The sequence below is a fragment of the Pantoea sp. AS-PWVM4 genome (assembly GCF_000468095.1).
Classification (GTDB): Bacteria; Pseudomonadota; Gammaproteobacteria; order Enterobacterales; family Enterobacteriaceae; genus Pantoea; species Pantoea phytobeneficialis.
In genome coordinates, this window is record NZ_ASZC01000026.1 from 1 (window position 1) to 50,951 (window position 50,951).

The following is a 50,951-nucleotide window of genomic DNA, read 5'->3' on the forward strand; positions in this document are numbered from 1 at the left end:
CCCCGCTGGTAATGCAGTATTCGGTGGTGCGGTAGTTCAGTCGGTTAGAATACCGGCCTGTCACGCCGGGGGTCGCGGGTTCGAGTCCCGTCCGCACCGCCACTCTCTTGATTAGCCCTGACTGAAAAGTCAGGGCTTTTTCATTTCTGTATTTCTTTAGCGTATTATTGACTGAAACGCAAAATTCCTCTGCTTATAAGCGGATTTTTCAGCAATAAAGAAGCTGTCAAAATGCTCCCATCGAAAACATTTCATTCAACGATGAGGAAATCATGACAATCCCTGCTTTTGGTTTAGGTACTTTCCGTCTGCAAGACGATGTTGTTATTCATTCGGTTAAAACCGCACTTGAGCTTGGCTATCGAACAATCGATACCGCACAAATCTATGAAAATGAGGCTGCTGTAGGTCAGGCGATTGCCGAAAGTGGCGTTGCACGAGACGCGTTATTCGTGACCACCAAGATCTGGGTGGAAAATCTCTCTGCTGATAAATTGATCCCCAGCCTCAAAGAGAGCCTGGTGAAACTGCGCACCGACTATGTAGATCTTACCCTGATCCACTGGCCGTCGCCGGGAGCCAGCGTTTCGGTAAAAGAGAGCATGCAGGCACTGCTGGCCGCCAAAGAAGCGGGCCTGACTCGTCAAATCGGTATCTCCAACTTCCCGATTGCATTGATGAAAGAAGCAATTGAAGCGGTCGGTGCGGAAAATATTGCTACCAACCAGATTGAGCTTCATCCCTATTTGCAGAACGAGCAGGTGGTGAAGTTTGCCCGGGAACAGGGGATCCACATCACCTCTTACATGACGCTGGCCTATGGTGAAGCGCTGAAAGATGGAGTCATTCAGGCTATTGCACAGAAGCACCAGGCAACCCCAGCGCAGGTAGTGCTGGCATGGGCAATGCAGTTGGGTTATGCCGTCATTCCGTCATCAACCAAACGCGACAACCTTGCTGGAAATCTGCAAGCTCAGGATTTACAGCTGGATTCTGATGATATGGATAAGATCCACGCCCTGGATCGTGGGCATCGTCTGGTTAGTCCGGATGGTTTGGCTCCGGCCTGGGATTAAGCAAAAAAATCAGTCCTGGCTTCGCCAGGGCTGGTTCTGCACCCAATCGCTGAGAAAATCAATAAATGCACGTACTCGCTGACTGACACCAAGATCACTGTAATAAACTGCGTTAAACGGCATTTCTACCGGCAAACGCTGATCCGCCAGCAACTCTACAAAGGTCCCATCGGCAATTTCTTGATCAACCATATAGTCAGAAAGGCAGGCAATACCATTGTCGTTCAGGCAAAGTTGTTTGATCGTTTCCCCGCTGTTCGAAGACATTCCCGGATTAATATCATAAAGTTCGCCATTTTCCTGCGCCACAGGCCAGCGATTCAACCGTAAAGGCTCAACGAAACCGAGACATTCATGGTGCGCTAAATCAGCCACCGAGCGTGGAGTGCCATACTTCGCCAGGTACGCAGGTGTGGCGACCAGTTTGCGATAGCTGATAAATAATAAACGAGCGCGCAGGGTGGAGTCGGTCAGGGTTCCGGCGCGAATAGCCACATCAACTTTACGCTCGATAAGATTGATAAAGCTCTCCGAGGAAATCAGCGAGAGAGTGACATCGGGATAGCGTGCGCGAAACGGTTTAACCATCGGCAACAACAAATGGAGGATCACCGGCGTTGCGGCATCAATGCGAAGCACGCCACGCGGAGCTTGCTGTCTGTCTATCAACTCGCTCTCCGCTGTTGACATCTCCTGCATCAATTTTTGTATGCGACGAAAGTAGTGTTCACCTTCATGCGTGAGGGCGAGCTGGCGAGTGGTACGTGTCAATAACGCCACACCCAACTTAGTCTCCAGCTTTTTCACCGTCCGGCTGACCGCCGAGTTGGCCATATGTAATTGTTCAGCAGCACGGCTAAAGCTCCCGCTTTCCACTACCGCAATAAACACTTTCAGCTCGTCTGATGATGCCTTCATTATCTCTCCACAAGCAAAAGTCTATTGTTACTTTGCACCTTTTTGTTATTAAACCATAAGCGGATACTGACGCCCATCAAAACCAATTGGGAGTCAATCATGCCACTTGCACTCTGGGCGCTGACCATCAGTGCCTTTGCTATCGGAACCACTGAATTTGTCATCGTCGGGCTGATCCCGACCATCGCGCAACAACTGGCGATTACCCTGCCTTCAGCCGGGATGCTGGTATCTATCTACGCCCTTGGGGTGGCCATCGGTGCTCCGGTGCTGACGGCGTTGACCGGGAAATTACCGCGTAAACATTTGCTGATGGGGTTAATGGCGCTTTTCACCCTTGGCAATCTGGTAGCCTGGCAGGCACCGAACTACGAAACATTGGTGATTGCGCGACTGCTCACCGGTCTGGCACATGGTGTGTTTTTCTCGGTAGGGTCAACCATTGCGACCAGTTTGGTGAGTAAAGAGAAAGCGGCCAGTGCTATCGCGATTATGTTTGGCGGTTTGACAGTTGCCCTGGTAACGGGGGTGCCACTGGGAACGCTGATCGGGCAGCATTTTGGCTGGCGTGAGAGCTTCCTGGCGGTATCGATGTTGGGGGTTATTGCCCTGGTCGCCAGTATGCTGCTGGTTCCACGCCACATCGCTCAGCCGCCCGTTACTTCGTTGCGACAACAGGCCCGTGTGTTAACCAATCCACGTTTGTTGTTGATCTATGCCATCACGGCCCTCGGGTACGGTGGGGTGTTCACTGCTTTTACTTTTCTGGCACCGATGATGCAGTCACTGGCGGGTTTCTCACCTTCGGCTGTGAGCGTTATCTTACTGGGCTATGGCATCGCGGTGGCAATTGGCAATATCTGGGGCGGTAAGTTGGCGGATCGTCATGGCGCGGTACCGGCTTTGACCCTCATTTTCGCCGCACTGACGGTACTGTTGGGCGTCTTTCAGGTGACGGCGAGTATGCACTATCTGGCATTAGTGACCGTAGTGGTGATGGGTATCTTTGCTTTCGCCAACGTGCCGGGGTTGCAGGTTTATGTAGTGCAGAAGGCAGAACATTACGCCCCTGGTGCGGTGGATGTCGCCTCGGGTTTAAATATTGCCGCTTTTAATATTGGCATTGCGCTGGGTTCTTCTGTGGGTGGCCATATCGTGCAGCAATATGGGTTAGCACAAACTCCCTGGGTCGGTGCAGTCATCGTCTTTATCGCTTTGTTACTGGTGCGTCTGAGCGGTGCGCTGGACAGGCCGCGCGCGGTGATGGCCGTCGAATAATTCGCTTTTCAGCCCACGCTCAGGTGGGCTGATGCACTTAAATGCCGTTAAGGCCATTCCGACAATCAAGAACACCAATTGAAACCCCGCGCTAAAATCCCTATAACAGTCAGGTGAAGTATGTTTGTAACTAGCCAGGCGGGAAAGTGCGGAAAAAAACCTATGCAATGCGTTATGTAGCAGGACAGCCTGCTGAGCGGATCTTTCCGCCAGGGGCGATGCTACATGTTGGGCAAGCGTTACCGCCCGGCGCACCACTCACAGCCGACCCGACATTACGGGTATTGGTGTGGAACATCTTTAAACAGCAACGTGCAGACTGGATGTCAGTGCTGCAAGGCTTTGGCAAAGATGCTCATCTGGTGTTGCTACAGGAAGCGCAAACCACCCCTGAATTGGTGAAGTTCGCCACCAGTAACTATCTGGCTGCTGACCAGGTACCTGCTTTTGTGCTGCCACAGCATCCCTCTGGGGTGATGACGTTGGCGTCGGCTCATCCGGTGTACTGCTGCCCATTGCGTGAGCGTGAGCCGTTATTACGGCTGGCAAAATCCGCGCTGGTGACCGCTTATCCGTTGCCCAATGGAGAAATGTTGATGGTGGTGAACATCCATGCCGTCAATTTCAGCCTGGGTATCGATGTCTACAGCAAACAGCTGGGGCCGATTGGGGAGCAAATCCAGTACCATCGAGGGCCGGTGATTATGGCCGGGGATTTTAATGCCTGGAGTCGTCAGAGGATGAAGGCGTTGTTTCGCTTCGCTCAGGACATGGCTTTACATGAAGTGACGTTTACCGATGACCATCGGCGCAAAGCTTTTGGTCGACCGCTGGATTTTGTCTTCTACCGTGATATGAAGGTCAGTGAAGCCTCGGTATTGGTGACGCGTGCTTCTGACCATAACCCGTTGCTGGTTGAATTTAACTCCACCAGAACCACTTCGCGCTAAACTGCCACATACAGCAGATTTTTCTCACCCGCATAAAAAGAAAAAGGCTGACATTTGTCAGCCTTTTCGCGCCATTAGGTGTCTGGCGTTGCGCTATTATGAACAAACAGCGTGAGGTTATCACCCGGCTGAATGCTCTTCGCATCACTTAATACACTGTTCCAGCGCATAACGTCCTGAATGTTCACTCCATGACGTCGCGCGATACTGGCAAGAGAATCACCCTTACGAACACGATAGGTGATGCTGTTGCCGTTATCGGCCAGCTGCGAACCTTTATCGCCGATGGTCAGTTTCTGACCGATGCGAACTGAGGCACCGCGCAGGTTATTCTGCTGTTTCAGTGTATTAATGCTCACGCCGAGCTTGCTGGCAATGCCAGACAAGGTGTCGCCTTTGCGAACCGTGTAGCTGCTTCCCACATCACTGGCTTTTGCCAGTTGAGAAGGCTGCACGGCGGCAATATCACCGGATGCCAGTGAATTGCGCAGCTGAGCAACGTTGGACTTAGGCACCATAATGTAGTGCGGTCCATTCGGCGCTGTGCTGCCGTGTTTATAGCCAGCATTGAAGCTTTTCAGCTTACTCAACGACATGCCAGCCATATCTGCGGCTTGCGTCAGCTCAATTTGTTGACCCACTTCAACACGAGCCAGTGCTCGGCTCTCGTTCGGGGTCGGCAATTTGATGCCGTAGCGCTTGTTGTTCTTGAGAATATCGCTCAAGGCCAACATTTTAGGAACATAAACCGCGGTTTCGCGGGGCAGCGACAAATTCCAGAAATCGGTCGGCTTACCGCGCGCCTTATTCTGTTTTATCGCTTTCAACACACGTCCTTCACCACTGTTATAAGCGGCAACGGTCAGTAACCAGTCACCGTCAAACATGGTGTTGAGACGCTGCATCATATCCAGCGCAACCTTGGTAGACGCCACCACATCCCGGCGACCGTCATACCATTGGTTCTGTTTCAAACCATAGTTTTTGCCCGTTGTTGCAACAATCTGCCAAATGCCTGCGGCATTCGCAGAAGATGTTGCATGTGGGTCAAAAGCGCTCTCCACTATGGGTAGCAGTACCAGTTCCATCGGCATCTTACGTTTCTGTATCTGCTCGACTATCCAGTACATGTACGGCTCTGCCCGTAATGTTACATCGTGGAGATAGCTCTTATTTTTTAAGTACTTTGTTTTTTGTTCGCGGATCCGGGAGTTATCCGGAATCCCCATCTTCAACTCGTCACTAATGTGATTCCAGAGATCAGTGTCTTCTGCGAGGCTTGTTCCATCATCTTGCCAGCGCGGCGACAACAAGCGATCTCCGTACTTTCCATTTTCACCTTGACCAGCTGAAGACAGGCTCTGAGCATGCTGTTGCGGGATAGTGGCGTCATTCCTTGATGCCTGACAACCTCCCACCAGCAAGACAGAGGCGATTAATATCGCTTTTGCCTTCATGTGTGTGTCAATAGTCGCTTAAAAGACGAGCAATCATACTTGACGGTCTGACACAACACAACCACAAATATCAAAAACGATCTTTCTTCTCGCGTAGATCTGCAAAAGTTTGCCATAGTGGCGCAGTTGTAAAATTACCGCCCAAAGCCTTTTGTAAATCAGCATCTTGCGTGCGAAGAAATAAATTTATTTCACGCTCTAAAGCCAAATTTGTTGGCAAAGTAATGCGATTTTCTGCTCGTAAGTCCTTAATTTGCTGGAACCTTGCTAAAATTTTCGGGTCATGGGGCAGAATAGCCGCAGCAAACTTCATATTGGATAAAGTGTACTCATGTGCACAGCAAATCAGAGTGTCGGCAGGTAGCTGGTTAAGTTTTTGAAATGACTCAAACATTTGTTGTGCGGTGCCTTCAAATAATCGGCCGCAACCACCGGAAAACATCGTGTCACCACAGAAAAGATAAGGCGAGCTGTAATATGAGATATGTCCTAAAGTGTGGCCGGGGGTAGCGATGACACGGAAATTTATCCCCAACAGGGTAAATTCATCCCCATCGCCAACAATGCGCGTTGCACCTTTATCCGCAGTTTCTTGTGGACCGAAAATCTCCAGTTCAGGAAACTGCTGCAACAGTTCAGCGACACCACCGACATGATCGTGATGATGATGTGTCAGTAAAATTGCCACCGGCTGCCAGCGATGAACACGGATTTTATCCAGCACGGGCTGTGCTTCGCCGGGATCGACAATCAGGCAATGATTGTGTTCATCGGTCAGTGTCCAGATGTAGTTATCCTGCAACGCGGGAATACTGGTAAGATTCATAAACACCTCTCAGGCCGTAGAAAAAGGAAGATGGTAAAGCATGAAGCCGGCTAAAACACGCCAAATCCTGACTGCGCCACGCTCCTGGCGCGACATGCCCTGGGGCGATTATTTTCGCGACGCCTTAACGCAGCAACTGCAACCTTACCTCGGGAAGCTGTATGGCTTTCATATGCTTAAAATTGGCAATCTGAGCGCAGAAATCAACACCAGCCACTGCCCCATTTCGCATCAGGTGAATGTGGGGGAGCAGGGTGATGAGTTGCAGGTGATTGCCCGCGCGACCCAACTGCCGTTCGAATCCAAATCGATTGATGCCTGCCTGTTAGCTCACACCTTATCCTGGAGCCAGGATCCGCATCGCGTGCTGCGTGAGGTTGATCGGGTGCTGATTGACGATGGCTGGATGATTATCAGCGGCTTTAATCCGTTTAGCCTGCTGGGTATCAGCAAAGGCATTCCGGGTCTGCATAGCCGAGCCCCGTGGAGCGGTCGGATGTTTAGCCAGATGCGTCTGCTGGACTGGTTGCATCTGCTGAACTATGAAGTGGTTTATCGTACTCGCTTCCAGGTGGTGCCGTGGCACCGGCAGGGCGGTAAAGTGATCAGCGCGCATCTGCCGGCATTAGGCTGTCTGAATGTGGTGGTGGCGCGTAAACGAACCTTCCCGTTAACGCCCACCAAAGTGAAAAAAAGCCTGAGTAAAACGCAATTGCGGCAGACGGTTAACGCGACGCGCCAGTTCCGCAACATGAAGGATCAGGATTCCGGCTGATAACCGACATCATTCTGGGTCGGCTGGCTGGCAGCGCTACGCGCCAGCTCGTCACAGCGTTCGTTTTCCGGGTGACCGGCATGGCCCTTCACCCATTCCCACGAGATCTGATGCGAGCTCAGCGCCAGATCGAGCCGTTGCCACAGATCAACATTCTTCACCGGTTTTTTCTCAGCGGTTTTCCAGCCGCGTTTCTTCCAGTTATGAATCCAGCTGGTAATCCCCTGGCGTACATATTGGCTGTCGGTGCTGATCACCACTTCACACGGCTGCGTCAGCGCTTCCAGCGCGACAATCGCCGCCATCAGTTCCATACGATTATTGGTGGTGAGGCGGTAACCGGCACTGAAGGTTTTCTCATGCTGGCGATAACGCAGAATGGCACCATAGCCACCGGGGCCGGGATTACCGAGACAGGAGCCATCGGTGAATATTTCTACCTGTTTACGCATCTCTGGTAGACTTCCTTGACTTATAAAACACCAAGTCTGACATAAACGAGTCCTATGAGCACTGCAAATAACCGCCAGATCGTCCTCGATACCGAAACCACCGGCATGAACATGATCGGTGTGCACTATGAAGGACATCGCATCATTGAAATCGGTGCGGTTGAGGTGATCAACCGCCGCCTGACCGGTAATAACTTTCACATTTACCTCAAGCCAGATCGTCTGGTGGACCCGGAAGCCTTTGGCGTTCATGGTATTGCCGATGAATTTCTGGCGGATAAGCCGAGCTTTAGCGACATTGCCGCGGAGTTTCTTGAGTATATCCGCGGTGCGGAGTTGGTGATCCATAACGCATCGTTCGATATCGGCTTTATGGATTACGAGTTTGCCATGTTGCAGCGCGACATCGGCAAAACCGAGACGTTCTGCCAAATTACTGACAGCCTGGCGATGGCGCGCAAGATGTTCCCCGGCAAGCGTAACAGCCTTGATGCGCTCTGTAGCCGTCTGGAAATTGATAACAGCAAACGAACGCTGCACGGCGCATTACTCGATGCCGAAATTCTCGCCGAGGTGTTCCTGACCATGACGGGTGGCCAGACATCGTTGGCTTTTTCCCACGAGAGCGAGCAGAGCAGCCAGGTGGATGGCGAAAATATTCAGCGCATTGTTCGCCCGGCGTCGGGTCTGCGCGTCGTCAGCGCCAGCGATGAAGAGTGCCTGGCACATGAAAGCCGTTTAGACCTGGTGATGAAGAAGGGCGGTAGCTGCCTGTGGCGTGCCTGAAATGGCTGATTTTGCGTGGAAAAGCAACGTTAAGCTGAAAAAAACAGCAAACGAAACAAACCCACAGAAAAAGCGTTGACGGCAGATCGCCGTGCCATTAATATGCGCCTCGTTCCCGACGGGGAACACAGCGCGGTGCGGTAGTTCAGTCGGTTAGAATACCGGCCTGTCACGCCGGGGGTCGCGGGTTCGAGTCCCGTCCGCACCGCCAATCTATTTAAAGAAGCCGATTCAGTAATGAATCGGCTTTTTGCTTTTTCGGATTCGACAATCAAACGGCGCGATAATCGCGCCGTTCGGTTTAATCCTTCTGCACCGCCACCTTGCCACGATACGTGGCCGCCGGTACTTCACGTTCAGCACGCGCCAGCCAGCGATAGCAGCCCATGCCGAGCGCTACTCCGATAAACCAGCTAAAGTTGGCAACCTCATGCAGTGACGGAATAAAGCTGATAATCAGGCAAATTCCCACCGAAGGCAGCAGCGCGGCAATGGCTTTCGGGTTAAAGCCACCCTGATACCAGTAGCGGCCTTTCGGCGTATCATCAAACAGATCATCGACATACACTTTGCTGCGTTTGATCAGATAGAAATCGGCGATCAGAATGCCAAACAGCGGTCCGATAAAGGAACCCAGAACATCCAGCGTGTAGTGAATCAATTCAGGTGACTGGAACAGGTTCCACGGGGTCAGCAAGACAGAGCCGACGGCAGCGATCATGCCACCGGTACGGAAGCTGATTTTCTGCGGTGAGCAGTTGGAAAAGTCGAAGGCGGGTGACACGAAGTTTGCCACGATATTGATACCAATAGTCGCGGTGATCATCGTTAACAGACCAAGCGCCACCGCCAAATCGTTACCCACCATACTGACGGTTTCGATAGGGTCGGTAATCATGCGTCCGAACAGTGAATTGGAGCCAGAGACAATCACCACCGTCACAATCGAGAACAGCAGGAAGTTGAACGGCAGACCCCAGCGGTTGCCACGGCGAATCTCACCCATATTTTTGCCGTAGCGAGAAAAGTCACCAAAGTTAAGCAGCGGGCCGGAGAAGTAGGACACCACCAGCGCCGTCGCGGTGATCATCTGCCAGGTTTGTTCGCCGGCACTTAACTGCTTGCTGGCCAGGGTAAAAGAGATACCGTCAAAACCGGTCTTGTATACAATCCATCCTGCCAGCGCCACCATGACCACGTACACCGCGGGACCCGCCACATCGATGAAACGTTTGATAGCGTTCATTCCGTGCCAGAATACCAGCGCCTGCAAGAACCACATCAGGCCGAAGCAGCACCAGCCCAGTTGCGATAAGCCCAGCCAGCTGCTATGCGTCATGCTGGACAGTGACGGGAAGAACTTCAGCAGCACCAGCATCAGCGCGTTAGCTGCAAGGTAAGTCTGAATTCCATACCAGGCAAAGGCGATCAGGCCACGGATTATCGCCGGGATATTGGCACCGAACACACCAAACGCCTGACGCGAAATCACCGCATAAGGCACGCCCGCCATCTGGCTTGGCTTCGCCACCAGGTTGGCGCACAGCTGCACAATACAAATCCCCACCAGCAGACACAGCAGCACCTGCCAGCTTGCCAGCCCGAGCGTGAAGAAACTGGCTGCCACCACATAGCCGCCCATGCTGTGCACGTCCGACATCCAGAAAGAGAAAATGTTGTACCACGACCAGTTCTGGTCCCGTGTGGGTGCCAGATCCTCATTGCAAAGCCGTGGGCTATAGTGGGCGTTGGCTTCAGAGGCCACCGCAGAGGTCACTTCAGAATGATTTGGCATGAAACCTGCTCCTCTCTTTAATAATGAATAATAATCACAGCGTGAAACGGTATTGCAGGATCCAGGCCAGAATTGATTTCTTGTATACAAAAATTGTTTTTCGCGTATACGATGTGCTGTGCACAGACATTTACCGGAGCGGGAAATGAAGAGTGAAACAGGCCAGCGAACGGCCGCAGATCTGAATGATAGAGACGAACCCATCTACCAGGCGCTGTTAAGCGCGATTGTTGAACACCAGTTGCCCCCCGGCAGCAAATTGCCCGAAGAGGCGCTGTCTGAAGTGTTTGGCGTCAGCCGTACCGGTATCCGCAAGGTGCTGCAACGCCTCGCTGCGGTGCAAATGATTACCTTATCGCCCAGGCGTGGTGCACAGGTGGCGACACCTGGCGTGGAGGAGGCACGGGATATCTTCGCCACACGTAGTTTGCTGGAATGCGCCAACCTGTCGGCGGTACTGGCCCATGTACAGCCACCGCATCTGGCGGCGCTGGCGGATTTGATCGCCGCAGAACAGCAGGCGCATGAACAACACGATGGTGCAGCGGCGATTCGGTTGTCGGCCGCGTTTCATATTCAGCTTCAGGCGATTTCAGGTAACCAGGTACTGACCGAAATGGTGACGCACCTGACGCAGCGCTCCTCGCTGGTCATTGCGGCGTACGGTGCCCCCTGGCAGCGCGGTTGCCGTTGTGATCATCACGATCGGCTGGTGGATCTGCTGCGGCAGAAAGATCTGGCCGGTCTGACGGCTGCGCTTCACCATCACTTCGAACATATTGTTGCCAGCCTGCACTTTGAGCGCAGCGGTGAAACCCTCCCCGATTTTGCCCGGCTGTTCGCCGGTAAAGGAGTCACCTGATGAGCCTGATTCAGGTTATTAACCCCAACACCAGCCTGGCGATGACGGAAACCATCGGCCAGGCCGCGCGAGCTGTGGCGGCACCGGGCACCGAAATTATCGCAGTGTGCCCGAGCCAGGGAGTGCCATCCATTGAGGGCCACTTTGATGAGGCAATCGCCGCCCTTGGGGTGCTGGAGCAGGTGAAGCTGGGCAAAGCGCAGGGTGTCAGTGGTCATGTGATCGCCTGTTTTGGCGATCCCGGTTTACTGGCTGCGCGCGAGTTGGCGACCGGCCCGGTGGTGGGTATCGCCGAAGCCGCGATGCATACCGCAACGCTGCTGGCGACGCGTTTTTCCATCGTGACCACGCTGCCACGGACCCTGGTCATTGCGCGCCATCTGTTGCAGCAATATGGTTTTACCCATCATTGTGCCGCCCTGCATGCCATCGATTTGCCGGTGCTGGCACTGGAAGATGGTAGCGGTGTGGCGCAGGAAAAGGTGCGTCAGCGTTGTCTCCAGGCGAAACGGGAAGATGGTAGCGGGGCGATTGTGTTGGGATGTGGCGGCATGGCGACGCTGGCCCAGGATCTGACCCGCGAACTCGGTTTACCGGTGATCGACGGTGTCGGTGCGGCGGTCAAAATGGTGGAGTCGCTGGTGGCGCTGGGCTTTGGCACCAGCAAACATGGCGATCTCGATTACCCGCTAGAAAAACCGCTCACGGGTGCCTTCCAGCACCTAAACTAAGCACTGGTTGAGGTTTACACAGGAACTTACAGAATGAGTGATGTATCTGAAAAGAAAGAGTACAGCTTCAACAAAAACTATCCGCGTGACCTGATTGGTTACGCTGGTCAGCCACCGCATGCCCAGTGGCCGGGGAAAGCTCGCGTGGCGGTGCAATTTGTCCTCAATTACGAAGAGGGTGCCGAAAATAACGTGTTGCACGGCGACGCCGGTTCTGAGCAGTTTCTGTCCGACATCATCGGCGCTGCCAGCTATGCCGATCGTCACATGTCGATGGACTCGCTCTACGAGTACGGCTCCCGCGCGGGTTTCTGGCGCATTCACCACGAATTTCAAAAGCGCGGTTTGCCACTGACCATTTTTGGCGTGGCGATGGCGCTGGCACGCCATCCGGAAATCGTTGCTGCGATCAAAGCCGCCGACTATGACGTGGTCAGCCACGGCTGGCGCTGGATCCACTATCAGGGGATGGATGCGAAGACTGAGCGCCAGCATATGCAGCAGGCGGTCGATGTGCTGAAAGATCTGTTTGGCAAAGCACCGACGGGTTGGTACACCGGGCGCGACAGCCCGAACACACGCCGCCTGGTGGTGGAGCAGGGCGGCTTTAGCTACGACAGCGATTACTACGGCGATGACTTGCCGTTTTGGACGCAGGTGACCTGCCAGGATGGCACGGTAAAACCGCATCTGATCATTCCTTATACGCTGGAATGTAACGATATGCGCTTTGCCTCACCGCAGGGTTTCAACACCGCCGAGCAGTTCTACACCTACCTGCGCGATACCTTTGATGTGTTGTACGAAGAAGGGGAAACTGCACCGAAGATGATGTCGATCGGCATGCATTGCCGTCTGTTGGGCCGTCCTGGCAAATTCCGTGCGTTGCAGCGTTTCCTGGACCATATCCAACAACACGACCAGGTATGGGTGTGTACGCGCCAGCAGATTGCCGACCACTGGATGGAGACTCATCCAGCTTAACCCCCCGTAGCGGCGCGATTTATCGCGCGGATTTTTCCCGCATTGCGCACGGGAATACGCGATAAATCGCGCCGTTACGGTTGTGGATGCCTTTAAACCATCAAACTCACCTGCGCGGCAACAATACGCCAGCCGCACGGCAGTCGGACCCAGGTTTGCTGCTGACGGCCAATCTTCTCCGTCCCGGCACGGGTGAACTCGGTGCTGCACACCGCATAATCATCACCAAAGGTGGTGATCACCGTATGACGCAAGTCGCGATCCAATCCGGCAGAGGGACGAGCCGCACGAAACGCCCGGATCTCCTCAATACCATACAGATTCTCACCGGCGCCGAGACGCACGGTGCGGTTGTCGTGCCAGAAAAGTTCATCCAGCACTGCTACGTCATTGCTGACCAGCGCCTGCTCGTAGCGGTAAAACGCGGCGGTGACTTCGGCGACAATCGCCGGACGATCGATATTCTCTGGGGTCATGGTTATGCGTCCATCAGGGTAGTTTGCGGCAGCGTCAGCCCTTGTTGTTGCAGCGCCCAGGCGGCGCGCAATGCCAGGTGTTCTTTAAACGGTGCTGCGATCAACTGCAAACCAATCGGCAAGCCGCTGGCGGTAGGTAGCGGCACGGTACAGACCGGCAGGCCGAGGAAGGAGATCGGCTGGGTCAGCATCCCCATGCTGGCACGGGTGGGCAGATCCTGCCCATTAATACGAATGGTTTCCTGACCGATGGTGGTCGCGCTGCATGGCGTCGCCGGGGCGATCAGCACGTCAAAATGTTCAAACAGCGGCAGTACCTGCTGCTGGAAATGGCGACGGAAGCGCTGTGCCTGCACATACCAGGCGGAGGGCAGTATCGCACCCGCTAACAGGCGTTCACGCGAGTTCGGTTCGAAACGTTCCGGCATCTCACGCAGTTTCGGCAGATAGTGATTCCCCCCTTCGGCAGCGGTCAGGATAAAAGCGGCTGAGCGTGCAATCTCGGCATTCGCCATTGTCACTTCATCGCTGGCCGCCAGCGCTTTGGCAGCAATAGCCAGCGCGGCTCGCGCGTCATCATCACACCAGGTGGAGAAGAAACCGCCCAGCACACCACAACGCAGCCCTTCAAGTCCTTGAGTCAGGGTTGGGCTGGCTGCCGTCACCGGTTGGGCTGCCTGAAACGCATCGCTGGCATCCGCACCCTGTAAGGTGTCGTACACCAGGCTGAGGTCTTCTACTGAGCGGGCAAACGGACCGATATGGTCAAGGCTGGCAACAAACGGATGGCTGCCGCTACGCGACAAGCGACCAAAAGTCGGTTTCAGACCATAAATGCCGCACAGCGAGGCCGGTACGCGAATCGAACCGTTGGTATCGCTCCCGAGGGAGAAATGCACCAATCCGGCAGCGACCGCAGCGGCGGAACCGCCCGAGGAGCCGCCCGCCACCCGGCTGAGATCGCGCGGGTTGTGCGTGGGTCCGTAATGGGTGTTTTCGGTGGTGAAGCCGTATGCGTAAGCATCCATATTCAACATGCCGGAGAGCAGCGCGCCCGACTGGCGCAGTTTGCTCACCGCCCAGGCATCGTCGCGTGCCGCCGGACGTTCGCTGAACAGGCTGGCACCGGCCAGGGTACTGTGCCCGGCGACATCAAACAGGTTCTTCACCGCATAGGGAATTCCCGCCAGCGGGGGGAGCGTTTCGCCGCGCTGGCGCTGCGTATCCAGCTGATCCGCTTCTTTCAACATGCGCTGACCGGTGACTTCGGTCCAGGCATTCAACGCCGGGTTATGTTGTTCAATCGCGGTCAACGTCTGCTCGGCAATGGCGCGTGCGCTAATCTCACCGTTGCTCAGTGCCTGTTGCAGCGCGCTTATCGAGAGGGTGGAAAGTTTCATAGCTTATACACTCCCGCCACTTCCATGCGATCGTCGAGTGGAAAGGCCATCAAGGGTTCAGCCATCGCGGCAATACGGTTGAATTGGGTTAAAAGCTCGGCGCGGCGCGCCTCATCCAGCTCCAGCGCCAGAATCTGTTCCATCTGGGCGATATAGGCGGCCCAGTCCGGTTGTGTCGTCATCTTTTCTCCTTAGAAACCTGCGGCGCTGCCATTGCTGCGAGGGTCAAATGCGCCTTCAAACATGCCGTTGTTATGACGGATGATGGCACCTGCGTGACCCACCACCTCACTAAAATCGGGCAACAGCTCCACTTCATGACCCAGCTCGCGTAATTGCTGCACCGTTTCCGGCGCGAAACGCGCTTCCAGCTTGAGGGAGTCAGAGGATTGTCCCCAGGTGCGGCCCAGCAGCCAGCGTGGTGCGCTCACCGCCTGTTGCAACGGCAGCCCCTGAATCACATGACGGGTAAAGATCGCCGCCTGGGTCTGTGGCTGACCATCGCCACCCATTGAACCGTAAACCATAGTGCGGCCATCTTTCAGCCGTGCCGCCGCCGGGTTAAGGGTATGGAAGGGCTGTTTGCCCGGTGCCAGCGCCAACAGGTGGCCCGGCTGTAAACTGAAAGCCGCACCGCGGTTTTGCCAGGTGATGCCGGTACCCGGCAGCACCACGCCACTACCGAATTCGTGGTAAATGCTCTGGATAAAGGAGACTGCCAGCCCGCTGCTGTCCATCACCCCCATCCACACGGTATCACCGGGGCCTTTGCCGGTGCCCCAGGGGGCGGCGGTCGCATCATCAATCTGCGCGGCGAGGCCAGCCAGATGATCAGCATCCAGCAGGCTCTGCACATCAATGTCGATATGACGCGGATCGGTAATATGTTGGTCACGCAGGCCAAAGGCTTTCTTGGTGGCTTCAACGATGCGGTGCACGGTCTGCGCGTCATCCGCTTCCGCCATGTTGAGGCGATCGGTGATGCCGAGAATCGCCAGCGATACCAGTCCCTGGGTCGGCGGGGTCATGTTCCAGATGTCGCCTTCGCTGTGGGCCAGATGCAACGGCGTGCAGCGGCGTGCCTGCTGGCGTTGCAAATCTTCCAGCGTGATCGGCATACCCAGCGCGGACATCTCACGCGCCAGATGGTGCGCCAGTTCGCCGCGATAAAAACTGTCTAACCCCTGTTCGCACAACAAACTCAGCGTATTCGCCAGCGCCGGTTGGGTAAAGCGGCTGCCTGCGGCAGGTACTTCGCCATCGGGTAAAAAGTTGGCGGCAAAACCGGGCTGATCCTGTAATTCATCACGTTTCGCTGCTGTCGCTGCTGCCTGTGAAGCGGTGACGGGAATACCGTCGGCCGCGTAGCGGATGGCATCGCGCAGCAGACGTGCCAGCGGCAGTGCCGGGCTGCCCAACTCAGCAGAGAAGGCCAGCGCCTCCTGCCAGCCGCTGACGGTACCGGCCACGGTCAGGGCCGCTTTGGGGCCACGGTGTGGAATTTTTGTTGCGCCGTGGTAGAAATCAAAGTGCGCCAGTGAACCGGCAGCACCGCTGGCGTCAATGGCGATCGGATCACCACCGGGAGGCACGATCAGCCAGAAGCCATCGCCACCTAAACCATTCATATGCGGGTAAACCACGGCGACAGTGGCGGCAGCCGCCACCATAGCTTCGATGGCGTTGCCACCTTCGCGCAGCACGGCTAAGGCACTTTCACTGGCGAGATGATGCGGGGTTACGGCCATACCTAACGGGGCCATATTGCTCTGTATCATAGTGAACTCATTTTTGGGTACATGGCAAAGTTATAGCAAGAGCTGTTCCAGTTTTGGTCGGACACCATTGTGGATCGATTTATGCTAGCTTGTGATGAAACGAAAGTTACAGGACGAATGATGAAACAGCTAGATGAACGCCTCCGCAGTCACTATCCGCAACTGTCGCCGCAGGAGCAGCGCATTGCCGATTTTGTCTTTGACCATTTTGATGACCTGATCAGCTACAACAGCGCCGAGCTGGCGCGGCTGAGCGGGGTATCAAAAGCCACGGTGAGCCGGCTGTTTAAGCGCCTCGGTTACGAAAAATATAAAGACATGCGCGATGAATTGCGCACGCTGCGCCAGAGCGGCATGCCGTTGACCGACAACCGTGATGCTGTGCAGGGCAACACGCTGCTGTCGCGCCATTACAAGCAGGAGATGGCGAACCTGACGCAGTGGGTCAACGGCATCGACCCGCAGCAATTTGGTGAGGTGATTCAGGCGCTGGCACAGGCAAAACGCTTGTTTATCATTGGTATGCGTAACGCCTATCCGGTAGCGCTGCACCTGCGCCAACAGCTGATGCAGGCCCGTCCTCAGGTCCATGTGCTGCCGCAACCGGGTCAGACGCTGGGTGAGGAGCTGGTGGATATCACCCCTGATGATGTGGTGGTGGTGATGGCTTTTCGTCGCCGTCCACGCATTATCCGTCCGTTAATGCAGCAGTTGCAGCAGAGCAACATTCCGGTACTGGCGCTGTGCGAACCCCAGGCGCAGGGCATCCTGACCCTGGCGCGTTGGCAGTTGTGTGCGCCGCTCGACAGCGTCTCCGCCTTCGATAGCTACGCTTCTGCCATGAGTCTGATTAACCTGCTGGCCAATGCGTTGCTGCATGAAATGTTGTCAGAGGGGCGTCAGCGTATTCACCAGATTGCCGACCTTTATCAGCATCTGGATGAGCTGGAACACCGTTAAAGGGCACCTTTTTGGTGCTTTGCACCTTTTTTGATCAGAATCACAGACGGGCAATGCGCCCGTTTTTTTTCGTCTGATAATGCAGAAACCCTGATTTTACGTGGAAGTGTTCTTTTTGTTTCGGTTGGCACATTAGTTGCAGAACGATTCATCAAGAATCTTTTGTTTCACATAAACTCACCGGGGTGCATAATGAAAAAAGTTTTAATGGCGGTAGCGGGCGCTGCTCTGATGATGGCGCAGGTTGGTAGCGCAATGGCCGATCAGTTGCAGGACATCCAGAAACGCGGCGTGATCCGCATTGCCGTGCCGCAGGACTTCCCGCCGTTCGGTTCTGTCGGCACCGATTTACAGCCGCAGGGCTACGACATCGACATGGCGAAGTACCTCGCCAAAGAGATGAAACTGAAGTTGCAGCTGGTGCCCGTTTCCAGTGCCAACCGCGTTCCTTATCTGCAAACCGACAAAGTCGATCTGGTGATCTCCAGCATGGGGAAAAACGCCGAACGTGAAAAAGTGATCGACTTTAGCCGTGCTTACGCACCGTTCTTCCTCGGCGTATTTGGTCCGAAAGGCGAAGAAATCAAAGATGCGGCGGCGCTGAGCGGCAAATCCATCGGCGTAACCCGTGGTGCGGTAGAAGATATGGTTCTGACCGGTATCGCTCCGAAAGATGCCGAGGTGAAACGTTACGAAGATAACAACACCACGCTGTCTGCTTATCTTTCAGGTCAGGTGCAGTTTATCGCCACCGGTAACCTGGTCGTCGCTGCGATTGCCCGTCAGAACCCGGCCAAAGCCCCGGTGGCGCAGTTTATGCTGAAAGACTCCCCGTGCTTTATCGGTCTGAAGAAAGACGAGCCAGCGCTGAAAGATAAAGTGAATGCGCTTATCGAGCAGGGCATTAAAGATGGCACCCTGAACAAACTGTCCGAAGAGTGGCTGAAAGCGCCACTGCCGGCCAACCTCGGCGCATAAGAAGGACGGCCAATGATTGGGCAACTTAACTTTGCTGCGCTGTGGCCACACTGGCCGGAGTTACTGGCAGGGCTGTGGGTCACCATCCAGCTGACGGTGCTGGCAACGGTGGGTGGCGTCGCGCTGGGTATTCTCGGTGCCGCGCTACGCAGCGGTAAACCCAGCCTGGCGGGGCGCATCTGGGGCATTTACGTCGAGCTGATTCGTAACACGCCCTTTGTGGTGCAGCTGTTTTTTATCGTCTTTGGTTTACCCAATCTTGGTCTGAAACTGACGGCGGGCGAAGCTGCGCTGCTGGCGATGCTGATTAACCTCGGTGCCTACAGCACCGAGATAATTCGTGCCGGTATCCAGGTGACACCAAAGGGGCAATGGGAAGCGGGCCGTGTACTCGGCCTGACCCGCAGCCAGACGTTTTTGCGTGTGGTGCTGCCGCCGTCGTTGCAACGTATTTATCCGGCGCTGGTCAGTCAGTGCATCATCGTGATGCTGGGTTCTTCGGTGGTATCGCAAGTCTCCTATGAGGAACTGACCTTCGCCGCCAACCTGATTCAGTCACGCACCTTTTTGAGTTTTGAAGTCTATCTGGTGACGACGCTGATCTACCTGGCGTTGTCGATTGCCATGCGTCAGCTACTGCTGGCCGTAGGGCGTAAATGGTTTGGAGCGCAGCCATCATGACCACGTTTACCGATTGGGATATCGTGCGCAACCTGCTGCTGGCGGCGCGCTGGACGATTTTGCTGTCGCTGGTGGCCTTCTTTGGTGGCACGCTGGTGACCCTGCCGCTGCTGTTTCTGCGCCTGCTGCGTAAGCCGTGGCTGATGCGGGTGATTCGTGGTTATACCGAACTGTTCCAGGGGACGCCGCTGCTGATGCAGTTGTTTCTGGCTTTCTTCGGTGTCGCACTGTTTGGCATCGACGTTGCCCCCTGGACCGCCGCCTCACTGGCGTTGACGCTCTACACCAGCGCCTTTCTGGTGGATATCTGGTACGGCAGCATCCGTGCCTTGCCGAAAGGGCAGTGGGAAGCCTCGCGCTGCCTGGGTCTGACCTTCGGCCAGACGCTGTATCGCGTGGTTGCCCCGCAGGCAATCCGCATTGCCATCGCCCCAACGGTCGGTTTTGCCGTGCAGGTGATCAAGGGCACCGCGCTGGCTTCAATCATTGGTTTTGTCGAACTGACTAAAGCCGGCACCATTCTGAACAACGTGACTTATCAGCCGTTTAAGGTATTTGGCCTGGTGGCGTTGGGTTACTTCCTGATGTGTTATCCGCTGTCGCGTTACAGCCAGTACCTGGAGAAAAAATTCAATGCCGCTCATCACCATTAATCAGGTACAGAAGTACTACGGCGACAACCACGTCCTTAAAGGTGTCGATCTCGATATCGAAATGGGCGAAGTGATCTCCATCATCGGACGGAGCGGATCGGGTAAAAGTACCCTGCTGCGCTGCATGAACGGGCTGGAAGGCTATCAGGAAGGCAGCATCAAACTGGGCGGGATGACCATTACCGACCGTGAATCGCAGGCGCGTGAAATCAGCCGCTCGGTCGGGATGGTGTTCCAGAGTTTTAACTTGTTCCCGCATATGACGGCGCTGGAAAACGTGATGCTGGCTCCGCGCCGCGTGCTGAAAAAGAGCGAAGCCGAATGCCGGGAGCTGGCGAAGCAGATGCTGGAAAAAGTTGGCCTCGGTGAACGCCTGGATTATTACCCGGCCAATCTTTCGGGTGGTCAGCAGCAGCGTGTGGCAATCGCCCGTGCGCTGGCAATGCAACCCAAAGTATTACTTTGTGACGAGATCACCTCCGCACTCGATCCCGAGCTGGTGGGTGAAGTGTTGAAAGTGCTGGAGCAGCTGGCTGCCGAAGGTATGACGCTGATTCTCGTGACACACGAAATGAACTTCGCCCGCGATGTGGGCGATCGAGTGGTCTTTATGCATCAGGGGCGCGTCTGGGAGCAGGGCGACAGCAAAACGTTGTTCGCCAATCCGCAAACGGCGGAGTTGAAACAGTTTATCTCGACGGTCCGTCTCTAAGCCATCAACAAGGAATTCATCATGGACATCACGCAATTTCCGCAAATCAATCCGCCGCAGCGTCTGCTGATGGGGCCGGGACCGATCAACGCCGATCCGCGCGTGCTGCGCGCCATGTCGACGCAACTGATTGGCCAATACGATCCGGCGATGACGAATTACATGAATGAGGTGATGGCGCTGTATCGTGGCGTATTCCGCACCGAAAACCGCTGGACGATGTTGATCGACGGCACCTCACGCGCCGGGATCGAAGCGGTCCTGCTGTCAGCGATCCGTCCGGGTGACAAAGTGTTGGTGCCGGTGTTTGGTCGTTTTGGTCATTTGCTGTGTGAAATCGCGCGTCGCTGCCGTGCGGAAGTGCACACCATTGAAGTGCCGTGGGGCGAGGTGTTCACACCGGATCAGATCGAAGATGCCATCAAACGTATCAAGCCGCGTCTGCTGCTGACGGTGCAGGGCGACACCTCCACTACCATGCTGCAACCGCTGGCCGAGCTGGGGGCGATTTGTCAGAAATATGGCGTGCTGTTCTACACCGATGCCACCGCCTCATTGGGGGGGAACGCGCTGGAGACTGACGCCTGGGGGCTGGATGCGGTGTCTGCCGGGATGCAGAAATGCCTTGGCGGCCCATCCGGTACCTCGCCGATCACCCTCAGCCCGCAGATGGAAGCGGTGATCCGCAAGCGTAAATGCGTGGAAGAGGGCATCCGCACCGCCGAGCATCAGGACGGCGACGACGAGATGATCTACTCCAACTACTTCGACCTCGGCATGATCATGGATTACTGGGGACCGGAGCGTCTCAATCACCATACCGAAGCCACTACCGCGTTGTTTGGCGCACGCGAGTGCGCGCGCCTGATTATGCAGGAAGGTCTGGATAACGGAATCGCCCGTCATAAGTTGCACGGCGATGCGCTGCTGAAAGGCATTCAGGGGATGGGACTGGAAACCTTCGGCGACCTGCAACATAAAATGAATAACGTGCTTGGCGTGGTGATCCCGCAGGGCGTCAACGGCGATCAGGTGCGTAAGCTGGTGCTGGAAGATTTTGGTATCGAGATTGGCACCTCCTTTGGTCCCCTGCACGGCAAAGTGTGGCGTATCGGCACTATGGGCTATAACGCGCGCAAAGATTGCGTGATGCAAACCCTGACGGCGCTGGAAGCGGTGCTGAATCATCTCGGCTTCCGTTCCACCCAAGGTGCGGCGCTCCAGGCGGCCTGGGATCACTACGGGAGCCACGCATGAGTGAAAGCCTGATGACCGCCAGCGAGGCGCAGTTAGCCGCCGCCCGTGTCATGGCGCGTTGCGATGCACTGGCTGAGATCAGCGAAACCGACGATGGTCTGATGCGTGTCTACCTCTCGCCGGAGCAGATGCGTGCCAATCAGCGTGTCGGCGAGTGGATGCAGGCGGCAGGAATGACGGTGTGGCAGGATGCGGTGGGTAACATTTGTGGCCGCTACGAATCCGCCACCCCAGGCGCACCGGCGTTGCTGCTCGGTTCACATCTCGACACCGTACGTAATGCCGGGCGCTATGACGGTATGCTCGGTGTGCTGACGGCCATTGAAACCGTGCAGTGGCTGCACGATCACCAACAGCGTCTGCCGCTGGCGGTGGAAATCGTTGGCTTTGGCGATGAAGAGGGCACGCGTTTTGGTATCACGCTGCTCGGCAGCCGGGGCATTACCGGAAGCTGGCCGGAAAGCTGGATTACCCATCCTGATGGCAACGGTATCACCGTGGCTCAGGCGATGCAGGATGTCGGTTTAGATGCGGCAAAAATTCTCGACGCCGCGCGTGATGTGAACGATATCGCCGCCTATCTGGAGCTGCATATCGAGCAAGGCCCGTGCCTGGAGCAGGACGATCTGGCGCTCGGCGTTGTGACCGCCATCAACGGCGCACGCCGCCTGAATTGTCGCTTTACCGGCGAGGCGGGGCACGCGGGTACGGTGCCGATGACGCATCGTAAAGATGCGCTGGCCGCTGCCGCCGAGTGGATGGTGTTTATTGAGCAGACCACCCGCGAGCTGGACCCGCAGTTGGTGGCGACGGTCGGGACGCTGCACTGCGCACCCGGCGCGGTGAATGTGATCCCCGGCGAAGTACAACTGTCGCTGGATGTGCGTGGCCCACAGGATGAACCGCTGGAACGTTTGCTGTCGATGCTGCTGACTCAGGCCGAGGCCATCGCCTTACGCCGTGGGCTGACGTTTGACGCCGATGAGTTTTATCGCATCAACGCCACTGCCTGTGATGCGCGTCTGCAACAGGCACTGTGTCATGCGGTCGAAACGGTGCAGGGGCGCAGCCTGTCTCTGCCCAGCGGGGCAGGGCATGATGCGATTGCCATCGCGGAACGCTGGCCGGTCGGCATGTTGTTTGTGCGCAACTATCGCGGTATCAGCCATCATCCGGCAGAGTCGGTGCAGGCTGCGGATGTGGCGTTCGGCGTGCAGGCTTATGTGCAGGCGGTGTGCGACCTGGCCCGTGGATAAAAAAGGAGTGGTGGCATGAAGCTGGAAAACTTTAATCAGTTGTCGCCCGCGGAGGCGCAGGCGGCGATTGCCCATTGTGTCGCCATTCCTGCCTGGCAACAGGCGCTGGTGGCAGCGCGTCCATTCAGCAACCCACAACAGTTGCTGGCTGAGGCGGAGCGTCTGGCGCAGCAGTGGCAGGGTGCGGAGCTGGAGCAGGCGCTGAGCGCCCATCCTCGCATCGGGGAAAAAGCCGCTGGCGAAGGCAAAGAAGCCACGTTTTCGCGCAGTGAGCAATCGGCGATGCTGGATGCCAACGGCGCGTTACAATTTGCCATGCTGGCGGGTAATCAACGTTATGAACAGCGCTTTGGCCGGGTGTTTTTGATTCGTGCCAAAGGGCGTAGCGGTGAAGAGATGCTGGCAGAACTGCAACGTCGGCTTAACAATGATGTCGTGACCGAACAGCAAGAAGCGCTGACGCAACTGCGGGAAATTACCTTATTAAGGTTAAAGGAGAGCATCGCATGAGTACCATCACCACGCATATTCTGGACACCGCGCTGGGTAAACCGGCGATTGGGGTGGCGGTCGCACTGGAGCAGGACAGCCCGGAGGGATGGTTGCCGCTGGCACAGGGCCACACCGATGCTGACGGGCGAATTAAAGACCTGACACCGGAGCCGTTAGCACCGGGGCATTATCGTCTGGTTGCCGAGATTGGCGATTATTTTGCAGCGACGGGACGTGATGCGTTGTACGTCAGTGCCCAGATCGATTTTGTGCTGGGTGAAACCGGCAGCCATTATCATCTGCCGTTTCTGATTTCGCCCTGGTCATGGTCAACCTATCGCGGTAGTTGACCAGTAGCCTTTCCCTTGTGCGCGGTTGAGCCTTTATGCTGACCGCGCCACCCAGCGCATTGCCCCCACATTGATCACTGCCAGCACTGCGGCACCAACAAAAATCATCGACACGTTACCGGGAATCCAGGCCATAAAGGCGGCGAGAAACTGGCCAGAGAAAATCGCCATTGAGAGTCGCGCCAGTTGCCGACCTCGCTCCTCAGGCTGACTCACTTCCACCGTCATATTATTCACCAGCGGGACGGACCAACCAAACCCCAGCCCAAGCAAAATGCCGCCAGGAACAAATAGCGTCAAACTGCCTGCCCATGCAAATAACAGATGCGCCAGTAGATAACAGCTAAACGCCAGCATCAGACAGGGGTAGCTGCTGAGATGCTTGACCAGCTGTGGCATCAGAGCCGCTGCCACGACGGCAACCAGTGAGACAAACGAGAGAAAATAACCGATCTGCGCGGCACCGATGCCCATCTGGTGGAAACGTTGTGGCAGCATGATCACCGCCGTGAAAAAACACACCATTGAGCAGACAGCGGCCACCAGCACCGGGCGCAATCGGTGGTTACTGCTGGTGAACGTATTCATGCCCTGGGATTGTGACTGTTGGTTAGGGTGAGGGATACAGCACCACACCAGAGCCAACATAAGCCAGGCATAGAGATACAATACATACGGATAACGCCAGTTGATCGCGGCCAGAATGCCGCCGATAAACAAAAACAGCACACCGCCCAATTCAATCGCCATCCCCTGACGAGCCATCATGGTCAAGCGCGCCTCACCCGCATAGAACGCCGCGATCAGGCTGGTGCCCGCCGACATGACTAACGCGGTGGCGACGCCTAGTAACAGACGATCCATGATCTGCGGCAGCGCACCCGGCAGCCATCCCCCGGCGAATCCGCACAGGCCATAACAAAACAAACCAAGCAGCAGCAGGTTGCGCGCTCCCCAGCGATCTATCGCTTTACCTGCCAGCGGCCCTGCCAGTACCACGCCGAGCGACGGCAGTGTGACCAGCCAGTTAGCCAGATGGCTGACACCGAGTTGTGCCGCTACCTCAGTCAACCCCGGTACGATCACGCAACCCACCATAATGGTCAGACAACTGACGGCCAGCAGGGAAAAAGCACCTGTTCGGGAGAGCGAATTCATAACACCTCGAATTGTCCGTATATTGGAATGAATATCCGAATAATGGACATTATTGTTGGTGTAATTTCCAGCAATGTCAATTGCCACACGGCAACGTGTTATAGTGACCACGTTTGGCAACGCGCAGGATCGTGAAAAAATGAGTGCAGAAACAGAAAGTAACGGAACACAGGTGATCGCTCGTGCAGCAACGATCTTACGCACGCTGGAAGATCGTCCGGCAGGGCTATCCATGTCGGCGTTGGCGAAGCTTACCGATCTGCCACGTACCACCGTGCATCGCCTGGTCACCTCACTGGCCGCACAACAACTGCTGGTGCAGGATAGCTACGGCATCAAGCTTGGACCGGCGCTGGCACGGCTGGCTGCATCGGCACACACCGATATCATTGCGCTGGCAAAACCGGCGATGGAAACCCTGGGTCGGCGTACGCGTGAAACGGTTGACCTCTGTGTCTGGCGCGGTAGCCATACAGTGTTGGTCAGTCAGTATCTTTCTGATCAGGAATTGCGCGTTTCATCACCAGTGAGTACTGCTTTTCCTTCACACTGCACTGCACACGGTAAAGTGTTGTTGGCGCAGCAGCCGGATACTGTGCTGGAGGGATTATTGCCGCAGTTGAGCGAAGTACGCACCGCGCAGACCCTTCAGGGCGTAGAAAAATTGCAGCGGATGCTACAACAGATCAAGCGTGAAGGTTATGCCGTAGATCGGGAAGAACACGCCCGTGGGGTCTGTGGTATCGCGGTGGCATTGCTCAGTGGCGTTGGTGAACCTTATGCGCTGGCGTTGGCGGTGCCTTCAATCCGCTTTGATGAGCAGTTTGACCGTTTGCTGGCGGCACTGATGCAGGCGAAGGCGGAGATTGAGGCGTTGATGGCGCGTGGATAAGGTGTGGTCGTCCACAACGTAGCGGCGCGATTTATCGCGTCATTCCGCGCGTGAGGCGGGGAAAAACCGCGCGATAAATCGCGCCGCTACGGGGCGTTGCGTTACAACGTGAACTGATCCGCATCGCGCCACGCCGGGAAGCGATCGCGATACGCCTGCAACTCCTCCAGCGACAATTCCGCATCAATACGCGCACGGGCAAACGGCTCGGCCGCCGCCAGAATCTCACCCAGTGGTGAAATAATCCGGCTGTCGCCGCTGTACTGATGTTGATTGCCATCGCTGCCGACGCGGTTGCAACCCGCCACATAAGCCTGGTTCTCAATCGCTCTTGCCATCAGCAGTGACTGCCAGTGCAGTGCACGCGGTGCTGGCCAGTTGGCGACGAATAACGCCAGATCATAATCATTACGGTTGCGGGTAAACACCGGGAAGCGCAAGTCATAACAAATCTGCGGCAGAATACGCCAGCCGCGCCAGGTGAATACCTCACGGGTTTCACCGGCAACATAATGCTGATGTTCATTTGCCATGCGGAACAGGTGACGCTTGTCATATTGATGCAGCGTGCCATCAGGCTCGACCAGCAGGAAACGGTTAACCGCGCCTTTTTCGGTCTGAATCGCGGCACTGCCGCCAATTAACGCATTGCTGGCTTTGGCGTGCTGATGCAACCATGCGACGACCTCTTCCTGCGGCAGCGAGCTTTCTGCCGCTTCCATCGCAAAGCCGGTGGTAAACATCTCCGGCAGCAGAATCAGATCGCGTCCTTCAATTCCCTTCAGTACACCGTCGAAATGACGCAGATTGGCCGCGCCATCCATCCAGCTCAGGGTTTCCTGCAATACGGTAATTTTTAAAGCTGACATAAACGCTCCGCTGCGGCGTCGAGCGTCGCTTCCTGTTTAGCAAAGCACAGGCGGATCAGCTTATGCGGGAACGGATCGGCGCAAAATACCGACAGCGGAATGGCCGCTACGCCAACTTCTTTGGTCAGCCACTGGCAGAAGCTGACGTCATCCAGATCGGAAATCGCGCTGTAATCCGCCAGCAGGAAGTAGGTGCCTTCACAAGGCAGCACTTCAAAGCGGCTTTTCGCCAGCGCCTGCACCAGACGATCGCGACGGGCGCGATAAAATTCCGGCAGCTCACGATAATGTTCTGGCTCGGTACGTAGCATATCGGCAATCGCCAGTTGCGCCGGGGTATTCACCGAAAAGGTGAGATACTGATGCACTTTGCGGATCTCGGCGCTGATGGCGGCCGGTGCCACGCAGTAACCCACTTTCCAGCCGGTCATATGGAAGGTTTTACCAAAAGATGACACGGCAATTGCCCGCTGACGCAGTTCGGCATGGGCCAGCACGCTGGCGTGTCCCTCTTCGGCGAAGCAGATGTGCTCGTAAACTTCATCGCTCAGGACATAGATTTCCTGCTCGGCGATCGCCTGCCACAGCGCAGCGTAATCGCTTTTGCGCCACACGGTAGCGGAAGGATTGTGCGGCGTATTCAGGATCACCAGACGGGTTTTAGCACTCAGCAGGCTGCGGAATTCAGCCCAGTCGACGCGGAAACCCGGCGGCTGCAAGGCGATGCGTTTCAGCACGCCACCGGCCAGTTGTACCGCCGGGGCATAGCTGTCGTAGCTGGGATCAAAACAGATCACTTCATCGCCCGGGCGCACCAACGCGGTGATGGCGGCATATAAGGCTTCGGTGGCACCGGCGGTGACGGTAATATCGCTGTTGACGTCCGGCTGGTGGCCATACAACTCAGCGGTTTTGGCGGCGATGGCTTCGCGCAGCGGCAGTGCACCGGTCATCGGCGCATACTGGTTAGCGCCCTGGCTGACGTGCCAGGCCAGGCGCTCCTGTAAATAGCGTGGACCGTCGAAATCAGGGAAGCCCTGAGACAGGTTGATAGCGTTATATTGCTGCGCCAGCGCGCTCATTTGGGTAAAAATGGTAGTGCCGAGCGCCGGTAATTTGCTCTCGGGAATCAGGTTGTGCTGCGTCATTGATCTTTGCCTTCAGCGCGAATGTCGTTGCGGAGTTAACCCTCTGTTGCTGCCACTATAAACAGGATGTTAATATTTGGCAATCGAGACGCTTAGACGTCCAAACTAACCTGCGGGATATCAACATCGCTATGACCGATTTTCTTCCACTGGAACAGTTGGTGGCGGCCTGCCACTGGATTGGCGCAAAAGGCTGGGCACCGGCCACTGGCGGCAACATGTCGGTGCGTCAGGATGACGAATATTGTCTGCTGAGCGCATCGGGCAAGGATAAAGGGCGTCTGACGCGTGATGACTTTATTCAGGTAGAGATCGCTACTAACGCGGTGCCCTCCGGGCGTAAGCCGTCGGCGGAAACTGGCCTGCATACCTTAATCTATCGCCTGTTTCCGCAAGCAGGCGCGGTGTTGCATACCCATACGGTGAACTCGACGGTATTGTCGCGCGTGGAAAAGGGCAGCGCGTTGCTGCTGAGTGGTTATGAGATGCAGAAAACCCTCGCCGGTCAGGAGACTCACCTTAACACCGTCGCGATTCCCCTGTTCGATAACGACCAGGATATTGATGCACTGGCGGAACGTATTGCGGCTTTTGCCCGTGAGACGCCGCTGCGTTACGGCTTTTTGCTCCGCGGCCACGGTCTGACCTGCTGGGGCAAAGACGTCAATGAAGCCCGCCGTCATCTGGAAGGGCTGGAATTTTTGTTTGAATGTGAACTACAACGTCGGCTGCTGGAGGCCAGATGATTCGCGCAATTGTTACCGATATTGAAGGCACCACCAGCGATATTCGCTTTGTCCACAACGTGCTGTTCCCCTATGCCCGTCAGCATCTGACGGCGTTTGTTCGTGAACATCAGGACGATGCGCCAGTGGCGGCGGCGCTTGCGGCGGTACGTGAGGAGTCCGGCGCAGCGCAAGCTTCGCTGGACGAGGTGATTGCTACGCTGCTGAGCTACATCGATCAGGATCGCAAATCACCCGGCCTGAAAGCGTTGCAGGGCATGATCTGGCGAGATGGCTATGTCAGTGGCCAGTTTACCGGCCATCTCTACCCGGATGTGTTACCCGCATTTGAACGCTGGCAACAGCAGGGCAAGGCGCTGTATGTATATTCCTCCGGTTCGGTGGCGGCGCAGAAATTATTATTTGGCTACAGCGATGAAGGTGATTTAACGTCGTTGTTTAGCGGCTATTTTGACACTGGCGTCGGTGCCAAGCGCGAAACCCAGTCCTATCGCAATATCGCGCAGCAGATTGGTTATGCGCCGTCGGAACTGTTGTTCCTGTCCGATATTCATCAGGAACTGGATGCTGCTGCCGAAGCGGGTTGGCATACCCTGCAATTAATTCGCGGCGAGGCGGATAGCGAAAGCCGTCATCGTCAGGTAAATGATTTTTCCCAGATTAACCCGGAGTCGATTTAGGATGAGTGCACTGACCATTTTTACCGATACCGAAGCCAGCCAGCCGGTGTGGCACAGTACCGATGCAGAAGCGATTCGCGAGCGTCTCAACGCCAAAGGCGTGCGTTTTGAACGCTGGGAAGCGGATCGCGATCTGGGTGCCAACCCGGATTCTGACACGGTGATCAACGCGTATCAGCATGCGATCGATCGTCTGGTGGCCGAAAAAGGTTATCAGAGCTGGGATGTGTTGAGCATGCGTGCCGACAACCCGCAGAAAGAAGCGCTGCGCAGCAAGTTTCTTAATGAACATACCCACAGCGAAGATGAAGTTCGCTTCTTTGTTGAAGGTTCAGGTCTGTTCTGCCTGCATCTGGATGGTCAGGTTTACCAGATCCTGTGTGAAAAACAGGACCTGATTTCAGTGCCGGCTGGCACGCCGCATTGGTTTGATATGGGTTCTGAGCCGCACTTTACCGCCATCCGTATTTTCGACAACCAGGAAGGCTGGATTGCGAACTTCACTGGCGACAGCATTGCGGATGCTTATCCGCGTCTGGCTTGATTTGGCGCGAGTTATGGCCCTCACCCTAACCCTCTCCCGCAAGCGGGAGAGGGGACCGATCGAGCCTATGGCACATCTCCCTCTCTCTATGGGAGAGGGGATCGAGCATATTGCACATCTCCCTCTCTCTATGGGAGAGGGGATCGAGCCTATGGCACATCTCCCTCTCCCTCATGGGAGAGGGCCGGGGTGAGGGTAACAGACCGCACCTCACCACACTCACCTAACCTGAAAAATCCCCTCTTTAACCTGCTCAGGCGTCACCACGCCGGTATCCAGCACCCAACCACTGATTAACGCCGCGGGCGTGACATCAAACGCCGGGTTGTAAACGGCGGCGTTCTCTGGTGCCCACTGTACGCTGCCAAAACTGCCTACTACGCCGGTGACTTCGCTGGCGGCGCGTTGTTCAATCGGAATGGCGTCGCCATTCGGGCACAGGCGGTCCAGCGTGGTATGCGGTGCCGCTACATAGAACGGAACGCCGTGGTACTGTGCCAGCACCGCCAGGCTGTAGGTGCCTATTTTATTCGCCACATCGCCATTGGCCGCAATGCGATCCGCACCAACCCAAATGGCATCAACCACGCCGCGCGCCATCAGGCTGGCAGCCATTGAATCGGTGATCAGATGGTAAGGAATCCCCAACTCACCCAATTCCCATGCGGTCAGACGGCCCCCCTGTAACAACGGACGGGTTTCATCCACCCAAACATTTTTCACCTTACCCTGCTGGTGCGCATGAGCAATCACCCCCAGCGCGGTGCCGACACCCGCGGTTGCCAGGCCTCCGGTGTTGCAGTGGGTCAGCAACTGGCTGCCTGGCTTCACTAACGCGCTACCTGCCCGGGCAATGTTGTCGCACAACTGTTTATCTTCCTCTACCAGGCGCAGTGCCTCGTGGGTCAGCGCGCTGACAAAATCCGGCTGTGCCAGCGCCACTTTCATACGATCGAGGTTGTTCATCAGATTCACCGCCGTCGGACGCGCCGCACGCAGTACCTCCAGCGCTTCAGCCAGTGCCGCCTGCGCCATGCCCTGTTCCGCCAGCAACGCCAGCAGCAGGCTGGCGGAAAGGCCGATTAACGGTGCGCCACGCACCCGTAAAGCGTGGATTAGATCAACCAGTTGTGCGACATCGTGTGCAGGCAACCAATTTTTCTGCTGGGGCAGCGCCTGCTGGTCGAGGATCCAGAGCTGGTTATCGCGAATTTCCAGGCTGGTAGTGCGAAGTGTTTGCATGGTGTGAAATCCCTGTTGCGTTAATGGCGGCTATTGTGCCAACATGCGTGACGGATGTATAGACGTCTGAACGGCTTATTACTTACGATTCACGAGGAACAGGCAATGTCGCAATACCGTACGTTCACCGCTGCCGATGCTGTGGAATATGCAAAACAATTTGGCGGTGTGGACGATCCGTCAGCGCTGGTGAGCGCCGAGGAGATCGGTGATGGAAATCTTAACCTGGTATTTAAGATTTACGACAACCAGGGCGTCAGCCGTGTGGTGGTTAAGCAGGCGCTGCCTTATGTGCGCTGCGTCGGTGAATCCTGGCCGTTAACCCTGGATCGTGCCCGTCTGGAAGCGCAGACGTTGGTAGAACACTACAAACATTGCCCGCAGCATACCGTGCACGTAACCCATTACGATGCCGATCTGGCGGTGATGGTGATGGAAGATCTCTCCAGCCATCGCATCTGGCGTGGTGAGCTGGTGAAAGGCGCATATTATCCGCAGGCGGCCAGCCAATTGGGCGAATACCTGGCGCAGACCCTGTTCCATACCTCCGATTTCATTCTGCATCCGCATAAGAAAAAAGCCGAAGTTGCGCGCTTTATCAACCCGGAGATGTGTGAAATCACTGAAGACCTGTTCTTCAACGACCCCTATATCGACCATGAACGCAACAAATATCCGGCAGCGCTGCAATCGCTGGTGGAAAGCCTGCGCAGCGATGATGCGCTGAGAATTGCGGTGGCTGGTCTGAAGCACCGTTTCTTTGCCGATGCGGAAGCCTTGTTACACGGCGATATTCACAGCGGATCAATCTTTGTGGCGGATGGCAGCCTGAAAGCGATTGATGCGGAATTTGGCTACTTCGGTCCGATTGGTTTTGATGTTGGCACCGCGCTGGGGAACCTGCTGATTAACTACTGCTGCCTGCCGGGTCTGCTGGCCCCGCGTGAAGCGGCGGAAGCGCGCGAACGTCGCCTGAGCGATGTTCATCAGGTCTGGAGCATTTTCGAGAGCCGTTTCCTCGAGCTGGCTGCCGCCAAAACCTCCGACGTGGCGCTGGCATATCCGGGTTATGCCGCAGCCTTCCTGCGTAAAGTCTGGAGCGATACCATCGGTTACTGCGGCACCGAGCTGATTCGCCGTACCGTAGGGATGTCGCATGTGGCGGATTTCAAACTGATTGGCGATGATGCGATGCGTACCGAGTGCATTCGCAGCTGTATCACCCTGGGACGCACGTTGATTCTGGCGGCTAACCATATTGATGATGTTGATGGATTGATTGCCCGGATTCGTCAGGCGGGATAAATCGTTCAGCAAGCGCGATAAATCGCGCCGCTACGACTTCGTGCGGCGCGTTTCGTCATCGGTTATGCCGCTTCACTGGCGCGGGTGGGCGCTTTGCTTTGCGGTTTGGGTACCGCCAGCGCTTCCGGTGCAAACTCATCAACGTTGATCGCACGCAAGCGACTGACTTCGGCACGGGTCAGGACCTGGGCTTCTGTCTCATCAATCCAACCCTCTTTCAGGCCACGCTGGGCCAGTTGATCCAGACGGGTGAAGGAGAGGTTTTTCTTCAGCTGTTTGCAGAGGCGATCGTGAATCACTTCAGCCGCCATCACATCCTGCAACGCTTGTTCCAGTTGTCCAGCCGGGTTATGCGCGCTCGGTGTCAGATATTGACCACGTCCCAGACGGGTGCGAGTGGCTGACGGCAGTTGCAACAGCTTCGCCAGCTTGTGGTCGAGCTTATCAGACGGTGCCGGGCAGTGATGCCCACCAGCAAAGATCACCATACGCAGCGCGCCAGCCACCAGGCGATGCGGGAAGTTGCGCAGCAGGTCATCAATCGCCACTTCGGCCTGATGCAGCGCATCCTGGACTCCCCAGTGCACCAGCGGCAAATCGGCTTCGTTGCGTCCTTCGTCTTCATAGCGTTTCAGCGTGGCTGACGCCAGATAGAGTTGGCTCAGCACATCGCCGAGACGCGCGGAGATGCGTTCACGGCGTTTCAGGCTGCCGCCCAGCACTGCCATCGAGACATCCGACAGCAGGGCAAGGTTGGCGCTCAGACGGTTAATCTGCTGATAATAATGGCGTGTGGCGTCACGGGTTGGGGTGGCGCTGGTACGACCGCCGGTCAGACCAAGCCACAGGCTACGCACTTTATTGCTGCCGACATGGCCGATATGACTGAACAATGCACGGTCAAACGCGACCAAATCATTTTTCGCCGCCGCATTCATCTCTTCCAGCACCCACGGATGGCAACGAATGGCACCCTGGCCGAAGATAATCATGCTACGCGTCAGGATATTGGCGCCTTCGACGGTGATCGCAATCGGGGCACCCTGGTATGCGCGGGCAAGGAAGTTGTTCTCGCCGAGCATAATGCCTTTGCCACCGGCGATATCCATCGCATCGATAATCGATTGTTGGCCGCGATGGGTGCAGTGATATTTGACAATCGCCGACAGCACCGCTGGCTTCTCGCCGAGCATAATGCCGCTGGTGATAAGGGTTGCTGCCGCATCCATCACATAGGCGTTACCGGCAATGCGTGCCAGCGGTTCTTCAATCCCTTCCATCTTGCCGATGGAGACTTTGAACTGGCGGCGGATGTGCGCGTAGGCACCGGTCGCCAGTGCGATGGTTTTCAGGCTGCCAGTGGAGTTGGAGGGCAGGGTGATACCACGACCAACGGACAGGCATTCCACCAGCATACGCCAGCCCTGACCAGCCATTGCCGGGCCGCCAATAATGTAATCAATCGGCACAAAGATATCTTTGCCGCGCGTCGGACCGTTCTGGAAGGGCACGTTCAGCGGGAAGTGGCGGTTACCAATTTCCACGCCTGGGGTGTGGGTCGGGATCAGCGCACAGGTAATCCCCAACTCTTCCGTCTCGCCCAGCAGATGATCCGGGTCGGACAGTTTAAACGCCAGACCAAGCACGGTGGCGATCGGTGCCAGCGTGATATAGCGTTTGTTCCAGGTAAGGCGCATGCCAAGTACCTGCTTACCCTGCCACTCACCCATGCACACCACGCCGGTATCGGGAATGGCACCGGCATCGGAGCCGGCTTCCGGGCTGGTCAGAGCAAAGCATGGGATCTCGTCGCCACGCGCCAGGCGCGGCAGATAGTGATCCTTCTGCTCATCGGTGCCGTAATGCTGTAGCAGTTCACCGGGGCCGAGGGAGTTCGGTACGCCAACGGTGATCGCCAGAATGCCTGAGACTCCAGCCAGTTTTTGCAGTACGCGCGCCTGGGCGTAAGCGGAGAACTCAAGTCCGCCGTATTCTTTTTTTATAATCATGGCGAAGAAGCGATGTTCTTTCAGATAGGCCCACAGCTCTGGCGGCAGATCGGCCATTTCGTGGGTGATCTGGAAATCGTTCGCCATGCGACAGGCTTCTTCCACCGGGCCATCCAGGAAGGTTTGTTCTTCTTCCGTCAATCGCGGCTGCGGATAGTTGTGCAGTTTCTGCCAATCCGGTTTGCCACGAAACAAATCGCCTTCCCACCAGGTGGTGCCCGCATCAATCGCTTCTTTTTCCGTACGCGACATCGGCGGCATCACTTTCTGGAAGCTATGTAACATCGGTTTGGAAAACATGCTGCGACGCATCGTCGGCAGGTTAAACGGCAGCAGGATGATCGCGAGAGGCAGCAGCAACCAGGGTGTCCACAGCCCGCTAAACGCCAGCGCGGCGGTCCACAACAGCAGAATGGCACTGCTCAGCCGCAGAGAAAGTTGATGATAGAAGAGGGCGCTAATCAATATCAGCGTCGCAACGATTGAGGCAACCAGCATAATGAACCGCTCCGTAAGTTGTAAGAGGTCTGACCTGTTATGTGTTAAGGTTTAGAGCAGCCGCGAAAATTTATCAATCTGTTTACAACGCAATTACAACCAAACTCACAAAATCATCCTGGCAGATTGATCTGACACATAACCCGACGCTTTTTCCCGCCAGACGTCAGGTCTGGATGCTTTGCGCCTTAACGCCATTCCGTTAAACTTGCGGAGTCAATCTTTCCTCTAAAGGACATCCCTATGTATCAGGACATTATCCGGTCAGAGCTTAATGAAGCCGCCGATACGCTGAATAACTTCCTCAGCAATGAAGCCAATATCCACGCGATTCAGCGCGCCGCAGTGATGCTGGCGGATAGCTTCAAAGCGGGCGGCAAAGTTCTCTCCTGCGGTAACGGCGGCTCGCATTGCGATGCCATGCACTTCGCTGAAGAACTGACCGGGCGTTACCGTGAAAACCGTCCTGGCTATCCGGCCATCGCTATCTCTGATGTCAGCCACCTGTCGTGCGTCAGCAATGATTTTGGTTACGATTACGTGTTTTCTCGCTATATCGAAGCGGTGGGCCGTGCGGGGGACGTGCTGCTGGGTATTTCCACCTCTGGCAACTCCGCCAACATCATCAAAGCGGTGGAAGCCGCACGCGCGCAGGGCATGAAAGTGATCACCCTGACCGGTAAAGACGGTGGCAAGATGGCAGGAACGGCGGATATCGAAATCCGTGTGCCGCATTTTGGCTACGCTGACCGCATCCAGGAGATTCACATTAAAGTGATCCATATCCTGATGCTGCTGATTGAAAAAGAGATGGTGAAGTAAGTCGTGGCTTCTCCTCCCACGTCAGTGGGAGGATTTTACTAAGGCGGTAGCTATGTGCGAATTGCTCGGGATGAGCGCCAATGTCCCCACGGATATCTGTTTCAGTTTTACCGGTCTGGTACAGCGTGGCGGCGGAACCGGGCCGCACAAAGATGGCTGGGGCATTACCTTTTACGAAGATAAAGGGTGCCGCACCTTTAAAGATCCGCTGCCGAGCTTTAACTCGCCGATTGCCCGTCTGGTACAGGAATACCCGATCAAGTCACATTCGGTGGTGGCCCATATCCGCCAGGCGAATCGTGGCGAAGTGTCGCTGGAAAACACCCATCCCTTTACTCGCGAGCTGTGGGGCCGTAACTGGACCTATGCGCACAACGGCCAGCTGAAAGGGTATCGTCAGCTTGATACCGGCCATTTCCGTCCGGTTGGCGAGACGGACAGTGAAAAAGCGTTTTGCTGGATCCTGCACAAACTCACCACGCGTTATCCGCGTACGCCGGGTAACTGGCCTGCGGTGTTCCGTTATATCGCTGAGCTGGCGGCGGAACTGCGGCAGAAAGGGGTGTTTAATATGCTGTTGTCGGACGGACGTTATCTGATGGCGTTCTGTTCCACCAATCTGTTTTGGATCACCCGCCGTGCGCCCTTTGGTAAAGCGAAGTTGCTTGATCAGGATGTGGAAATTGATTTTCAGCAGCAGACCACGCCGCAGGATGTGGTGACGGTGATTGCAACGCAGCCGCTAACGGGAAATGAAACCTGGCACCGGATAGTGCCAGGTGAATGGGTATTATTTTGCCTGGGAGAGCGCCAGGAATGATTTTGATGCAGCGTCTGGCGCGGTCATCACCGCCGGACTGCTGTTCACCGCATACTGGCCGGTGGCGGTCACGTTGACCGTCGGCGGCTGATGGTACTTCTCAAAGTATGCATAGCCCGGCTGCAACTGACGCCAGAAGCTGGCGTAAGTGGAGTAGCGATGACGCTGCATATTGCTGTCGGTCATACGGAACGGGAAGATGCTCAGGGCGATCTCTTGCTGGCCGTTACGCAGCGCCGCGTTCACATAGGTATAAATCTCGTCCATGTAGGCGTTGGTCATGGCATAGCAGCCAATTGACTTACAGTCGCCGTGAATCATCAGATATTTGCCGCTGTAACCATTATCACGGTCAAATTGATTCGGGAAGCCGGTATTGATGGCGCGATAATAGTGGCTATCCGGTTTTAACTGATTCAGCTTGACGCTATAAAATCCTTCCGGACTTTTAAAATCGCCCTCACGGCGTTTGGGTCCCAAACCGCCAGAGAAATTACAAATGCGGTAGCTATCCAGCAGACGATATTCATTACCGATCTTGCCGTACAGTTCCAGCGTGCGTTCTTCCTTGAAGATCTGAATATAAACCGGCGTGCCAAGTAATTGTTTTTTTAGTTCTTTACTGACCGGAGCCTGTGGGTTAACTGGCTCTGGCGTCATTGCCCAGCTAAGGACCGGCATAACAATCATCGCAAGGAATAATGCGATTCTGCCCATTCTGTGTGTACCTTGAAGTGAAGAAAAACTCTGACGCATAACGTCTCTGTATTGCATTATCGGAAATATCCGCTACCGCAGCGCAACATTAACATTGTCTGGCGTTTAATCAAGCCGGTGGCTGAGAAAATAGCCATTTCTCAATGGGATTACGGCCATAAATTTGTAAACTTTAATGCTGGCAGCGACAAATATTGCTGATATCTTTCGATGCTGTATACTTATCCAGTATTCGGAGGGGGTATGCGTAAGATCATTCATGTCGATATGGACTGCTTCTTCGCGGCAGTTGAAATGCGCGACGATCCCTCTTTGCGTGATATCCCCATCGCTATTGGTGGCAGCCGGGTACAGCGTGGCGTCATCAGTACCGCCAACTATCCGGCACGCGAGTATGGCGTCCGTAGCGCGATGCCTACCGCGATGGCGTTAAAGCTCTGCCCACATCTGCGTCTGCTGCCCGGACGTTTCGAAGCCTACAAAGAAGCCTCGCGCCAGATCCGCACGATCTTTGCCCGGTATACTTCCCTGATTGAGCCGCTTTCGCTGGATGAAGCTTACCTTGATGTGACTGACAGTCCACATTGTCAGGGGTCTGCCACTTTGATGGCGCAGGCGATCCGCGCCGACATCTGGCGGGAAACGCAGCTGACTGCGTCAGCAGGTATCGCGCCAATTAAGTTTCTCGCCAAAATCGCGTCTGATTTGAACAAGCCCAACGGCCAGTTCGTCATTACGCCGCAGGCGATGCCGGATTTTTTGCTGACGCTGCCGCTGAGCAAAATTCCGGGCGTTGGCAAAGTGTCGGCGAAAAAACTGGAGGAGATGGGGCTTCTGACCTGTGGCGATGTGCAGCAAACCGACCTGGCGCGTCTGCTCAAACGCTTCGGCAAATTTGGCCGGGTGTTGTGGGAGCGCAGCCACGGCGTTGATGAGCGTGGCGTGGTGGTGGAGCGGGAACGCAAATCTCTCGGCGTTGAACGCACCCTGATGGAAGATATTCATCGCTGGGAGCAGTGCCTGGAGATTATTGATTATCTGTACGAGGAGCTGGATCGTCGTTTGACGCGGATTCGCCCGGATAAACTGATCGCCCGTCAGGGGGTGAAGCTGAAGTTTAATGATTTCCAGCTGACGACCCAGGAGCATATTTGGCCGGTGCTGAATAAAGAGGACATGATCGCTGTGGCGCGTAAAACCTGGGACGAACGCCGTGCCGGACGGGGCGTCAGGCTGGTGGGATTACATGTCACGCTGGTGAATCCACAGTTGGAACGGCAGTTGTTGCTGGGGTTGTAGTGAGGTGCGGGCTGATACCCTCACCCCGGCCCTCTCCCATGAGGGAGAGGGGGATGTGCCACAGGCTCGATCGGCTCCCATGAGGGAGAGGGGGATGTGCCATAGGCTCGATCGGCTCCCATGAGGGAGAGGGGGATGTGCCACAGGCTCGATCGGCTCCCATGAGGGAGAGGGAGATGTGCTATATGCTCGATCGGCTCCCATGAGGGAGAGGGAGGTGTGCCATAGGCTCGATCAGTCCCCTCTCCCGCTTGCGGGAGAGGGTTAGGGTGAGGGCAAAAATTATTTCTTGCCGTACTTCGCTTCCAGCGTGGCGAACCACGGAGCGACGAAATCGCTGTTTTCGCCCCAGCCCGGAATAATTTTGTTCAGCGACGCCACATTCACTGCACCTTGCTGGCTGTTCAGCTGCTGCTGCGAAATTGCCGACGCTTTAAACTCGTAGCTGGCAGGGGTGGCTTCACCGGCGATTTTATTCGCCACCAGGCGCATATTCACCGCACCGATGGTTTTTGGATCAACCGCTACCGTCTGCACCCACGGGCTGTTCTTCTCGTGCATCAGTTGCAGGTCCTGATTGGAGACATCAATGCTGTAAAGCTTGATCTCGGTACGACCATTCTCCTGCAACGCCTTGTAAGCCCCCTGGCTGAAGGCATCCCACGAACCCCAGATGGCATCAATCTTCCCTTTCGGGTACTTGGCCAGAATCGCGCCAATTTTGTTGGCGGTGTCGCCCTGAACGTCAGAAGAAACGGCACCAATCGACTCCAGCTGATGAATGCCTGGATTCTCTTTCAGCAGTTTTTCATACACCACCTGGCGGCGATCCATCGCCGGGAAGCCACCGACCCACAGCTTGACGATATTCGCTTTGCCGTTGAAATCTTTGATCATCTGGCCGAGTGACTCTTGCGCCAGTGACGCATCATTTTGCGCCGTCACCGTCACACCGTTCACCGGGGTATCCACCGGGGTATCGAACACCGACAGTTTAATTCCGGCATCGGCAATACGCTTCACCAGCGCGGTGGAGTAGGGTTCTTTACCGTGAGACAGGATGATGCCGTCATACTTCTGGCTGATAGCCTGGCTGACGAAATCCTGGAAGCGAGCGTCATCACCGTTGCTCAGAAAGGTGCTGACTTTAAAGCCCAACTGGCGGCCCTGCTGAATCGCACCGGCGACAAACTGGGTGGTGTTATCGTCAGAACCGAGGTTACGAATAATTGCGATACGCACCGGTCCCTGATGATTAGCGATGGCGGCAGGCACCGGCACCACGGTGTCGGCAAAGGCGGCGCTGGCATTCAGCAGGCTTACGGCCAGCAGCGAAAGGGTGATTTTTTTCATGTTGTTCTCTTTCTCAAGGGAAGCGCCTTAGCGGCGCTGGATATAGGTAATCGCCAGGGCCAGAGCCAGCACCAGGCCTTTAATAATGTCCATCGCGTAGTAAGGCACGGAAAGCATCACCAGCCCGTTTTGCAGCACGCCGAGGATCACCGCACCCACCAGGGTGCCGAGCGCGTTAGGTTTGCCGGAACCGGCCAGCGAGAAGCCAATCCACGCCGCCGCCACCGCATCCATCAGATAGCCGCCACCGGCATTCACCTGTGACGAGCCAATACGCGATGCCAGCAAGATGCCGCCCAGACCTGCCAGCAGTGAGGCGATCACATAAGCCAGCACACGATAGCGGGTGGTGCGAATGCCGGAGAGACGCGCCGCTTCCGGGTTGCCGCCAAGGGCATACATACGGCGGCCATGTTTGGTCAGCGACAACGCCAGTTGGGCGACCACGGTCACTACCAGCATAATAATGACGATGGTTGGTACCTGGCCGAGCAGGTTAAAACCTGCCGGAATGGCCCCTTCCGCCATGTCGCCGTTTGGCATCACCATATTCTCGGTAATTGAGCCGCCAAAGCTGTAGGTCATTGCCACGCCCTGAATCACGAACAGGGTGGCAAGGGTCGCCAGCATGTCGGGAATGCGCAGCACCACAATCAGGAAGCTGTTAAACAGGCCCACAAGGGTGCACAGCAGCAGGGTGATAATGATCGCCTCGGTGGTGCCAAAGCCGTACCAGACGAACAGCGAAATCACCAGCGCGTTTGCTAACGACGCGGTGGAGCCAACCGACAAGTCAAAGCCGCCGATGGTCAGCGAGATTGACACGCCAATCGCAATCACCGTCACAATGGCGATTGAGCGCAGAATGTTGATGATATTGGTGGGTTCAAGGAAGCTGTCTGACGCGAGGCCAAAGGCAGCGATCAGGATCACCACCGTCAGCAACATGCCCCATTTATAGAGAAAATCAAACAGTTGATGGCGCAGAGAAGGCTGCGGGTTCAGGATTATTTCTTTGCTGCTCACGCAGGGGTTCCTCCGGTGGAATAAAGCAAAAGCGTCTCTTCTGTGGCCTCACGTCCCTCCATTTCTGCCACAATGCGCCCATCCCAGAGCACACAAATACGGTCACACAGGCCCACCAGTTCGGAAAACTCGCCCGAAGCGTAGATGATGCCTTTGCCTTCCCGGGCTAAACCGTCGATCAGGCTGAACAGATCGGTTTTCGCCTTGATATCGACACCTTTAGTCGGTTCATCAAAAATCAGCACGTCAGCGTTATTTCGCAGCCATTTGCCGATCGCTACTTTCTGCTGGTTACCGCCGGACAGGCGGCGCAGCGTCTGCGCCGGACCAGTGGTACGCACGTTGAGGCGGTTAATCACCTCTTCCGCCCAGCGCCAGGCCTGGCGATGACCAAACAGGCTCCAGCGGGAGAAGCTGTTATCGGCGCTGATGCTCAGGTTCATCGCCACCGACTCATCAATAAAGATGCCTTCTTTACGCCGTTCTTCCGGCACCAGCGCCATGCGATTTTCCACCGAATCGTGCGGGGAACGCGGCTGCCACGGCTTACCATGTAACTCGCCTTTGCTGACGCGGCTTTTGCTGGCACCAAACAATGCTTTGCACAGCTCGGTTTTCCCGGCACCGGCCAGACCGGCGATCCCCAGGATCTCCCCTTTATGCAGACGCAGCGAGATATCCTGCAACAACTGGTCGTCGTGCAGACCTTCCACCGACAGCAGCAGCGGTTGCGACTGACGTTCACGACGTGGCGGGTAGACATCGGTCAGCTGGTGGCCAAGCATCTTCTCGACGATTTGTTCACCGCTGAGTGCGGCCATCGGTGCGGTTTCGATTAACCGTCCGTCACGCAGCACCGTCAGCTGGTCGCAAATCGCTTTCAGTTCATGGATACGGTGGGAAATAAAAACCACGCCAATGCCGTTGCCCTGTAAACGGCGTACCACGTTAAACAGACGCTCGCTTTCATGCTGGTCAAGCGGCGCGGTGGGTTCATCCAGAATCAGAAAGCGGCAGTGGTGGGAGAGGGCGCGTGCCAGTAAAATCTGCTGCTTCTCCGCCAGCGAGCAGCGTTCCACCAGGCGTTTGACATCAATGTTCACTTCCAGCTGCTCCAGCAGCGCACGCGCCTGGCGACGGATCTCGCCCCAGCGATAACCGTGGCCGGGTTCTGCCAGCTGATCAAGCAGGATGTTTTCCGCCACGCTGAGCTGTGGCACCAGCGCCACATCCACTTCCTGCTGGACCAGATGAATACCCAGTTTTTTGGCATCGCGCGGTGAGCGAATGGTGACGGGAGCACCGTCGAGCAGGATCTCGCCGTGATAATGGCTGTGGGCACCGGCCAGCACCGCCATCAGTGTTGATTTCCCCGCGCCATTCGCGCCGGTCAGCGCATGCACCGAGCCACCGTCGGTGGTGAAATCCACCTCGGTCAGCGCGGCAAAACCGCCAAAAGCGATGGAGATATTACGCATCTCCAGGCGGTTAATCGCACTCATGGACAGGGCCTTTAATAAAGAGAATTGGGCGCATTTTTTCCTGAACATCCAGGCTCGGCAACAAACGAAAGCGCATAAGCTAGCACAAAATCTTATTAGCCATCCAGACATCTGGGCGTAACGGCGGCTAAAACTGGCTGTAACCAAAGCCACTGGTGAAAGAGGGAGGTGATGTGAGGGATTTGTAGCGAATTATGCTGGGGTTGTTAACAGGCATAAAAAAACCAGGCCGGAGCCTGGTTAGTCACTTTACGAAATAGTTACACTTTTTCTGGCACAACGTTCAGCAAAGAGGTCAGCAGCTGCCAGTACAAACCGACGCTGGCGATGTGAACCTGCTCATCCGGGGAGTGCGGGCCAGTGATGGTCGGTCCGATGGAGACCATATCCATATTCGGATACGGTTTCTTGAACAGACCACACTCCAGACCGGCGTGGATCACCTGGATGTTCGGCGTTTTGCTAAACAGCGCTTCGTAGGTTTTACGCGTCAGCGCCATGATCGGCGAATCGGCATCCGGCTGCCAGCCAGGGTAACCGCCTTTCGGTGCGGTTTTGGCACCCGCCAGCTCACCCAGCGAGGTCAGCACTTCAACCACGTAGTCTTTACCGGTATCGATCAGCGAACGGATCAGACAGATGATTTCTGCGTTGTCCTGGTCCATCGTCACCACGCCGACGTTAAGCGAGGTTTCCACCACGCCTTTTGCCACGTCTGAATTGCGGATCACACCGTTCGGGGTGGTGTTCAGCAGGTTCAGGAAGCGGTCACGGCTGTCGGCAGTCAGCGCCTGGCCCTGATGCGCCAACGGCTCGCTCAGCAGCGCGATGTTCTTCTCTTTAATACCCAGCTCGTTTTGCAGCGTCGCCTGGAAATGCGCCGCAGCTGATTTCAGCGCGTCCACTTTATGGCTGTCGATCGCCAGGGTCGCGAAGGCTTCACGCGGGATGGCGTTACGCAGCGTACCGCCGGTGAACTCAATCAGACGCACATCAAGGGCGCGCGCATGGGCGGCGAGGAAGCGCGCCAGCAGCTTGTTGGCATTACCCAGACCGAGGTGGATATCTGCGCCGGAGTGGCCGCCTTTCAGGCCTTTCAGCGTCAGCTTCAGGGTTTCATAACCGGCAGGCACTGCCTCACGGCTCAACGGCAGGGTGGTGATAAAATCGATACCGCCCGCGCAACCCATGTAGATCTCACCTTCTTCTTCTGAGTCGGTGTTGATCAGGATATCGGCCTGCAACCAGTTTGGTTGTAAACCAAACGCGCCATCCATACCGGATTCTTCCGTCATGGTCAGCAGCACTTCAATCGGGCCGTGTGTCAGGCTGTTGTCAGCCAGCACTGCCAGCGCCGAGGCCATACCGATGCCGTTATCGGCACCCAGCGTGGTGCCGCGCGCTTTCACCCATTCGCCATCGATATACGGCTGAATGGGGTCTTTGGTGAAGTCGTGCACCGTGTCATTGTTCTTCTGCGGCACCATGTCGAGATGCGCCTGCAAGGCGACCGGCGTGCGTTTTTCCATGCCTTTGGTGGCGGGTTTACGAATCAGGATGTTTCCGACCTGATCGCGTTCAACCCAAAATCCTTGCTCTTTGGCCCAGCCGACGATGTATTCGGCCAGCGCTTCTTCATGATAAGACGGGTGTGGAATGGAGCAGATTTTGGCGAAAATATCCCACAGCGGCTGGGGGGAAAGTTGAGACAATTCAGACACAACGCGTCTCCTGTGTCAGCGTGGCGGACAGGCCGCTCGCACGCGGGGTTCCAGTGAAAGATCGCCGTCAGCTCATCTGACGTGATGGGGCTGAGAATATCACTGTTTCTGGCCGGGTGCGTAATCAGGCGCGTTAAAAACCCGCAACCGATGTGCAGATGCTGGTTTTTAATGCGACAGATCCTTATAATCTCGCGCAACCCATTCCCCCTTGCACATTTTTAAGCCAACTTCAATTGGCCGGGACTCCTTTTATGAGCGAAAAATACGTCGTCACCTGGGACATGTTGCAGATTCATGCCCGTAAACTGGCCCAGCGCCTGCTTCCTGTGGAACAGTGGAAAGGCATCATCGCGGTAAGCCGTGGTGGTCTGGTGCCGGCATCATTGCTGGCGCGTGAACTGGGTATTCGCTACGTCGATACCGTGTGCATCTCCAGCTACGATCACGACCATCAGCGTGAGATGACCGTGCTGAAGCGCGCAGAAGGTGATGGTGAAGGCTTCGTGGTGATTGACGATCTGGTGGATACCGGTGGCACCGCGCAGGCAATCCGCGATATGTATCCGAAAGCACGTTTCGTCACCATCTTTGCGAAACCGGCAGGCCGTGCGCTGGTGGATGATTACATCGTCGATATCCCGCAGAACACCTGGATCGAACAGCCGTGGGACATGGGTGTGGTGTACATTCCCCCCATCGTCAAAAGCTGATTGATGTAACGCAAACAACGCCCGGTTTCGCCGGGCGTTGTGCTTTCTGTCTCTCGCACCGACAGTGCGGGTGCAGTAAACTGATCCTCGCCGTGACCGTCGCAGGAGAGAGTTTACGATGCCGAGCAAAAACCTCAGCGAAGAGCTATTCAAACCGCGTTTCAAACACCCTGAAACATCCGCCCTGGTGCGACGTGAGCACCATAGCCCAATCCAGGTACATAACACGCTGGAAGGGGATACCCAGCATTGCTGGTATCGCATGCTGAACAAACTGCTGTGGACCTGGCGTGGCCTGACGCCGCAGGAGATCAGCGAAGTGTTGGCGCGTATCGCCATCAGCAATGTTGAACACACCAGCGATGAATTGCTGGATACGGTGATTGGCTACCGCAGCGGCAACTGGAATTTTGAGTGGTCGAAGCAGGCGGCGGTGTGGCAGCAGGAAGCGATGCAGGATGAAAACCCTGAACAGGCAGGTCAGGAGTGGTTGCACGCGGCCAATCTCTACAGCCTGGCAGCCTATCCCTATATTAAAGGTGACGAGCTGGCCGATCAGGCGCAGGTGCTCGCCAACCGGGCTTACGAAGAAGCCACCCAGCGCCTTTCGGGCGAGTTAAAAGCCCTGACCTTCTCCATCAGCGGCGGCAGCCCGGTGACCGGCTTTCTGCATATGCCTGCGCAGGCCAAAGCGCCTTATCCGACGGTGATGCTGTGCGGCGGGCTGGATTCGCTGCAAATCGACCATTATCGTCTGTTCCACGATTACCTCGCTCCACGCGGTATCGCGATGCTGACGCTGGATATGCCGTCGGTGGGGCTGAGCAGCAAATGGACGCTGAATCAGGACACCAGTCAGTTACATCAGCAGGTGCTGCGTGAACTGAACAACATCCCGTGGATTGATCACACGCGTGTGGGGTTATTTGGCTACCGTTTTGGTGCCAACGTCGCAACGCGACTGGCTTATCTCGAAGTGCCGCGTTTGCGTGCGGTTGCCACGCTGGGTGCGATGGTGCATGGCGTGTTTGTCGATGCGCAGCGTCAGGATCAACTGCCGGATATGTATATGGATATGCTGGCGAGTCGCCTCGGTATGTCATCCACCCCGGACAGCAATCTGCGTACGGAACTGAATCGCTACTCGCTCAAAGTGCAGGGGTTGTTGGGACGCCGTACGCCGATCCCGATGTTGGCGGCTTACTGGAACAACGATCTGTTCTGTCCTGAAGAGGATGCGCGGATGATTGCCAGCTCCTCGGCACAAGGGAAAACGTTGATGATTCCAACCGCACCGGTCTTCAGTAGCTTCGACAAAGCGCTAAATCAGATTTGCGACTGGCTGGCAAAGCAGTTAAAAGACTAAGTAGCAATCGTTACACGGTCCGTTAATCGAAAAGGGAGAATTAGCATGTCGTTACCGAGTGGTCACCCCCGCAGCCGTCTGCTTAAGCGCTTCACCGAGCTTGGCCCCTATATTCGTGAAGGGAAATGCGAAGAAACACGCTTCTTCTTTGATTGCCTTGCCGTATGCATCAATGTGAAACCGGCACCGGAAAGCCGTGAATTCTGGGGTTGGTGGATGGAGCTGGAAGCGCAGGAAGATCACTTTACCTACCAGTACACCTTTGGTCTGTTCGACAAAGCGGGTAACTGGAGTGCTGCCGCCATCAAGGGCAAAGATAACAATGCAAAAGTTGAGGAGACGCTGCGCAACTTCCACGAGCGTCTTAAAGCGACACTGCATGAGCTGAAACTGGATCTCAAACCTGCTGCGGGATTTGATGAACAACCGGTAAAGCTGAGCGCGTAACCAATAAAAAGGGCAGGTGATGAGCCTGCCCTCTGATTACAGACACAATGAGGGTAAAACGTTTTTAGAACTGGTAAGTCATGCCCACAGCCACAACGTCGTCGTTGTTGAGTGCCAGTTTGTTGTCATCCGACAATTGGTTGATTTTGTAATCCACCATCATGGACATGTTTTTGTTGAAGTAGTAAGTCGCACCCACGTCGATATATTTCACCAGGTCGGCATCGCCGATACCGTTTTCGATATCTTTGCCTTTGGTCTGCACATAGCCCAGTGACGGACGCAGGCCGAAATCAAACTGATACTGTGCTACCAATTCGATGTTCTGCGCTTTGTTCGCCGCACCGGCTACTGAAGATCCCTGATAAGTGCCGCTGATTGGCGTCATGTTGCGGGTTTCGGTGTAGATCGCGGCCAGGTAAACGCTGTTGGCGTCATACTTCAGGCCAGCACCCCAGGACTCCGCTTTCTGGCCTTTACCGTAGGTACGGGCTTCCTGCTGGTTGGTGCGGTCAGAAGAGGTGATGGCGCTGATGGCGCTGATACCGGTGTCACCAAAGGTGTAACCCAGTGATGCACCATAACCGTCGCCGTTCTGACGAGAGGTATCGGTGGCGCTACCACGGGCATTGGCGCTGGTGGCGTCGTTTTTGCCCTGATATTGCAGCGCGAAGCGCAGACCATCCACCAGGCCGAAGAAGTTGTTGTTACGGTAGGTTGCCACACCGGTAGCACGCTGGGTCATAAAGTTGTCAGAGCGTGCGGTGCCGTCACCACCGAATTCCGGGAACACGTCGGTCAGGCCTTCCACGTCATACAGCACGCCGTAGTTACGGCCGTAGTCGAATGAACCGTACTGGCTGAACTTCAGACCAGCAAAGCCCAGGCGGGTTTTGTTGCCGCTGTTGGCGTCTGAACCTTCCGAGTTGTTGACGTTGTACTGATATTCCCACTGGCCGTAACCGGTCATCAGGTCGTTGATCTGCGTTTGGCCTTTAAAGCCAATACGCACGTATGATTTGTCACCGTCTGAGCTGGCGTTGTCGCTCAGGTAGTGTTCAGCTTTCACCTTGCCGTAGAAGTCCAGTTTGTTACCGTCTTTGTTATACACTTCGGCGGCATGTGCGGTGGAGGCCAGAGCCAGCGCGGAGACGACTAATGCCAGTTTGCTTTTCATCATTTTGCTATCAATCCCAATGAGTAAAATTTGTTATGCCCGTGAAAGGACTTGTAATAAATCACGGGGACTTTTTACCGGGTGGCGATGAAAGTTTTATGACAGTTTTTCTGTTTTCTTGTTAATCGCGAACTTTTGGTCTACGGCATTGTCCGGGGAATTTTGTGCTTTTCCCCCGGTGGCTGTTGGCTTCCTTGCTCACTCCTGATAAAACGTCCCTTCGCAGAACTTTTTTCTTATATGGCAGGAAAAACATGAGTGGCAGTCAGACCCTTGTGGTCAAGTTGGGTACCAGCGTTCTCACCGGCGGTTCACGTCGACTGAATCGGGCGCATATGGTGGAGCTGGTTCGTCAGTGTGCACAGCAGCACGCGGCGGGCCATCGTATCGTTATCGTTACTTCGGGCGCTATGGCGGCCGGGCGCGAACACCTTGGTTACCCGGAACTGCCACCTACCATCGCCTCAAAGCAGCTGCTGGCTGCGGTGGGGCAGAGCCGTCTGATTCAATTGTGGGAGCAACTGTTCTCCATTTATGGCATCCATATCGGCCAGATGCTGCTGACGCGGGCGGATATGGAAGATCGCGAGCGCTTCCTGTATGCACGCGATACGCTGCGTGCGTTGCTCGACAACCATATCGTGCCGGTGATCAACGAGAACGATGCGGTTGCTACCGCCGAAATTAAAGTTGGCGATAACGACAACCTCTCCGCGCTGGCGGCAATGTTAGCCGGGGCCGACAAATTGTTGTTGCTGACCGATCAACAGGGGTTATTTACCGCTGATCCGCGTAGCAACCCGGAAGCTGAATTGATCAGCGATGTACACCAGATCGACGATGCGTTGCGTACCCTGGCGGGTGGCAGCGTCTCGGGCCTGGGCACTGGCGGTATGGCGACCAAGTTGCAGGCGGCGGATGTGGCCTGTCGCGCCGGTATCGACGTGATTATCGCTGCCGGAAGCCGTAGCAATGTGATTGGCGAAGTGATTGAAGGTAAGCCGGTTGGCACCCGTTTCCATGCTCAGCAAACGCCGCTGGAAAACCGTAAACGCTGGATCTTTGGCGCACCACCGGCCGGTGAACTCACCGTGGATGATGGTGCGCTGGCGGCGATTCTTGAACGCGGCAGCTCACTGCTGCCGAAGGGTATCCGTGAGGTGCAGGGCAACTTCTCGCGTGGGGAAGTGATCCGTATTCGTAGCCTTGAGGGGCGTGATATTGCCCACGGCGTAACGCGTTATAATAGCGATGCGATGCGGATGATCGCCGGGCATCACAGCCAGCAGATTGGCGAGATCCTCGGTTATGAATATGGCCCGGTGGCGGTGCACCGCGACGATATGATCGTCAGTTAAGGAGCGGATGATGTTAGAAAAAATGGGTAAAGCGGCGCGGGCAGCGTCGTACAAACTGGCGGAACTCTCCACCGCACAGAAAAATCAGGTGCTGCTGACCATCGCCGATCGGCTGGAAGCGGAAAGCGCAGATATCCTTGCGGCCAATGAGCTGGATCTGGCCGATGCGCGCCAGAACGGTATGAGCGAAGCGCTGCTGGATCGTCTGACACTCAACCCGCAGCGTCTGAAAGGTATTGCCGATGATGTACGTCAGGTGTGCCGTCTGGCCGACCCGGTCGGGCAATTGATTGATGGCGGGTTGCTCGATAGCGGCCTGCGTATTGAACGTCGTCGCGTACCCCTCGGTGTGGTTGGGGTGATTTATGAAGCACGTCCCAATGTGACGGTGGATGTTGCATCGCTGTGTCTGAAAACCGGCAATGCGGCGATTCTGCGCGGCGGCAAAGAGACGTATCGTACCAACGCCGCGACAGTGCGAGTGATTCAGAATGCCCTGATGCAGCACGGTTTACCGGCGGGTGCGGTACAGGCGATTGAGAACCCGGATCGCGAACTGGTGAATCAACTGCTGAAGCTTGATCGCTATGTTGACATGCTGATCCCGCGTGGCGGCGCTGGCCTGCACAAGCTGTGCCGTGAAAACTCTACCATCCCGGTGATCACCGGCGGGATCGGCGTGTGTCATCTTTACCTTGATGAAACTATGGAGACAGAGGCGGCATTGACGGTAATCGTTAACGCCAAAAAACAGCGCCCGAGTGCCTGTAACTCGCTGGAAACGCTGCTGATTCATCGTGATCAGGTGGCGCGTTTTATCCCGGCTTTCCTGCAACGGATGGCGGATGAAAAAATTGCCCTGCACGCCGATGAAAACATAATTGGTCTGGTGCAGAACGGCCCGGCCAGCGTGGTTGCGGTGCAGGCTGCCGAGTATGACGATGAGTGGCTGTCGAACGATCTTAACGTCAAGCTGGTGGATAATATTGATGAGGCTATCGATCATATCCGTGAACACGGCACCCAGCACTCCGATGGCATCCTGACGCGCAGCATTGGCAATGCTAACCGCTTCGTTAATCAGGTGGATTCCTCGGCGGTGTACGTCAATGCCAGCACCCGCTTTACTGACGGCGGCCAGTTTGGTCTTGGGGCTGAAGTGGCAGTCAGCACGCAAAAACTGCATGCGCGCGGGCCAATGGGGCTGGAAGCGTTAACTACCTACAAATGGATTGGCTGGGGCGACGATACGCCACGCGCTTGATGTGTTGTCAGATGAAAAACAGGCACCTTTTACGGTGCCTTTTTTGTCACTGATTCGTAGCGACGCGATTTATCGCGCAACTGTCCAGTCTCCAGATGCGAAAAAGGCCGCCTTGCGGCGACCTCTTCCGGCACGTCCCTGTACGACCATCCGTTATTTGTACAGTTCTGCGGTCATGTGAACACGGTTATTGGTGTTCGCTTCGGTGATTTTGTACTGTGCACCCTGCTGTGCGGCCTGTGCAGCAATTTTCGCTTCTGCACCGTCCAGCGTTGAAGAGGTGACAGAGATGCTCTGCGCGAAGCTGGCTGCTGACATCAGGGAAAGAGCGGCTACAGCGGCGATTGACAGTGCTTTGATAGTTTTCATGGTCTTAATCCTTAATTTGTTTG

The 50,951-nt window shown here is 55.8% G+C and carries 52 protein-coding genes and 2 tRNA genes; 32 read left to right on the forward strand and 22 right to left on the reverse strand.

Annotated features, from left to right (window positions below):
• The first annotated feature begins 25 nt into the window (after window positions 1-25).
• Both L579_RS20805 and dkgB read left to right on the forward strand, forming a co-directional pair.
• Window positions 26-102 (forward strand) — tRNA-Asp (locus L579_RS20805).
• A 170-nt stretch (window positions 103-272) separates the two neighbouring features.
• The gene (gene dkgB, locus L579_RS20810) at window positions 273-1,076 is read left to right on the forward strand and encodes a 2,5-didehydrogluconate reductase DkgB (RefSeq protein WP_021186125.1); all 804 of its coding nucleotides are present in this window, start codon (window positions 273-275) and stop codon (window positions 1,074-1,076) included.
• 9 nt (window positions 1,077-1,085) lie between these two features.
• On the opposite strand, the gene yafC is transcribed toward dkgB, so the two are convergent.
• The gene (gene yafC / locus L579_RS20815) at window positions 1,086-1,994 is read right to left on the reverse strand and encodes a DNA-binding transcriptional regulator YafC (RefSeq protein WP_021186126.1); all 909 of its coding nucleotides are present in this window, start codon (window positions 1,992-1,994) and stop codon (window positions 1,086-1,088) included.
• 99 nt (window positions 1,995-2,093) lie between these two features.
• Here yafC and L579_RS20820 point away from each other — a divergent pair, with 99 nt between their 5' ends.
• On the forward strand, window positions 2,094-3,272 hold the full coding sequence (locus L579_RS20820; protein ID WP_021186127.1) for an MFS transporter: 1,179 nt from the start codon (window positions 2,094-2,096) through the stop codon (window positions 3,270-3,272).
• Window positions 3,273-3,418: 146 nt separating this feature from the next.
• Complete coding sequence (locus tag L579_RS20825) at window positions 3,419-4,222, forward strand: endonuclease/exonuclease/phosphatase family protein (RefSeq protein WP_036627792.1); 804 nt, start codon at window positions 3,419-3,421, stop codon at window positions 4,220-4,222.
• A gap of 74 nt (window positions 4,223-4,296) precedes the next feature.
• On the opposite strand, the gene mltD is transcribed toward L579_RS20825, so the two are convergent.
• The gene (gene mltD, locus L579_RS20830) at window positions 4,297-5,679 is read right to left on the reverse strand and encodes a murein transglycosylase D (protein ID WP_036627794.1); all 1,383 of its coding nucleotides are present in this window, start codon (window positions 5,677-5,679) and stop codon (window positions 4,297-4,299) included.
• Window positions 5,680-5,749: 70 nt separating this feature from the next.
• Window positions 5,750-6,505 carry a hydroxyacylglutathione hydrolase gene (gloB, locus tag L579_RS20835; protein WP_021186130.1) on the reverse strand — a complete coding sequence of 252 codons (756 nt, stop codon included), beginning with the start codon at window positions 6,503-6,505 and terminating at the stop codon, window positions 5,750-5,752.
• A 40-nt stretch (window positions 6,506-6,545) separates the two neighbouring features.
• Here gloB and L579_RS20840 point away from each other — a divergent pair, with 40 nt between their 5' ends.
• Complete coding sequence (locus L579_RS20840) at window positions 6,546-7,280, forward strand: class I SAM-dependent methyltransferase (protein WP_021186131.1); 735 nt, start codon at window positions 6,546-6,548, stop codon at window positions 7,278-7,280.
• Here the strand turns inward: L579_RS20840 and rnhA are convergent.
• A complete protein-coding gene (gene rnhA / locus L579_RS20845) occupies window positions 7,265-7,732 on the reverse strand; it encodes a ribonuclease HI (RefSeq protein WP_021186132.1) in 468 nt (155 codons plus the stop codon). The genes L579_RS20840 and rnhA overlap by 16 nt on opposite strands.
• 54 nt (window positions 7,733-7,786) lie before the next feature.
• Here rnhA and dnaQ point away from each other — a divergent pair, with 54 nt between their 5' ends.
• The gene (dnaQ, locus tag L579_RS20850) at window positions 7,787-8,518 is read left to right on the forward strand and encodes a DNA polymerase III subunit epsilon (protein WP_021186133.1); all 732 of its coding nucleotides are present in this window, start codon (window positions 7,787-7,789) and stop codon (window positions 8,516-8,518) included.
• 134 nt (window positions 8,519-8,652) lie between these two features.
• Window positions 8,653-8,729 (forward strand) — tRNA-Asp (locus tag L579_RS20855).
• 90 nt (window positions 8,730-8,819) lie between these two features.
• On the opposite strand, the gene L579_RS20860 is transcribed toward L579_RS20855, so the two are convergent.
• Window positions 8,820-10,313, reverse strand: coding sequence for an NCS1 family nucleobase:cation symporter-1 (locus tag L579_RS20860; protein WP_021186134.1), 1,494 nt, complete (start codon window positions 10,311-10,313; stop codon window positions 8,820-8,822).
• 145 nt (window positions 10,314-10,458) lie between these two features.
• Between L579_RS20860 and L579_RS20865 the strand changes: the two genes are divergently transcribed.
• From L579_RS20865 to puuE, 3 genes are read left to right on the forward strand one after another with little or no spacing between them, the layout of a single operon-like run.
• Window positions 10,459-11,175: a GntR family transcriptional regulator gene (locus L579_RS20865; protein WP_021186135.1), complete on the forward strand. Its 717-nt coding sequence runs from the start codon at window positions 10,459-10,461 to the stop codon at window positions 11,173-11,175.
• Complete coding sequence (hpxA, locus tag L579_RS20870) at window positions 11,175-11,906, forward strand: allantoin racemase (protein WP_021186136.1); 732 nt, start codon at window positions 11,175-11,177, stop codon at window positions 11,904-11,906. The genes L579_RS20865 and hpxA overlap by 1 nt, the downstream gene beginning before the upstream one ends.
• 33 nt (window positions 11,907-11,939) lie before the next feature.
• Window positions 11,940-12,890, forward strand: coding sequence for an allantoinase PuuE (gene puuE, locus L579_RS20875; RefSeq protein ID WP_021186137.1), 951 nt, complete (start codon window positions 11,940-11,942; stop codon window positions 12,888-12,890).
• Window positions 12,891-12,982: 92 nt separating this feature from the next.
• Here puuE and hpxZ read toward each other — a convergent pair whose 3' ends face one another.
• From hpxZ to L579_RS20895, 4 genes are read right to left on the reverse strand one after another with little or no spacing between them, the layout of a single operon-like run.
• Window positions 12,983-13,366, reverse strand: coding sequence for an oxalurate catabolism protein HpxZ (gene hpxZ / locus L579_RS20880; protein ID WP_021186138.1), 384 nt, complete (start codon window positions 13,364-13,366; stop codon window positions 12,983-12,985).
• Between the two features lie 2 nt (window positions 13,367-13,368).
• Window positions 13,369-14,766, reverse strand: coding sequence for an AtzE family amidohydrolase (locus L579_RS20885; RefSeq protein WP_021186139.1), 1,398 nt, complete (start codon window positions 14,764-14,766; stop codon window positions 13,369-13,371).
• Entirely contained in the window at window positions 14,763-14,948 is a 186-nt protein-coding gene (gene hpxX / locus L579_RS20890; protein ID WP_021186140.1) for an oxalurate catabolism protein HpxX, read from the reverse strand. Before hpxX ends, L579_RS20885 begins: the two co-directional genes overlap by 4 nt.
• A 9-nt stretch (window positions 14,949-14,957) precedes the next feature.
• Entirely contained in the window at window positions 14,958-16,544 is a 1,587-nt protein-coding gene (locus L579_RS20895; protein WP_021186141.1) for a gamma-glutamyltransferase family protein, read from the reverse strand.
• 120 nt (window positions 16,545-16,664) lie between these two features.
• Between L579_RS20895 and hpxU the strand changes: the two genes are divergently transcribed.
• On the forward strand, window positions 16,665-17,504 hold the full coding sequence (hpxU, locus tag L579_RS20900; RefSeq protein WP_021186142.1) for a MurR/RpiR family transcriptional regulator HpxU: 840 nt from the start codon (window positions 16,665-16,667) through the stop codon (window positions 17,502-17,504).
• Here hpxU and L579_RS23985 read toward each other — a convergent pair.
• The gene (locus L579_RS23985) at window positions 17,501-17,656 is read right to left on the reverse strand and encodes a hypothetical protein (protein WP_161628647.1); all 156 of its coding nucleotides are present in this window, start codon (window positions 17,654-17,656) and stop codon (window positions 17,501-17,503) included. The genes hpxU and L579_RS23985 overlap by 4 nt on opposite strands.
• Before the next feature lie 40 nt (window positions 17,657-17,696).
• On the opposite strand from L579_RS23985, the gene L579_RS20905 reads away from it, so the two are divergent.
• Genes L579_RS20905 through uraH form a run of 8 tightly spaced genes read left to right on the forward strand, consistent with a single transcriptional unit; the run spans window position 17,697 to window position 23,883 of the window.
• On the forward strand, window positions 17,697-18,482 hold the full coding sequence (locus L579_RS20905) for a transporter substrate-binding domain-containing protein (RefSeq protein WP_021186143.1): 786 nt from the start codon (window positions 17,697-17,699) through the stop codon (window positions 18,480-18,482).
• A 12-nt stretch (window positions 18,483-18,494) separates the two neighbouring features.
• Entirely contained in the window at window positions 18,495-19,163 is a 669-nt protein-coding gene (locus tag L579_RS20910; protein WP_021186144.1) for an amino acid ABC transporter permease, read from the forward strand.
• On the forward strand, window positions 19,160-19,816 hold the full coding sequence (locus L579_RS20915; protein ID WP_021186145.1) for an amino acid ABC transporter permease: 657 nt from the start codon (window positions 19,160-19,162) through the stop codon (window positions 19,814-19,816). Before L579_RS20910 ends, L579_RS20915 begins: the two co-directional genes overlap by 4 nt.
• Complete coding sequence (locus tag L579_RS20920; protein WP_013507994.1) at window positions 19,797-20,528, forward strand: amino acid ABC transporter ATP-binding protein; 732 nt, start codon at window positions 19,797-19,799, stop codon at window positions 20,526-20,528. Before L579_RS20915 ends, L579_RS20920 begins: the two co-directional genes overlap by 20 nt.
• Window positions 20,529-20,549: 21 nt before the next feature.
• Window positions 20,550-21,785, forward strand: coding sequence for a pyridoxal-phosphate-dependent aminotransferase family protein (locus L579_RS20925; protein ID WP_021186146.1), 1,236 nt, complete (start codon window positions 20,550-20,552; stop codon window positions 21,783-21,785).
• Window positions 21,782-23,041: an allantoate amidohydrolase gene (gene hpxK, locus L579_RS20930; protein WP_021186147.1), complete on the forward strand. Its 1,260-nt coding sequence runs from the start codon at window positions 21,782-21,784 to the stop codon at window positions 23,039-23,041. The genes L579_RS20925 and hpxK overlap by 4 nt, the downstream gene beginning before the upstream one ends.
• Before the next feature lie 15 nt (window positions 23,042-23,056).
• On the forward strand, window positions 23,057-23,551 hold the full coding sequence (gene uraD, locus L579_RS20935; protein WP_021186148.1) for a 2-oxo-4-hydroxy-4-carboxy-5-ureidoimidazoline decarboxylase: 495 nt from the start codon (window positions 23,057-23,059) through the stop codon (window positions 23,549-23,551).
• The gene (gene uraH / locus L579_RS20940; RefSeq protein ID WP_021186149.1) at window positions 23,548-23,883 is read left to right on the forward strand and encodes a hydroxyisourate hydrolase; all 336 of its coding nucleotides are present in this window, start codon (window positions 23,548-23,550) and stop codon (window positions 23,881-23,883) included. The genes uraD and uraH overlap by 4 nt, the downstream gene beginning before the upstream one ends.
• A gap of 33 nt (window positions 23,884-23,916) precedes the next feature.
• Here the strand turns inward: uraH and L579_RS20945 are convergent, their stop codons facing one another.
• Window positions 23,917-25,041: an MFS transporter gene (locus L579_RS20945; RefSeq protein WP_021186150.1), complete on the reverse strand. Its 1,125-nt coding sequence runs from the start codon at window positions 25,039-25,041 to the stop codon at window positions 23,917-23,919.
• A 139-nt stretch (window positions 25,042-25,180) separates the two neighbouring features.
• Here L579_RS20945 and L579_RS20950 point away from each other — a divergent pair, with 139 nt between their 5' ends.
• On the forward strand, window positions 25,181-25,933 hold the full coding sequence (locus tag L579_RS20950) for an IclR family transcriptional regulator (RefSeq protein ID WP_036627805.1): 753 nt from the start codon (window positions 25,181-25,183) through the stop codon (window positions 25,931-25,933).
• A 101-nt stretch (window positions 25,934-26,034) separates the two neighbouring features.
• On the opposite strand, the gene L579_RS20955 is transcribed toward L579_RS20950, so the two are convergent.
• Window positions 26,035-26,802, reverse strand: coding sequence for an amidohydrolase (locus tag L579_RS20955; RefSeq protein WP_021186152.1), 768 nt, complete (start codon window positions 26,800-26,802; stop codon window positions 26,035-26,037).
• A complete protein-coding gene (locus L579_RS20960; RefSeq protein WP_021186153.1) occupies window positions 26,790-27,950 on the reverse strand; it encodes a pyridoxal phosphate-dependent aminotransferase in 1,161 nt (386 codons plus the stop codon). Before L579_RS20960 ends, L579_RS20955 begins: the two co-directional genes overlap by 13 nt.
• Window positions 27,951-28,081: 131 nt before the next feature.
• On the opposite strand from L579_RS20960, the gene L579_RS20965 reads away from it, so the two are divergent.
• Genes L579_RS20965 through L579_RS20975 form a run of 3 tightly spaced genes read left to right on the forward strand, consistent with a single transcriptional unit; the run spans window position 28,082 to window position 29,920 of the window.
• Window positions 28,082-28,696: a methylthioribulose 1-phosphate dehydratase gene (locus tag L579_RS20965; protein ID WP_021186154.1), complete on the forward strand. Its 615-nt coding sequence runs from the start codon at window positions 28,082-28,084 to the stop codon at window positions 28,694-28,696.
• Entirely contained in the window at window positions 28,693-29,376 is a 684-nt protein-coding gene (gene mtnC, locus L579_RS20970; RefSeq protein ID WP_021186155.1) for an acireductone synthase, read from the forward strand. The genes L579_RS20965 and mtnC overlap by 4 nt, the downstream gene beginning before the upstream one ends.
• Before the next feature lies 1 nt (window position 29,377).
• Window positions 29,378-29,920: a 1,2-dihydroxy-3-keto-5-methylthiopentene dioxygenase gene (locus L579_RS20975; protein ID WP_021186156.1), complete on the forward strand. Its 543-nt coding sequence runs from the start codon at window positions 29,378-29,380 to the stop codon at window positions 29,918-29,920.
• A 219-nt stretch (window positions 29,921-30,139) separates the two neighbouring features.
• Here the strand turns inward: L579_RS20975 and mtnA are convergent, their stop codons facing one another.
• A complete protein-coding gene (gene mtnA / locus L579_RS20985) occupies window positions 30,140-31,162 on the reverse strand; it encodes an S-methyl-5-thioribose-1-phosphate isomerase (protein WP_021186157.1) in 1,023 nt (340 codons plus the stop codon).
• 105 nt (window positions 31,163-31,267) lie between these two features.
• Here mtnA and mtnK point away from each other — a divergent pair, with 105 nt between their 5' ends.
• Window positions 31,268-32,467, forward strand: a complete 1,200-nt coding sequence (mtnK, locus tag L579_RS20990; protein WP_021186158.1) for an S-methyl-5-thioribose kinase — start codon at window positions 31,268-31,270, stop codon at window positions 32,465-32,467.
• 62 nt (window positions 32,468-32,529) lie between these two features.
• Here the strand turns inward: mtnK and fadE are convergent, their stop codons facing one another.
• The gene (fadE, locus tag L579_RS20995) at window positions 32,530-34,974 is read right to left on the reverse strand and encodes an acyl-CoA dehydrogenase FadE (RefSeq protein WP_021186159.1); all 2,445 of its coding nucleotides are present in this window, start codon (window positions 34,972-34,974) and stop codon (window positions 32,530-32,532) included.
• Between the two features lie 243 nt (window positions 34,975-35,217).
• On the opposite strand from fadE, the gene lpcA reads away from it, so the two are divergent.
• Both lpcA and L579_RS21005 read left to right on the forward strand, forming a co-directional pair.
• Entirely contained in the window at window positions 35,218-35,796 is a 579-nt protein-coding gene (gene lpcA / locus L579_RS21000; RefSeq protein WP_013508007.1) for a D-sedoheptulose 7-phosphate isomerase, read from the forward strand.
• Between the two features lie 52 nt (window positions 35,797-35,848).
• Complete coding sequence (locus tag L579_RS21005; RefSeq protein WP_021186160.1) at window positions 35,849-36,616, forward strand: class II glutamine amidotransferase; 768 nt, start codon at window positions 35,849-35,851, stop codon at window positions 36,614-36,616.
• Here L579_RS21005 and dpaA read toward each other — a convergent pair.
• Window positions 36,587-37,333 (reverse strand): peptidoglycan meso-diaminopimelic acid protein amidase, encoded by a 747-nt coding sequence (dpaA, locus tag L579_RS21010; protein WP_021186161.1) that lies wholly within the window; start codon window positions 37,331-37,333, stop codon window positions 36,587-36,589. The two genes, L579_RS21005 and dpaA, sit on opposite strands and share 30 nt — an antisense overlap.
• 243 nt (window positions 37,334-37,576) lie before the next feature.
• Here dpaA and dinB point away from each other — a divergent pair, with 243 nt between their 5' ends.
• Entirely contained in the window at window positions 37,577-38,632 is a 1,056-nt protein-coding gene (gene dinB / locus L579_RS21015) for a DNA polymerase IV (RefSeq protein ID WP_021186163.1), read from the forward strand.
• Between the two features lie 282 nt (window positions 38,633-38,914).
• Here dinB and L579_RS21020 read toward each other — a convergent pair whose 3' ends face one another.
• From L579_RS21020 to pepD, 4 genes are all read right to left on the reverse strand, one after another.
• Window positions 38,915-39,985 (reverse strand): sugar ABC transporter substrate-binding protein, encoded by a 1,071-nt coding sequence (locus tag L579_RS21020; protein WP_021186164.1) that lies wholly within the window; start codon window positions 39,983-39,985, stop codon window positions 38,915-38,917.
• A 27-nt stretch (window positions 39,986-40,012) separates the two neighbouring features.
• A complete protein-coding gene (locus tag L579_RS21025) occupies window positions 40,013-41,011 on the reverse strand; it encodes an ABC transporter permease (RefSeq protein WP_021186165.1) in 999 nt (332 codons plus the stop codon).
• Window positions 41,008-42,513 (reverse strand): sugar ABC transporter ATP-binding protein, encoded by a 1,506-nt coding sequence (locus L579_RS21030; RefSeq protein ID WP_021186166.1) that lies wholly within the window; start codon window positions 42,511-42,513, stop codon window positions 41,008-41,010. Before L579_RS21030 ends, L579_RS21025 begins: the two co-directional genes overlap by 4 nt.
• Before the next feature lie 260 nt (window positions 42,514-42,773).
• Window positions 42,774-44,234 (reverse strand): beta-Ala-His dipeptidase, encoded by a 1,461-nt coding sequence (gene pepD, locus L579_RS21035; protein WP_021186167.1) that lies wholly within the window; start codon window positions 44,232-44,234, stop codon window positions 42,774-42,776.
• Window positions 44,235-44,488: 254 nt separating this feature from the next.
• Between pepD and gpt the strand changes: the two genes are divergently transcribed.
• From gpt to crl, 3 genes are all read left to right on the forward strand, one after another.
• Window positions 44,489-44,947: a xanthine phosphoribosyltransferase gene (gpt, locus tag L579_RS21040; RefSeq protein WP_021186168.1), complete on the forward strand. Its 459-nt coding sequence runs from the start codon at window positions 44,489-44,491 to the stop codon at window positions 44,945-44,947.
• A 118-nt stretch (window positions 44,948-45,065) separates the two neighbouring features.
• Window positions 45,066-46,313, forward strand: coding sequence for an esterase FrsA (gene frsA / locus L579_RS21045; RefSeq protein ID WP_021186169.1), 1,248 nt, complete (start codon window positions 45,066-45,068; stop codon window positions 46,311-46,313).
• A 45-nt stretch (window positions 46,314-46,358) separates the two neighbouring features.
• Window positions 46,359-46,760: a sigma factor-binding protein Crl gene (gene crl, locus L579_RS21050; RefSeq protein WP_021186170.1), complete on the forward strand. Its 402-nt coding sequence runs from the start codon at window positions 46,359-46,361 to the stop codon at window positions 46,758-46,760.
• 64 nt (window positions 46,761-46,824) lie between these two features.
• On the opposite strand, the gene ompC is transcribed toward crl, so the two are convergent.
• Complete coding sequence (gene ompC, locus L579_RS21055) at window positions 46,825-47,940, reverse strand: porin OmpC (protein ID WP_021186171.1); 1,116 nt, start codon at window positions 47,938-47,940, stop codon at window positions 46,825-46,827.
• 251 nt (window positions 47,941-48,191) lie between these two features.
• Between ompC and proB the strand changes: the two genes are divergently transcribed.
• Both proB and proA read left to right on the forward strand, forming a co-directional pair.
• On the forward strand, window positions 48,192-49,295 hold the full coding sequence (gene proB, locus L579_RS21060) for a glutamate 5-kinase (protein WP_021186172.1): 1,104 nt from the start codon (window positions 48,192-48,194) through the stop codon (window positions 49,293-49,295).
• Window positions 49,296-49,305: 10 nt separating this feature from the next.
• The gene (proA, locus tag L579_RS21065; protein WP_021186173.1) at window positions 49,306-50,559 is read left to right on the forward strand and encodes a glutamate-5-semialdehyde dehydrogenase; all 1,254 of its coding nucleotides are present in this window, start codon (window positions 49,306-49,308) and stop codon (window positions 50,557-50,559) included.
• 153 nt (window positions 50,560-50,712) lie between these two features.
• On the opposite strand, the gene L579_RS21070 is transcribed toward proA, so the two are convergent.
• A complete protein-coding gene (locus L579_RS21070; RefSeq protein WP_013508022.1) occupies window positions 50,713-50,928 on the reverse strand; it encodes a YdgH/BhsA/McbA-like domain containing protein in 216 nt (71 codons plus the stop codon).
• Window positions 50,929-50,951: the final 23 nt, after the last annotated feature.

Coding starts and splice junctions, on each gene's coding strand:
- yafC (WP_021186126.1), bottom strand. CDS start 1,994: ATGAAGGCATCATCAGACGAGCTGAAAGTGTTTATTGCGGTAGTGGAA.
- dpaA (WP_021186161.1), bottom strand. CDS start 37,333: ATGGGCAGAATCGCATTATTCCTTGCGATGATTGTTATGCCGGTCCTT.
- hpxU (WP_021186142.1), top strand. CDS start 16,665: ATGAAACAGCTAGATGAACGCCTCCGCAGTCACTATCCGCAACTGTCG.
- frsA (WP_021186169.1), top strand. CDS start 45,066: ATGCCGAGCAAAAACCTCAGCGAAGAGCTATTCAAACCGCGTTTCAAA.
- fadE (WP_021186159.1), bottom strand. CDS start 34,974: ATGCTGGTTGCCTCAATCGTTGCGACGCTGATATTGATTAGCGCCCTC.
- L579_RS20905 (WP_021186143.1), top strand. CDS start 17,697: ATGAAAAAAGTTTTAATGGCGGTAGCGGGCGCTGCTCTGATGATGGCG.
- L579_RS20925 (WP_021186146.1), top strand. CDS start 20,550: ATGGACATCACGCAATTTCCGCAAATCAATCCGCCGCAGCGTCTGCTG.
- dinB (WP_021186163.1), top strand. CDS start 37,577: ATGCGTAAGATCATTCATGTCGATATGGACTGCTTCTTCGCGGCAGTT.
- L579_RS20950 (WP_036627805.1), top strand. CDS start 25,181: ATGAGTGCAGAAACAGAAAGTAACGGAACACAGGTGATCGCTCGTGCA.
- ompC (WP_021186171.1), bottom strand. CDS start 47,940: ATGATGAAAAGCAAACTGGCATTAGTCGTCTCCGCGCTGGCTCTGGCC.
- gpt (WP_021186168.1), top strand. CDS start 44,489: ATGAGCGAAAAATACGTCGTCACCTGGGACATGTTGCAGATTCATGCC.
- L579_RS20910 (WP_021186144.1), top strand. CDS start 18,495: ATGATTGGGCAACTTAACTTTGCTGCGCTGTGGCCACACTGGCCGGAG.
- hpxX (WP_021186140.1), bottom strand. CDS start 14,948: ATGACGACACAACCGGACTGGGCCGCCTATATCGCCCAGATGGAACAG.
- mltD (WP_036627794.1), bottom strand. CDS start 5,679: ATGAAGGCAAAAGCGATATTAATCGCCTCTGTCTTGCTGGTGGGAGGT.
- dnaQ (WP_021186133.1), top strand. CDS start 7,787: ATGAGCACTGCAAATAACCGCCAGATCGTCCTCGATACCGAAACCACC.
- proA (WP_021186173.1), top strand. CDS start 49,306: ATGTTAGAAAAAATGGGTAAAGCGGCGCGGGCAGCGTCGTACAAACTG.
- uraD (WP_021186148.1), top strand. CDS start 23,057: ATGAAGCTGGAAAACTTTAATCAGTTGTCGCCCGCGGAGGCGCAGGCG.
- L579_RS20915 (WP_021186145.1), top strand. CDS start 19,160: ATGACCACGTTTACCGATTGGGATATCGTGCGCAACCTGCTGCTGGCG.
- L579_RS20960 (WP_021186153.1), bottom strand. CDS start 27,950: ATGACGCAGCACAACCTGATTCCCGAGAGCAAATTACCGGCGCTCGGC.
- crl (WP_021186170.1), top strand. CDS start 46,359: ATGTCGTTACCGAGTGGTCACCCCCGCAGCCGTCTGCTTAAGCGCTTC.
- L579_RS20955 (WP_021186152.1), bottom strand. CDS start 26,802: ATGTCAGCTTTAAAAATTACCGTATTGCAGGAAACCCTGAGCTGGATG.
- rnhA (WP_021186132.1), bottom strand. CDS start 7,732: ATGCGTAAACAGGTAGAAATATTCACCGATGGCTCCTGTCTCGGTAAT.
- L579_RS20975 (WP_021186156.1), top strand. CDS start 29,378: ATGAGTGCACTGACCATTTTTACCGATACCGAAGCCAGCCAGCCGGTG.
- mtnK (WP_021186158.1), top strand. CDS start 31,268: ATGTCGCAATACCGTACGTTCACCGCTGCCGATGCTGTGGAATATGCA.
- L579_RS21030 (WP_021186166.1), bottom strand. CDS start 42,513: ATGAGTGCGATTAACCGCCTGGAGATGCGTAATATCTCCATCGCTTTT.
- L579_RS20820 (WP_021186127.1), top strand. CDS start 2,094: ATGCCACTTGCACTCTGGGCGCTGACCATCAGTGCCTTTGCTATCGGA.
- mtnA (WP_021186157.1), bottom strand. CDS start 31,162: ATGCAAACACTTCGCACTACCAGCCTGGAAATTCGCGATAACCAGCTC.
- L579_RS20860 (WP_021186134.1), bottom strand. CDS start 10,313: ATGCCAAATCATTCTGAAGTGACCTCTGCGGTGGCCTCTGAAGCCAAC.
- L579_RS21070 (WP_013508022.1), bottom strand. CDS start 50,928: ATGAAAACTATCAAAGCACTGTCAATCGCCGCTGTAGCCGCTCTTTCC.
- dkgB (WP_021186125.1), top strand. CDS start 273: ATGACAATCCCTGCTTTTGGTTTAGGTACTTTCCGTCTGCAAGACGAT.
- L579_RS20885 (WP_021186139.1), bottom strand. CDS start 14,766: ATGAAACTTTCCACCCTCTCGATAAGCGCGCTGCAACAGGCACTGAGC.
- hpxZ (WP_021186138.1), bottom strand. CDS start 13,366: ATGACCCCAGAGAATATCGATCGTCCGGCGATTGTCGCCGAAGTCACC.
- L579_RS20920 (WP_013507994.1), top strand. CDS start 19,797: ATGCCGCTCATCACCATTAATCAGGTACAGAAGTACTACGGCGACAAC.
- puuE (WP_021186137.1), top strand. CDS start 11,940: ATGAGTGATGTATCTGAAAAGAAAGAGTACAGCTTCAACAAAAACTAT.
- L579_RS20865 (WP_021186135.1), top strand. CDS start 10,459: ATGAAGAGTGAAACAGGCCAGCGAACGGCCGCAGATCTGAATGATAGA.
- L579_RS21020 (WP_021186164.1), bottom strand. CDS start 39,985: ATGAAAAAAATCACCCTTTCGCTGCTGGCCGTAAGCCTGCTGAATGCC.
- L579_RS21005 (WP_021186160.1), top strand. CDS start 35,849: ATGTGCGAATTGCTCGGGATGAGCGCCAATGTCCCCACGGATATCTGT.
- gloB (WP_021186130.1), bottom strand. CDS start 6,505: ATGAATCTTACCAGTATTCCCGCGTTGCAGGATAACTACATCTGGACA.
- hpxA (WP_021186136.1), top strand. CDS start 11,175: ATGAGCCTGATTCAGGTTATTAACCCCAACACCAGCCTGGCGATGACG.
- hpxK (WP_021186147.1), top strand. CDS start 21,782: ATGAGTGAAAGCCTGATGACCGCCAGCGAGGCGCAGTTAGCCGCCGCC.
- L579_RS20840 (WP_021186131.1), top strand. CDS start 6,546: ATGAAGCCGGCTAAAACACGCCAAATCCTGACTGCGCCACGCTCCTGG.
- L579_RS23985 (WP_161628647.1), bottom strand. CDS start 17,656: ATGAATCGTTCTGCAACTAATGTGCCAACCGAAACAAAAAGAACACTT.
- mtnC (WP_021186155.1), top strand. CDS start 28,693: ATGATTCGCGCAATTGTTACCGATATTGAAGGCACCACCAGCGATATT.
- proB (WP_021186172.1), top strand. CDS start 48,192: ATGAGTGGCAGTCAGACCCTTGTGGTCAAGTTGGGTACCAGCGTTCTC.
- L579_RS20945 (WP_021186150.1), bottom strand. CDS start 25,041: ATGAATTCGCTCTCCCGAACAGGTGCTTTTTCCCTGCTGGCCGTCAGT.
- uraH (WP_021186149.1), top strand. CDS start 23,548: ATGAGTACCATCACCACGCATATTCTGGACACCGCGCTGGGTAAACCG.
- L579_RS20895 (WP_021186141.1), bottom strand. CDS start 16,544: ATGATACAGAGCAATATGGCCCCGTTAGGTATGGCCGTAACCCCGCAT.
- lpcA (WP_013508007.1), top strand. CDS start 35,218: ATGTATCAGGACATTATCCGGTCAGAGCTTAATGAAGCCGCCGATACG.
- L579_RS20965 (WP_021186154.1), top strand. CDS start 28,082: ATGACCGATTTTCTTCCACTGGAACAGTTGGTGGCGGCCTGCCACTGG.